The organism is Gimesia aquarii (genome assembly GCF_007748195.1).
GTDB classification, from domain to species: Bacteria; Planctomycetota; Planctomycetia; order Planctomycetales; family Planctomycetaceae; genus Gimesia; species Gimesia aquarii.
Map to the genome: position 1 here is coordinate 807,402 of NZ_CP037920.1, position 57,671 is coordinate 865,072.

Annotated in this window: 45 protein-coding genes and 1 tRNA gene (2 of these 46 cut by a window edge); 18 read left to right on the top strand and 28 right to left on the bottom strand. The window is 48.3% G+C overall.

The window, feature by feature from the left end:
- The 12 genes from V144x_RS03350 to V144x_RS03405 all read right to left on the bottom strand — a co-directional run.
- On the bottom strand, positions 1–243 hold the beginning of the coding sequence (locus tag V144x_RS03350) for a hypothetical protein (protein ID WP_144981363.1). Its footprint begins 381 nt before the window's first position; 243 of the gene's 624 nt are visible here — the first part of the coding sequence; it begins with the start codon at positions 241–243; its stop codon lies beyond the left edge, outside the window.
- Between the two features lie 225 nt (positions 244–468).
- Positions 469–543, bottom strand: a tRNA-Gln gene (locus V144x_RS03355).
- 4 nt (positions 544–547) lie between these two features.
- A complete protein-coding gene (locus V144x_RS03360; protein ID WP_144981366.1) occupies positions 548–1,750 on the bottom strand; it encodes a hypothetical protein in 1,203 nt (400 codons plus the stop codon).
- A gap of 275 nt (positions 1,751–2,025) precedes the next feature.
- Positions 2,026–2,784, bottom strand: coding sequence for a tRNA(His) guanylyltransferase Thg1 family protein (locus tag V144x_RS03365; RefSeq protein ID WP_144981369.1), 759 nt, complete (start codon positions 2,782–2,784; stop codon positions 2,026–2,028).
- On the bottom strand, positions 2,771–3,217 hold the full coding sequence (locus V144x_RS03370; protein WP_144981372.1) for an AAA family ATPase: 447 nt from the start codon (positions 3,215–3,217) through the stop codon (positions 2,771–2,773). Before V144x_RS03370 ends, V144x_RS03365 begins: the two co-directional genes overlap by 14 nt.
- A gap of 452 nt (positions 3,218–3,669) precedes the next feature.
- A complete protein-coding gene (locus V144x_RS03375; protein WP_144981375.1) occupies positions 3,670–4,245 on the bottom strand; it encodes a recombinase family protein in 576 nt (191 codons plus the stop codon).
- Positions 4,246–4,456: 211 nt separating this feature from the next.
- Complete coding sequence (locus V144x_RS03380) at positions 4,457–4,702, bottom strand: hypothetical protein (RefSeq protein ID WP_144981378.1); 246 nt, start codon at positions 4,700–4,702, stop codon at positions 4,457–4,459.
- A 64-nt stretch (positions 4,703–4,766) separates the two neighbouring features.
- Positions 4,767–5,201: a hypothetical protein gene (locus V144x_RS03385; RefSeq protein ID WP_144981381.1), complete on the bottom strand. Its 435-nt coding sequence runs from the start codon at positions 5,199–5,201 to the stop codon at positions 4,767–4,769.
- Between the two features lie 65 nt (positions 5,202–5,266).
- Complete coding sequence (locus V144x_RS03390) at positions 5,267–5,581, bottom strand: hypothetical protein (RefSeq protein ID WP_144981384.1); 315 nt, start codon at positions 5,579–5,581, stop codon at positions 5,267–5,269.
- Positions 5,582–5,935: 354 nt separating this feature from the next.
- Entirely contained in the window at positions 5,936–6,535 is a 600-nt protein-coding gene (locus V144x_RS03395) for a DUF4304 domain-containing protein (protein WP_144981387.1), read from the bottom strand.
- Between the two features lie 487 nt (positions 6,536–7,022).
- The gene (locus tag V144x_RS03400) at positions 7,023–7,964 is read right to left on the bottom strand and encodes a hypothetical protein (protein ID WP_144981390.1); all 942 of its coding nucleotides are present in this window, start codon (positions 7,962–7,964) and stop codon (positions 7,023–7,025) included.
- Positions 7,965–8,252: 288 nt separating this feature from the next.
- Positions 8,253–9,170 (bottom strand): ArdC family protein, encoded by a 918-nt coding sequence (locus V144x_RS03405; RefSeq protein WP_144981393.1) that lies wholly within the window; start codon positions 9,168–9,170, stop codon positions 8,253–8,255.
- A 651-nt stretch (positions 9,171–9,821) separates the two neighbouring features.
- On the opposite strand from V144x_RS03405, the gene V144x_RS03410 reads away from it, so the two are divergent.
- Positions 9,822–10,514 (top strand): carbonic anhydrase family protein, encoded by a 693-nt coding sequence (locus tag V144x_RS03410; RefSeq protein ID WP_144981396.1) that lies wholly within the window; start codon positions 9,822–9,824, stop codon positions 10,512–10,514.
- Between the two features lie 234 nt (positions 10,515–10,748).
- Here the strand turns inward: V144x_RS03410 and V144x_RS03415 are convergent, their stop codons facing one another.
- Genes V144x_RS03415 through V144x_RS03430 form a run of 4 tightly spaced genes read right to left on the bottom strand, consistent with a single transcriptional unit; the run spans position 10,749 to position 15,838 of the window.
- Complete coding sequence (locus V144x_RS03415; RefSeq protein ID WP_144981399.1) at positions 10,749–11,468, bottom strand: hypothetical protein; 720 nt, start codon at positions 11,466–11,468, stop codon at positions 10,749–10,751.
- On the bottom strand, positions 11,461–12,798 hold the full coding sequence (locus V144x_RS28615; protein ID WP_232102702.1) for a DUF6602 domain-containing protein: 1,338 nt from the start codon (positions 12,796–12,798) through the stop codon (positions 11,461–11,463). The genes V144x_RS03415 and V144x_RS28615 overlap by 8 nt, the downstream gene beginning before the upstream one ends.
- A 27-nt stretch (positions 12,799–12,825) precedes the next feature.
- Entirely contained in the window at positions 12,826–14,367 is a 1,542-nt protein-coding gene (locus V144x_RS03425; protein ID WP_144981402.1) for an argonaute/piwi family protein, read from the bottom strand.
- Positions 14,357–15,838, bottom strand: a complete 1,482-nt coding sequence (locus V144x_RS03430; protein WP_144981406.1) for a DUF4365 domain-containing protein — start codon at positions 15,836–15,838, stop codon at positions 14,357–14,359. Before V144x_RS03430 ends, V144x_RS03425 begins: the two co-directional genes overlap by 11 nt.
- A 19-nt stretch (positions 15,839–15,857) precedes the next feature.
- Here V144x_RS03430 and V144x_RS03435 point away from each other — a divergent pair, with 19 nt between their 5' ends.
- The 13 genes from V144x_RS03435 (at position 15,858) to V144x_RS03495 (ending at position 42,451) form a co-directional block, all read left to right on the top strand.
- On the top strand, positions 15,858–16,067 hold the full coding sequence (locus V144x_RS03435) for a helix-turn-helix domain-containing protein (RefSeq protein ID WP_144981408.1): 210 nt from the start codon (positions 15,858–15,860) through the stop codon (positions 16,065–16,067).
- Between the two features lie 35 nt (positions 16,068–16,102).
- Entirely contained in the window at positions 16,103–20,416 is a 4,314-nt protein-coding gene (pglW, locus tag V144x_RS03440; RefSeq protein WP_144981411.1) for a BREX system serine/threonine kinase PglW, read from the top strand.
- A gap of 2 nt (positions 20,417–20,418) precedes the next feature.
- Complete coding sequence (gene pglX, locus V144x_RS03445; protein WP_144981414.1) at positions 20,419–24,045, top strand: BREX-2 system adenine-specific DNA-methyltransferase PglX; 3,627 nt, start codon at positions 20,419–20,421, stop codon at positions 24,043–24,045.
- A 65-nt stretch (positions 24,046–24,110) separates the two neighbouring features.
- Positions 24,111–27,854, top strand: coding sequence for a hypothetical protein (locus tag V144x_RS03450; RefSeq protein WP_144981417.1), 3,744 nt, complete (start codon positions 24,111–24,113; stop codon positions 27,852–27,854).
- The gene (gene pglZ / locus V144x_RS03455; protein ID WP_144981420.1) at positions 27,851–30,550 is read left to right on the top strand and encodes a BREX-2 system phosphatase PglZ; all 2,700 of its coding nucleotides are present in this window, start codon (positions 27,851–27,853) and stop codon (positions 30,548–30,550) included. Before V144x_RS03450 ends, pglZ begins: the two co-directional genes overlap by 4 nt.
- 2 nt (positions 30,551–30,552) lie before the next feature.
- On the top strand, positions 30,553–31,869 hold the full coding sequence (brxD, locus tag V144x_RS03460) for a BREX system ATP-binding protein BrxD (protein ID WP_144981423.1): 1,317 nt from the start codon (positions 30,553–30,555) through the stop codon (positions 31,867–31,869).
- Positions 31,866–33,959: a DEAD/DEAH box helicase gene (locus V144x_RS03465; RefSeq protein ID WP_144981426.1), complete on the top strand. Its 2,094-nt coding sequence runs from the start codon at positions 31,866–31,868 to the stop codon at positions 33,957–33,959. The genes brxD and V144x_RS03465 overlap by 4 nt, the downstream gene beginning before the upstream one ends.
- 16 nt (positions 33,960–33,975) lie before the next feature.
- Positions 33,976–34,515, top strand: coding sequence for a hypothetical protein (locus tag V144x_RS03470; protein WP_197998735.1), 540 nt, complete (start codon positions 33,976–33,978; stop codon positions 34,513–34,515).
- Positions 34,512–35,795: a DUF6361 family protein gene (locus V144x_RS03475; protein WP_144981429.1), complete on the top strand. Its 1,284-nt coding sequence runs from the start codon at positions 34,512–34,514 to the stop codon at positions 35,793–35,795. Before V144x_RS03470 ends, V144x_RS03475 begins: the two co-directional genes overlap by 4 nt.
- The gene (locus V144x_RS03480; RefSeq protein WP_144981432.1) at positions 35,788–37,626 is read left to right on the top strand and encodes a phospholipase D family protein; all 1,839 of its coding nucleotides are present in this window, start codon (positions 35,788–35,790) and stop codon (positions 37,624–37,626) included. The genes V144x_RS03475 and V144x_RS03480 overlap by 8 nt, the downstream gene beginning before the upstream one ends.
- Positions 37,623–41,012: a DEAD/DEAH box helicase gene (locus V144x_RS03485; protein ID WP_144981435.1), complete on the top strand. Its 3,390-nt coding sequence runs from the start codon at positions 37,623–37,625 to the stop codon at positions 41,010–41,012. Before V144x_RS03480 ends, V144x_RS03485 begins: the two co-directional genes overlap by 4 nt.
- Positions 41,013–41,307: 295 nt before the next feature.
- Positions 41,308–41,589 (top strand): hypothetical protein, encoded by a 282-nt coding sequence (locus V144x_RS03490; RefSeq protein ID WP_144981437.1) that lies wholly within the window; start codon positions 41,308–41,310, stop codon positions 41,587–41,589.
- A 55-nt stretch (positions 41,590–41,644) separates the two neighbouring features.
- A complete protein-coding gene (locus V144x_RS03495; RefSeq protein WP_197998736.1) occupies positions 41,645–42,451 on the top strand; it encodes a helix-turn-helix transcriptional regulator in 807 nt (268 codons plus the stop codon).
- Positions 42,452–42,575: 124 nt separating this feature from the next.
- Here the strand turns inward: V144x_RS03495 and V144x_RS03500 are convergent, their stop codons facing one another.
- The 5 genes from V144x_RS03500 to V144x_RS03520 form a co-directional block, all read right to left on the bottom strand.
- Positions 42,576–42,914, bottom strand: a complete 339-nt coding sequence (locus V144x_RS03500; protein ID WP_144981444.1) for a DoxX family protein — start codon at positions 42,912–42,914, stop codon at positions 42,576–42,578.
- Between the two features lie 9 nt (positions 42,915–42,923).
- Positions 42,924–43,277 carry a low molecular weight protein tyrosine phosphatase family protein gene (locus tag V144x_RS03505; protein ID WP_144981447.1) on the bottom strand — a complete coding sequence of 118 codons (354 nt, stop codon included), beginning with the start codon at positions 43,275–43,277 and terminating at the stop codon, positions 42,924–42,926.
- Positions 43,267–43,896, bottom strand: a complete 630-nt coding sequence (locus tag V144x_RS03510; RefSeq protein ID WP_144981450.1) for a DsbA family oxidoreductase — start codon at positions 43,894–43,896, stop codon at positions 43,267–43,269. Before V144x_RS03510 ends, V144x_RS03505 begins: the two co-directional genes overlap by 11 nt.
- A 94-nt stretch (positions 43,897–43,990) precedes the next feature.
- The gene (locus V144x_RS03515; RefSeq protein WP_197998737.1) at positions 43,991–44,689 is read right to left on the bottom strand and encodes a helix-turn-helix domain-containing protein; all 699 of its coding nucleotides are present in this window, start codon (positions 44,687–44,689) and stop codon (positions 43,991–43,993) included.
- Positions 44,690–44,915: 226 nt separating this feature from the next.
- Positions 44,916–45,128, bottom strand: coding sequence for a hypothetical protein (locus V144x_RS03520; protein ID WP_144981456.1), 213 nt, complete (start codon positions 45,126–45,128; stop codon positions 44,916–44,918).
- 470 nt (positions 45,129–45,598) lie between these two features.
- On the opposite strand from V144x_RS03520, the gene V144x_RS03525 reads away from it, so the two are divergent.
- Complete coding sequence (locus V144x_RS03525; protein ID WP_144981459.1) at positions 45,599–45,883, top strand: hypothetical protein; 285 nt, start codon at positions 45,599–45,601, stop codon at positions 45,881–45,883.
- Positions 45,884–45,960: 77 nt separating this feature from the next.
- Entirely contained in the window at positions 45,961–47,565 is a 1,605-nt protein-coding gene (locus V144x_RS03530) for a hypothetical protein (RefSeq protein ID WP_144981462.1), read from the top strand.
- A 209-nt stretch (positions 47,566–47,774) separates the two neighbouring features.
- Here the strand turns inward: V144x_RS03530 and V144x_RS03535 are convergent, their stop codons facing one another.
- From V144x_RS03535 to clpX, 3 genes are all read right to left on the bottom strand, one after another.
- Positions 47,775–49,889 (bottom strand): DNA methyltransferase, encoded by a 2,115-nt coding sequence (locus tag V144x_RS03535; RefSeq protein WP_144981465.1) that lies wholly within the window; start codon positions 49,887–49,889, stop codon positions 47,775–47,777.
- Positions 49,890–50,016: 127 nt separating this feature from the next.
- Positions 50,017–51,135, bottom strand: coding sequence for a DNA methyltransferase (locus tag V144x_RS03540; protein ID WP_144981468.1), 1,119 nt, complete (start codon positions 51,133–51,135; stop codon positions 50,017–50,019).
- Positions 51,136–51,248: 113 nt separating this feature from the next.
- The gene (gene clpX, locus V144x_RS03545; RefSeq protein WP_144981470.1) at positions 51,249–52,421 is read right to left on the bottom strand and encodes an ATP-dependent Clp protease ATP-binding subunit ClpX; all 1,173 of its coding nucleotides are present in this window, start codon (positions 52,419–52,421) and stop codon (positions 51,249–51,251) included.
- Between the two features lie 30 nt (positions 52,422–52,451).
- On the opposite strand from clpX, the gene V144x_RS03550 reads away from it, so the two are divergent.
- The gene (locus V144x_RS03550; RefSeq protein WP_144981473.1) at positions 52,452–53,123 is read left to right on the top strand and encodes a helix-turn-helix domain-containing protein; all 672 of its coding nucleotides are present in this window, start codon (positions 52,452–52,454) and stop codon (positions 53,121–53,123) included.
- A 178-nt stretch (positions 53,124–53,301) separates the two neighbouring features.
- Here the strand turns inward: V144x_RS03550 and V144x_RS03555 are convergent, their stop codons facing one another.
- Entirely contained in the window at positions 53,302–53,592 is a 291-nt protein-coding gene (locus tag V144x_RS03555; protein ID WP_197998738.1) for a DUF1580 domain-containing protein, read from the bottom strand.
- 225 nt (positions 53,593–53,817) lie between these two features.
- On the bottom strand, positions 53,818–54,156 hold the full coding sequence (locus V144x_RS03560) for a hypothetical protein (RefSeq protein WP_144981479.1): 339 nt from the start codon (positions 54,154–54,156) through the stop codon (positions 53,818–53,820).
- Positions 54,157–54,159: 3 nt separating this feature from the next.
- Between V144x_RS03560 and V144x_RS03565 the strand changes: the two genes are divergently transcribed.
- Positions 54,160–54,471, top strand: coding sequence for a hypothetical protein (locus tag V144x_RS03565; protein WP_144981482.1), 312 nt, complete (start codon positions 54,160–54,162; stop codon positions 54,469–54,471).
- A gap of 110 nt (positions 54,472–54,581) precedes the next feature.
- On the opposite strand, the gene V144x_RS03570 is transcribed toward V144x_RS03565, so the two are convergent.
- A complete protein-coding gene (locus V144x_RS03570) occupies positions 54,582–55,985 on the bottom strand; it encodes a hypothetical protein (protein ID WP_197998739.1) in 1,404 nt (467 codons plus the stop codon).
- Between the two features lie 307 nt (positions 55,986–56,292).
- Positions 56,293–57,671, bottom strand: the final stretch of a protein-coding gene (locus V144x_RS03575; protein ID WP_144981488.1) for a redoxin family protein. Its footprint extends 1,729 nt past the window's final position; the window shows 1,379 of its 3,108 coding nt (coding positions 1,730–3,108); its start codon lies off the right edge, out of view — the gene reads right to left on this strand; its stop codon occupies positions 56,293–56,295.

Genomic DNA, 57,671 nt, shown 5'->3' on the forward strand with positions numbered 1-57,671 from the left:
TTCGGCTCCGTAGATTGGACCGGGAATGTTGAGATGATTTTTGTCAGAGAATTTCGACGGGAAATACTCTCTAAGATTGTCGATACTCAACCACTTTCGACCTTTGTTAAACCACCCTCGAATTTGACTGACTTGTTCCGATACGACACAGACTTCTAAATTATCTTTACCATGATATGGAAAGAGTTTTTTTGGAAATCGTACTCGAAACTCTTGAATATCAACGAAGCCGTGCAAGTCCATGTTCATCCTCCATTACCACTCCCTCAACCGAACTCGTACCAACAAATCATCCAATGCCGAAGCACTGCTGGGCACTTCGGGCAAAGATCAAGGGTAGGCAATCGTAGAAGCAAATGCTGCTTGGGGTTCAGGAATTTAGGGCTGTGATCCCAAGTCTGTATTGGAAGTATTGAAACACACTGTGACTACTTCTGAAAGTAACTCATAAATTTTAACACAATAAAGAGACGGTGGCTGGGGTCGAACCAGCGTCCACCCGGTCCCAGAGCCGGGCGCTCTACCACACTGAGCTACACCGTCTTAACTAGCCGTTCTGTTTTTCGTTCTCCTCCCTTCGATATTCTTGCTGAAGCCAATGTCGTCTTCGAATTTCGTCTACTGTTGTGTCGGAAGCGATGTTTTTCGCAGCCTTCCCAGAGAATATCCCAGCTTTTCGAAACGCAGATGCAAGAATTGGTGATCCAACATCAACTCCGTGTACTAATTCTGGAGTCGGAGAAAATTTTTCAATATGCTTACCCGGCTTCGGGGCTGACCAACCCGATTTGACTGGATCGAGACCAAATGAATTACAGACTTTATCAACAAGAGCTTTGGGACAATCAGCTTCTCCATTTAGAATTTCCCATGGTCTAGGAAGTTTGTTCCAAACAAATGTATCAGGATGAACATCGCCACCCGATTGTTTATGCCAGAACGCTACATCAGCAGCCATCAAACGCAAGACTTTACCGGGACACATTTTTTCAATTGCTTGAACCAGCCCCATCTCATACATCAATGAGATCCAGCCGTCCCGTAATTTATTCCACGCTCCGGCAGTGACATTCCAAGTTGTAGAATCATTTCCCCGACGTACAATCATTTCAGAGTCAAATTGGTTCGCTTCCCATAATTCCCTTAAGAATAATGCCGCATCTTGCATTAGACCAAAGTAACTGCTGAGCAATAAACCTTTCTGCTCATCATCAATGCGACTCAATACTTGGGAATTAGGGAGCACATGGGCAATGGCCCACCAATTCACGTCTTCCTGATTGCGAAGACACCTTTGCATGAGACATTCACAAATTTCATCATATGGGCGAGACTGAGAGGTATTTGTAAATATACTCCGAAGATTGCACCGAGAGACGTAGTAAGCAATGAAGCAGGCAGTATCCATGTTTGAGGAAAAATCATCCCACCCAATTTTTGCCGCTAGTCTAGTTTTACTTGCTAATGTAAGAGACCTTTTGAATTGCTCACGGGCAAGACGAAACATCTTCTGTTCCAGCCTAGCGGCTAGTCTAAATCGCTTATTATACTGACGGCGAGAAATATCGATCCCTCTTTTCTTCCTCTCTTCTTTTGGGAGACGGTCATATTTGAAATCATTGCATCCAAAGTTCTTCCCGATTGATAACTCGACTTCCTTGATCCACGCTTCAATACGAGTCACATCGTCTGGAGAGAAGGATGCTTTTTTCCCAAATATTTGCTTACCGACTACCAACTGGCGCTTCATGTTAACTGGTCTTTGGAAGTCTGTACTCATCGACGACCATAGATTTTCAAACCGAGATCCATTGGCTCTATTGATAGTTTTCTTTTCAATCCGATTTAAGTCGAGTAGTGAAAGAACTCTTTGCGCAACATCTTCTGGACGCCACCTCTCATCAATAGAGCGGTGTAGTTCACGGAGAACACGCATATTATCGGATGTAAATTCACACATTATTTTTCACTATACACAAATATAATATAGTCACAAGTCGTCCTCAAAGTTTTTGCTTTGCCTAATCACTTAAATATATTTTTAACGAACTCACTGTACTCGTCCTTCATCGGCAGATCATAATCTTTCTTTATCCTACGCCGCTGGGCGATAACATCCTCGCCATTGATGGGATTAACAGCAGGCTTTTCGTAAACTTCCCAGTACAAGCCGATTCCACGTTTTTGCCAGTCGGGCACATCATTGAAATTGATGCCATATTGAAAAAGAAGTTCGTTTTTCTGACTGACAGATAACCCAAGTAATCGCTTGGTAGCAGCTTGCTCGTCCAGACAATCTTTTCGAAGTGTCCAATAACAATATGCACTCAAGGCGTTTCTGACAGCGTCCTCATTCCGCCAACGGAAATAGTCCACCACCAGTTCCACACTTGGCAATTGAGAGATTCGACAATCGAAAGTCGCCACATCTCCAATTAAGAGAGAAAACTTGGCACTGGCTTCTGCTGCTAATGTTGAGTTGTACTTACGGAGTTTTCTACCAAAGAGTTGATCTTCGAGAGAAAACAGCAAAGAAATCTCATCACTTTCGGTGTAAGCGTAGAGTACCCGAAAACCACAAGTCATCAGTGATTCGGTAGTGGCCACCATCAGGTCTCGAAAGCGTTCATCAAATGGAGCTTCAAACTGGCAAACCTCTTTCGTCAATCGGGTAAAGCTGCGGCCATCCAGTCGAGCCACCATGAATAGACCGGGGAGAACACAGTAATCGGCAGCGGTTTCAAAAACTCGCATTTTCTTGTCAAGTTCGTTAAATTTCTTCATTCCATTCCTCGATGACGAATTCACCGCTTTTAATTTGGACGTAAAACAATTGATCGAAGCCCTCGTCAAACGAAGGTAGTTCGAGTTTTGTGGCTATCGATAATACTGCAACATCATGAACTCGTTCCGTTTCCGAACGAATCTCATTCCTTTTCAAGCACTCCTCGATCACTGATTGAAAGTAATATCCAACCACATCCAACCGGGCAGTTTTGGCAGCTTTAATGTACCTAGACCGATCTGCTCTGGTTGGGTTCGTGTTGTCGATAACAAACCTTTGTTTAGTCTGAAGGCACGCTTCGAGAAGAAGCAGTTCTCTGTGCCGAGTTTTCAATAGGTCGAGGTTAATACGAACGTGTGTAGAGAAGAATCGCTCTTTGTAAAAGGACGATTTTCCCGACGCAGGCAAACCCATAAAGACGACCGCTTCCATTTTTTCTCACCACAATTTGCGAACCAATTCAGTTGACGGAGTGTCGAATTATCCCACGGCCCTCTTTTGAATCTTTAGAAAGGACACGTTTGGGATGACTTGCAAACTGACACGGAGAGTTCGTTATTGGTTCAAAGCATAAGCGTATAGCAACAGTGAAGGAACAAGGTGTCATCCGTCGCTGGTCAGCGAAAGCTGAATTAAAAATGGGAGATTATACATGACCCTATTCTGCGCAATCATACCAGTCAAAATTTAGCTCCGGCGATTTTCTGCAACTTCGATCTGCACCAGTATTTCAGCGTGCGCAGACAATTATCAAAACTCTTCGATTGCAATAAATGAGGGTGGTGACGTAGTGGTCGTAAGGAGGATACCCCGCCCTTTCTTACCAGATTTTCGAATTCGAGAAACTCGAATTCTTTTTTTGCAACATCGGGTCTAATTAGATTTCACATTCTCAAGTACCTTTGCACGGTCCTCGTGCTGGTCCCTAGAGCGTTTGCGATCTCACCAATCTTTAGCCCTTGATCTCTTAGTACATGAGCACGAGCAGGCTTGGCTTTGGTTGTCCCCAGTTTCCTTCCCTTATAGACTCCTCTCTTCTTCGCCACCTCGACTCCAGCCATCTGCCGTTGCTGTCGGTATTCGAGTTCAATTTCTGCAAGGCCCAACATTACAGCGGCGATCATCCGACCCACCGCTCCATTGAGTTCAATCATCTGCGTGATCACGACGATTTTCAAATCACGCTCGCACCAATCGGCAAGTAAGGTCACACCATCTTTCAGCCGCCGAGATAAACGATCCAGCTTCCAGCAGACAACTGTTTTGATCTGCCCATTAAAGATGTCGGCTTGTAGTCGCTCGAACTCGGGACGCTTGAGAGTCTTACCCGACTCTTTGTCGATGTACCATGTAACTTGGCTTTCATCGTAGCCGTTGGCCTTGAGCCACTTGTTGATTTCGGCGACTTGGCTGTCGGCTTTCTGACGAGCCGTACTCACTCGGCAATATGCAGCGATCATGGGAAGTCCTTTGGTCTCATTGGGTACGACAATAAGGTTACAGCCATTTCGTCGTTATTTTGGGGACGAGAAAACGCCTGAAACACAGAGTTTCAAGACGGAAGATTCGTGGGAATCCTATTTGTCACCATTCTGGATGATGGCTTTCTTGGTTTGATATTCTTTCCGGTGTCCGAAGTGAGGCTCTCATCCTTGAAAGCCTCACCATCTACTATTCAGGAGAAAAGCCAAAGTAATAGCGAGGAGAATGTTGCAGCATGACGCTCCCCTTTACGCCATCACATTTTCTCTGCACGATGCAGAAAGGGGAACAGAATCCCAAGACAGTGAATTCTTCTTGAAGGGAGGTCGTGTCCCACACTTCGCCATGCTTCGATTCCAAATACTCCCGGCTCCCTTCAACGGAATTGATTGCTGTTGTCATCAAACGGCGAGTTATTTCTCTTGGGTCAGACATGTGTATTCCTTTCGGTGAGCAAGTTGTTGTTTCCACAGTCGTTTGTCGGTGTCCTACTTACCGCTCACTGGCATTTTGCTGCACGACGAACACGACGTTTCTCTGCTACACGCTGATGATGTAGGAGAACTTGCTCCCGCCACTCTGCGTTGCCGCCGTATTGTTCAAAAGGCACCATTGCCAAATACTTCAAAGGACAGGAGAAGAAGTAAGGACCACATAATTCCTCAAGATCCTTGTAACCCCATCCATCGCCGTTTTGATGTCTCAATAGGTCGCACTGAATCCAACGCTCTTTGGGACTGGATTCAGCGTCATCTTTGGTGAAAGTGCGTTCCCAAACACTCCAAAGGACTCCTGAAAAACTGCCACCCCGATAGCAATGAGCGAGGCACGTGCTCGTGACGACAAGGCCGTCAAGATTCGTCCGCTCCCAACCTTCGGTTCGTTCCTCGATCAATCCTTTGCGAGTGCTGCCGCATTTGAAAAGCCATCCCATGTTTTTCTCCCGTGAAGAATATTATTGATTTACAACTGGCTTTCCGGTGTCCTGTTTTGGGGCAATCAATATTCTTCCGGCAGGAGTAGCGTGGTTGCAGATCGATGACCGTTACCGTCTTCGGCTTCTGTAATGATCCAGATTTTGACGCCTTTCGAAGTCTTGAAGGCTGATAGAATTCGGCTTCCGTCCTTTACTGCATCGCCATTGAGTTCATGGTCTTCATTGCATAGTTCGCCCTGTTCAAGCTGGAAATGACGTTTGAGAAACTCATTCGGTGACTGGCTACTCGCTTCTAGAGCCTCCAATGCACCCGGAGTAGCGACAACTGTTCCCAACTCAAATTTTGGACTGGTCGTTTTGCTGTTTTGACTGGTCATGCTTTTCCCTTCAGATTGAGGCGACTTTTGATTTGCCCTGCTTCCCGGTGTCCTACCAGTCCTACCCATCGAGACGTTTTGCATTTCGTCTGGCTGGGTACTTGGGAATGACCGTTTCAGAAATGTTATTGAAAATGTCGGCCAGAGAGTTTGCTGAAAGGATGGCGTTCTCTGGTGTTGAACCATTGGTGATGAATAGTGAAGGGCTGGAATGCTTTACTCAGTGCAGGCCAATGTGTAGAAGGGAAAGCATTTGAGGCAGAGGTGTTTTATGCTTTTGAACAAGCAGCTTTCGGTTAAAGGGCAGCACAAGGCGTTTAGAGCGGGGATGAAGGCTAAAATCGAGTAAGAGTCTTATTGCAGTAAGTTGTGATGGATTGCCCAAGACTCAAGATACTTGTGAGCATGAGGGGAGCTTTTCTCATAAGCCACATCGAACAATTCTTTAGCCCGAACTTTGTCCAACAATGCGACTGAGATCATCGACGCCATAATTGTATTTCCCGTTCGTTCTGCTTCATCACGGGCAGCGTTCAAATTACTGATACGGAGAATCCATCCTTCACCGTATGAATCCCAAGCTTCAGCAACTTCACTGGCTAAGTGGTCGATGTCTGACAATGGAGTTGCTACCCACCAGTAATCATCGTGTTGTGGCATTAAAAAGCCGATACGTTGCCGAAGCGTGCAATGATACTCTTTAGGCAAACCATTAAGCGGCGGTTCTTGTGAGATTTCCCGAACCAATGGAAAAAACACTCCGAGGTTGATTGTGAACTTCGACAACTCAGCCGTGTTCCCTTGGCTTGATTGAACATTCACCACTTGAATCACATCATCAGATTCGTGATAAAAAGTTCGCCCTCTCTTCTTGTAGCCAGCAGCCTTCAAGAGTGGATGAAGACCACGTTTCACAATTTCATCAACAATTTTGTGTGCAGGAACTTGCGACATTTTATCGTCCAGAAAGTTATTGAATAAAACCAATGATGATGACTATATGATACAGTAACACAAGCTGGTTTAGGAATTCAATTTACAACCATCTTTCAAGCCATGCTCTTTAGCGAGAAAGTTTCAATCGCCATGAATACATAATTTCATGGCACTCATCGGCAACCTGACAGTCAGTACAAAAGTCGGGACATCAGCCGCTCAATTTAGTTGTAAGATGAAGTTTCCTCCAGCATTGCACTTTTCGCTGTCGTCGAGTTCGGCGATGTTGTCCTGACCGAAGCTGTCGCTTCCATTCAGTTTTTCGGGGAGATTCATTTCGCATTCCTTACTTTTCCAATCCATAATTATGTTGTTGCGTTTACAGAAACGGCATTCAAGATTGCAAATCTGATCTTGATCGTGTCGATGGAGACATAGTTCCCTACACCGTAGAAAACCGGAAACGTGGAGTCCTGATGTTTCAGTGGAAACTTTCCCGGTGTCCTTACCCACCGTATTCGGCACAGAAGCGTTGAAGACAGCGATAAAAACTTGCTCTCGACTTACCTGTAGCTTCCCGCCATGCCTTCTCTTGCTCTTGCACGCTATCGGGATGTTTCTGGATCGCTATTTGCAGAATTCGCAAATCCTTCGTCTTGCTATCGAGTCGCTTTGTAGATTCATTTTTTCTCCCGAGCGTTCTCAACTGGCTCTTGATCATTGGTCGCCAATCGATGCCTTCGCCACGAGCGTACAAGAGTTTCCGCAATGAAGGACTAAGCAATCTCATCGAAAGCTGCCTATCATCCGCATTCTCTGCGATGTAATCGATCACCATCCCGCAATCTTCGGGTGTCAGATGATGGAAGCCCTTTTTCGAAATGGATCGCATCAGATCGATTACTTCTGCATTAGTAGCTGACAACTCAAAAATGTCACATCTCGACAGAACAGCTTTGAAGGCGTCATTACGACGAGGCATCACATTGGCTGCAAAGATGAATCGTGCCGTTGTTTCAAATTCAGATGGCAAGCCATCGGGCAGTTGTGAGCTTCCATACGTGACCGTTCTTGGTGATCCCCATAAACAACTTCTGAGCAATCCCAGATGAGGCATGGACGAATACATTGAGTCCACATCATCAAAGAATAATGTCTCTTCACCTCGAAATCGGAATAAGGTTGTGTACAAAGCCAAGGGCGTAATGTGCGAATTGATCAGGATCGGCTCGATGCCTTCTTCATCTAATGTCTGGAGAATCGTCCGGCTTTTACCAAGCCCGCCTTGGGCTCCGTACACAAACAAAGCATGATTATGCTTGCGAGCAACCAGCCGCACATGATGAGCAAGAAGTTGCTGTCGTTCTTCAAGAGCGTTTACGGGTTTTTCAAACGTGGAATTCTGGAAAGGTGAAGGCTGGTCGTTATTATCGTTCGGCATGTTCATTTCAAATTCTCCGTAGCGAAGTTGATTGTGTCTTGTTGTTTCTCTTGCCGGTGTCCTATTTCACTATTTCAGAAGAGAAAAGAGACCAAGCGGATCGCTGTTAATGATCATTGGGGACTCCGAGACTTTGCAGTAGCAGTGGAGTGCCGTTGCTCGCTGGCCAGCCCGAGACAACGGTTCCGTTCTGCTTGCTTTGGCGTCAAAGCCGAAGCACCTTCGTGACCACCATCAGCGATCCAACTTGGTTGTTTCGATCAGGACGAATGGCTTGCCGGTGTCCTGTTGTGATCAAGCCGGGAGTAACTGTGACTCAACCGGCGACTGATGGAATGACAGCAGGTAGTCAGTTACTTTGGACGCCTGCGTACTAGCCTTGAAAATGAACGAAGGATCGTTCTTTAGAGCCTTCAACCAGTTGGAGATATATGCAGCGTGATTTTCCAATCCTTCAGTCAATGGAATGCCCAGTTCAGAACAAACAAAGCAACACGATAATTCACCAATCAGTTCGCCCATCGCATACGTATTGCCTTCTTTGCTGCGATCCCAATCGAGTCGGTCAGGATGTTCTGCCCAATGTGCCATTTCATGGAACAAAGTTTCGTAGTAGGCCGCTCTATCAAACTGATGTTTGTGCGGCATTTGGATTTCATCGATTGCAGGATCATAGAAGGCTTTGTTCCCGCCGTGCATGATGCCTGCACCAGTGTTAGCGATTAGCTCATCAGCTTCTCGAAACGACACTTCAGGATCAGTATTGTCAGAGAATCCGACTCGCAAATGATCCAGATGATCGCCTTCAACCTGATCGATATTGAAAACAGTGAACTGACGCATGACGCAATAATTGTCTTCGACCTCTTCACCCTTACGATTGGTCTTCGTCTTCGAAATCGGCTTGTAGAGAACGACTTTCGCACCCCATTTGTCCTTGGGAACACCCGATGGTCGTGCCATCACTTGTCCGCCAATTGACTGCCACTGTTTGTATGTAGCGAAGAATTTACCGTGACTCATGTGATCTCTGTTGTGCATACCGAGAAGCAGCACGTTAATCCCGTTGTAGGGTTTCTTTGTGACGGCGTTGGTTGGTCTGCCGCAGCATGGATCAGCAGACCACGGCTGTTTCCAAGGTGCGATCCCTTGTTGTAAAGATTTGATAATATCGTTAGTGATCTGCTGGCGAAGTTCTGTTTGGCTTGGCATGGCGTCGTCCTTTCACAAGTGGATGAGTTGGTTACGACGTTGTTGCCGGTGTCCTTTGTGCCGAGGAAGTGGTCTCATTTTGCAGCGAATCATCAGCCGAACTTGCGTTTGCCGGTGTCCTATTACAAATGTTGTTCGCAGATTAGTTTTCGCATGAGAATCGAGAAGAGGCCATTTGTCGCAAATGCTCAAATGAGAATTTGAACTGAATTGGGACTGGAATTGGGAACTCAATTGTATGAAGAGTGGTGCGAATAAGACTGCATTCGTAGTGTCTTACGGCTCAGTGCAGGTGAAGGGGGTGAGGCGAGTCTCATTTTTCAATGAGAATGGAGTGGGCTTATACTGCGGTGGTACCCACGGCTTCCTCCAAGAAAGATAACGGCTTCAAGAGACTCGATAATGATAATGGTGATCGCAGTGTGGATACTGTCTGCTGTTTGAGCAGGCATATCGTCGTCTCCATCGTCTAAGTTATGATTGGTACGATGAACTAGCGGGTGCCTAAATACACTTTGGGAAAATGGCAATTACAATTTTTGGAATGGACTAGCAAAGCAAGGCACCTGTTATAGAAATGCAGTGAGGAATAGGATACCATGTAGACACACTTGCACGTTCGGTTTGCTCACTTTATTACAAAAGGCTTTTATGTCCGAATCAAAAAAACATGTTCAATCTAAATTCTGGAAACAGCAATCACCGATCAATTTGGCAAAGAGTGATTCAGTCCATGTGAAGTATCCAAAGTCGTTTCTAAAGTTTGACTATCAAGATGCACCATTCACTGGTCACATCGAAGGAGAACATGGGCATGAAAATTTCGTTCTTGATAAAGTTCATTCGGGAAAGAATCTACCACTACTGAAACTGGGTGATGTGAAAGCAGAACTTGTAAAGATTCATTTGCATACGAAGTCAGAACACAATTTGGAAGGCAAGGATCTCGATGGTGAGATTCATTTGATTCACGAAATCGTTAATCCGACAGCCGGTTCTGATTTGCTGGTAGTTGGAGTGTTCTTCAAAGAAAGTAAATCTCCTATCAAATCAAATTTCTTTAGCAAGTGGGCCACTCGGACTAGCAAGGGCCCCTCTACCAAAGCTAAAGAAAAAGATGTTCAGATCGACCCTCGCAAGCTATTGCCCAAGACGAATGAGTGGTATCGTTACGAAGGTTCATTGACCTCAGAACCTTACAGCGAGATCGTCAGTTGGTTGGTTTTCGTCGATTCAATTGGTGTTGGAACTGAAGACTTCAAAAAGTTAAAAAAGAATGCTCATCAACCAGAGCGCCCAGTACAGCCGATCAATCGAAGATTCGTGATTCGCAATTTCCAGTAAAATCAACCATATATACCCACATGAACAAACCCGAACAAATCAAAGACAAACTATGACTCTATACGACTTTTGAAAATCATCCATTTCAAGTGGCGGAAGCGTATTCCAACCTCAAAGACTTCGGTGATCAAGTAATTGATGGATTGATCTGGGGACTTAATACAAAATGATTTGAACTTGAAGCTGCTAGTCCTTCAGTTATGTCAAACACCCTTACGGCAAAAACGTTGTGGTTCATTCTATCGCTGGGGGGCGTCTGTTGGGAATGGGGCGAAGCAATCTCTCGTTTCCAAGTTGGACTTCAACCCGATGACGGATGTACTCGTCCGAATGATTGCGTGCGATCTCAATGGCATGCTGCACCAGTGGCTTCAATTCATCTGGATAAGCTGACTCATCCAGATTAAGCGAAGGAATGATTCGTTGTCTGATCGAAACGTTGTAGTTGTTCACAAAGACTCGTAAGAACGTTTCCCGTTTTCGCTCCCAGACATCGTTTAGAGCCAAGAATTCTTTTCGGGACTCAGGAGTGGCGTAATCAAGGGTCAATTGCGGAACGTTGTCGGTGAACTGAATCTGCATATTCGCCCAATACAGAGCGGCAACTGCACCAGCGATCTCAACATCGTCATCTCCCTCGACGACGTTGAGAAGAAACTCGTTAACTTTACGATGCCCAAAGGACTCCACACATGGGAGGATAAATTGGCGATTGCTGTCAGGATCAACTTCGTGGATAGCAGCACGAAGCATTGTTTCGACGAAGCGTTTGGGCACCGGACAACCTCGAAAGATAGCAGCGACGAACCACTTCTCCATTGGGTCTTTAAGAGCATCAGCAAGCCATTGCCAGTCGGACTCATCGGCACGTTGCAGTTTGCAGCGTCCTACCCGAACAGCTTCGTCCTGACTTCCTGATGCGTACTGTCTGGTGAGATTTTCCCATTCATCCATTACGACACTCTCCTCTCAACTGCTCGCACGCTTCCAGCATAGCCTTCAGCGGCTCTGGATCAGCCAAGCGGTGATCTGTGCCCACTTCAATCAGCACTTCCGAGGGCAGATTGCTATTGGAAACGAGTTCTTCCGAGTCTTCAAACGGAACCACGTCGTCTTGTTTTGAATGCAGAATAACTGAATTGGATTTAATAGTCGTGGCGGTGCCCCATTTCTTCCATGCTGGGCAAAGCAAAACCATAGGGGTTTTTCCCGCATTGATATTCATTGCTACTGCACCGCCACGAGAAGAACCGACGATCACATCTGGTTCGTGCTGATCGTATACAGTTTGAGCAGTGCGAACAGCGAGATCGAAGTCGTCGTCAAGAGCAGGGGTGATTACGTCATGCCCCGCTTTATTAAGAAACGTAGGCTTGACTCCACCTCCTGAGCTTTCCAAATCGTGGATAAAAAGCACTTTCATACGTTCATAGAAAACAAAATGTTCGAAGTTCTGGTAGTCATCTGGGAATTGAAAGCGAGGTTGCATTCCATGTGGAAGAATTGTCCTTGATAAAGACACAAGCATACCCTGCAGTCCAGCGTTCTTACCATTGTGGACAGAATGGTAGATGCCATATGACATCCTCTGGCGGTTTAGGCCAGAAAAGAACAGTGAGTTGTGCTTTAAGGAGCCAACATAGTTAGGCATAGTGTTGCCATCTTTGAATTCCGAAAAGTGAGGCACGATCTGATTCTCATATGTCTCACTTATAGTCTTGTTGACAGGTTCAGGAATATTATCTTCGAAGAATACTGCTGCGGAAAATACTTTATCGAGTGGTACGCTCATTTGCGTTGCGCATTCTCGGACGAATCGTTTTGCTTCAACTACGTTCTCGATAGCACTCTTAAGTTGCTTGCTGGTCAGAGTACGTTTGACTTGAATTATTCCTCTAACGGCTTCCGGTTGTACAATAACGAAGTCTTCGAGCCTAAATGCCGGTCGATAGTACGATGTGTCATGAATCAAAATATCAATTTCTGGACAGTGTTTTGAAGCACCCTTGACTTCCCGTCTCCCATAGATAAATCCTTTGTCTACGCTAAATGTAGATGGCAGATTCCGTCGAAGAAAATCTCGCAGCAAAACCTCACAGTGCGTGCCGGGAGCAGTCCAATCGTCTGTTGGGCCAAGTAGATGAACTATATTCTCGTACTGTGCTAGCATGACTTCGGCCTGAGAGGCGTAAAAGTCAAACAAGCCCGCACCGAGGCCGTGGTCGGCTTTCGCTTTTACATTATCGACTGGTTCCGGTTGTGATTCGGGTTCTTGTTGCTGCATCGTAGGTATTCCTTGTTGCCTACTTTCTTACATATAAAATCGATAACTTGTCTGAACCGTATCTTCATCCGACACATGCTTCATGATCTCGCCGATCTTTTGCGAGAATGAAAGTGTGATCGGTGTTCCGTCTGCGAACGAGCAGTTGTTGACGTTCATCTTTGTCAGTTCGAGCACCTCACGGAACAAGTCCTTTGGTGCGCTGCTACCATGACGTTCGAGGATCTGCCAAGGTTCGGGGACATAGCTGCCGGGAAATGTTTCGAGGTATGGAATGAATCCCATCGTGTAGAGAAAATGGGCCTCATCTTCGATGGAGAAATATGAACCACGTGCCGGTGGATACTGGCCTTCTCGAAATAACCGAATTCGTGAACGAGTTAAAGTGACGAGATCGTAGTCGCAGCCGGGAAACACACTCTGGATACCTTCGATGAATCCATCGAGTTCATTATATTCACCATGGTCATGTCCCCAAAAACGTGACGGTTTGTGGACCACAACTCGCTTGGGCGGTGTCCCTCGGACGTTGACATACTCCTTCAGCGTTGCGCTAACTAAGCGACTGGCACCTTCACGAGACATGTGCGGGCTCTTGCCATTCGCATCTGAGTTCCATTCAAACGGATCACCACGAAGCACAAGTCCTTGTCCGAGGTAGTCGAATGCTTGAGCCACACTGGTCCTCATCGTCAGGCTGTCTTTTCTTTCTTGAGCAACGTAAAAATCGACACCGATGAAACACGTGTCTTTCTCAACTGTAACAGGACACCATGGAATTCCTTCGGCCTTGTAATACAAGGCCGTACAAAAGTTCCAAGCTCGGGTTGCTTTTTCTTGAAGAGGCTCTTTGCGACCCTTCGGTTTCTTGCCGAGAACGGTACTCCGTTGGATCAATTGAATAGGCACGCCCCACTGCATTGCCTTTGCTTTGATCGCACGCCGGAAGTTTAGATAGAAGTTGCCGGTGACTTGGACGGTATATGCCTCGTCTATGATTTCAGGAGTCAGTGCGAGGACAATGATATCTGGGGCGGGGCTTGTCTCGGCAAGGCTTTTGATATGACCGTTAAATAATTCAACGAGTTCCCAAATCCGTCGTTGCTTATCTTCGATCCCAAGTGTCTTGCTGATTTCTTCCTGTCGAATCGTTCGATCCCACCGGTCGTTCATCTGGAAGCACGACTCAAATTCAGAATCCTTTGAGAAACCGATGAAGTCACGATTCAGAATTTTGTACAACCGAACGATTGGTTCATGTATGTGTTCGTCTTCAAATATGTCCTGACCGAACAAGTTCGGAAGATTGTCTACTTCCTTGATCTTGGCTTTAATAACCTTCGAGTTCTCACTTTCGATTTCCGACCCACATTCTTCCAGCCATTCCTTCGCACCAGCAATGGTTTCACGAGTGCCAATGAAACCCATTTTGATTTCAGAGGGATGGAGTCCCGCTACGTTTTTTCCGAACGGGCCGAATTCGGCAAGTCCTGTTTTCGTATCTTGGTGCTCAAAGTATTTTCCAAATTGAAGTTTTGGCTCTTTGAGATACTCTATGCTAATGCTCATTCGAGCCATCCTCCATGTCGCTTAAGCTAAATAGAGTCAACTGGGGAGAGGATGGTTCCTCTTCATGGGTTGCCGGATCAAACGGAATTGCAAATTCCGCAATGACCGTTGCTGGTTCAGGCTCGATCACCACAAGCGTCTCTCCGAAAAGCGTCATCTCGATTCTCGAATGACCATTCGCAAGTGTTTGTCCCCAGAAGAGCACATGATTCAAAACCTGCGGATTGTGTTCCATCGCCTTTAGTCTTGTTGTGTATGGTCCGACCAATGCTGGGTTGCAAGGCTTCTTTCCGTCATCCGTAAAGAGATACTTTGGCGTGATCCGTAGAAACCATTTTTCTCCGAACTGCTCAAAGCGAAACTCAGCGGCCAAGTGTCGCCAGAATGTAAATGTCCCGTATTCGTAGAATTGGACAACAGTTCGAGGCGGTGCGTCTCGCTTGGTTCGAGGACTCCTCCATGTTCGAGAAAAACTTTTGTCGGTATCGTCATCAGACTCACGTGGAAAATACGTTCGCTTAAAGTCCCGGTTGTAGGACAATCCGCACCGATAACAATGGCTTCCAAACAATTGGTTTACCATGTACACGAGATGATTCCGCAAGTCATAATCTTCCATCCAAGCAGAGAACGGCATCTCGCCAATTGTCTCCACATCGCAAAATTCACGAAGCACGTTCTTTTCGTTGTGTAAATCAGACAACGTGTAGAGATGCTTTTCGTGGATACAGAAAGGTGGTTTGTAGCCTTCGATCTCTTCCCTGATTCGGATCGCTGATTTGCGGCGAGTCTTGGCATAAGTCAATGTCTTCGGCAGTCGCTTGACCGGGAGTAGATTTGAGTAGAGGCGCTCCTGTTGATCGAACGAAATCCGAGGTGGACTTACGGCAGCGTGTTCGCACACGTTATCCTTTGCGTTCGCTGTAAAGAGATCCGTTGCTTTGTTAAAGACGACTTCGAGAGGTGTCTGCCAAACGTCGTCAGTCTCTCGGATATATGTTTTAATTTCCTTGAAGTATAGCGCATCGTCATCAGGATGGTAGACGATAAAGAACACTGGGAATGTGCAGTGGTTCCAGTATTCAAGATCATCCATGCGAACGGGAGTTGCGAATGTTGGGCCGTGGTCTTTCTTAACGTAGCTTGTCCCCGACTTCGCCTGCACCTTAATGATGCCACCGCTGGTCTCGTAGCCATCACCGTCTACTTTCGGTGTTACGACTTCGATTTCGCCATCGATGCCAACGTCATCCTGCGAGATGACACGAAAAAGACAGTTCATCTCGTGTGTGATGTGAGAGATGCGATCCAACCCTCTGAGTTCCGTGAATTTAGAAACCGGAACAGTTTTCGCCATCGTATTCGCCACTCCATCAAAGATTCCATTTTTTTGGGTCACACCTCGTTGGCAAGTATAACGCACTTTGGTAAGGTTTACCAATGTAGTCGTTAGCAGGTTAAGGAATCGCATGGTTTCGAGGAGACCAGCCGTGGAAAACTTACAGAACTTCCTTCGTATCTCGGAAGCCGCCGAATATCTCGGTGTCTCGCCGAATACACTGCGTAATTGGGAGAACGCAAAAAAGATTGCCGCTCACCGGCACCCGGTGAACGATTATCGCCTCTTTAAGCAAGAGGAACTAGATGCGTTGTTGAGCCAGTTGCAGGAACCTCGGAAGCCGTCGAAGAAGGCGAAGTGAATCGGGGTGTTGTTGGTAAAGGGTCGAGAAATCACATGGAATCACCACGTTGGAATATCATCACGTCATCCCAGTATGAATGGGAACGGCGTGCGCTTGATTTCATCCGGGAGGGTCTGCCTGATCATGACCCGTACCGGGCGTGGGCCAATTTCGAGTTCCATACAAACGATGGTGCGATCTACGAAGTCGATCTGCTGGTTCTGACCAAGCAGGGTTTTTTTCTGATCGAGATCAAAAGCTGGCCGGGGAGAGTTCGTGGTGATGCGGGAACTTGGACTCGTACGACCCCCGAAGGCCGAGTGATCTCCGAGGACAATCCGGTGTTGCTGACCAATCGGAAAGCTAAAGCACTCTCGTCACTGTTGAAATCTCAGTCGGCGACCAAGAAGATCAGAGTGCCGTGGCTGGATGCGATTGTCTTCCTGTCAGCGGACGATCTCCACTGTGATCTCACTGGCCCGGCAGCAAATCGTGTTTTTCTGAAAGATCGTAAAGCGTCTGAATCCCAGAAAGAACGCAAAGGTATTCTGTCAGCTTTGATGCGTCGTGAAGGACAAGGAATTGACCCGGAGCTTCGTAGCACCATCGATGCTAAGGTCGCTCGTACTTTGGCGAAGGCGATTGATGATTCAGGAATTCGGCCATCGCAAAAATCACGTCGAATCGGTGATTTCGTACTTGGTGAACTGATTGCCGATGGGCCGGGCTATCAGGATCGCATTGCTGAACATGTTACGGTAAAAAATGACTTCCGGCGAGTCCGTCTCTATACCGTAGCGGGAGCCGACACTGAAGAAGACCGACAGCGACGTAAACGAGCCGCCATCCGTGAGTACGAAATTATTCGGTCACTGAATCATCCGTATGTGCTTCCCGTGACGGATTACAAGGAACACGAACTCGGTCCCGCTCTGCTGTTCCGCTATGCTGATCCACACTCGATTCGCTTTGATCATTATCTCGCTACACAGTGTCACAAGTTAACGACATCGCAGCGGTTGAAGTTTCTGCGTGATATCGCCGATGTCGTGCGGTACGCCCACCGCAAGCGAGTCATCCACCGCTCGATGTCGCCATACAGCATCTTGGTGATGAAGGATGATGGCGCACGAACCGAGTCTGAAAAGCAGCTTCCGCCCGGCACCATGGCCGTTCGAGAATCGTCGGCCTTCGATGATCCCTCACAGCTTTACCTTCAGGTCTATAACTGGCAGGTCGGTGCGAGACTGCAAACAAGTGTCACACCTCAAGTGACTGAAGTTGAAGATCTGGTTGATTCGCAAGCCTTGGTCTATATGTCTCCCGAAGCGGTTGCCGATCCACGGCGAGTTTCCGAGGCGTCCGACATCTTCTCATTGGGAGCGATTGCATACCACCTATTCACCTTTCGCCCACCAGCGGGAAGTTTGAGCGAACTGACACACATCCTGCGTGACCGCAAAGGACTGAGCGTGTCATCGGTGATGGATGGTGCGGGGGCGAAGCTGGAGGAATTCATTCAGTGGAGCACACATCCCGATGCACTGACTCGTATCGGCAACGTCGAAGACTTCCTGTTGATGCTCGACGAAGTGGAAGACGAACTGACTGCGCCCGATCAGTCGGCCATTATTGCCCCGCTGTTGGCAAAACGTGGCGACCGGCTGGATCAGGATTTCATCGTCAAGAGTGTCTTGGGGCAAGGTGCCACAGCCCGAGCGTTGTTGGTCACGAAGGACGACGAAGAGTTTGTCCTGAAGGTGGCGTTGACCGAAGACGACAATCTACGGCTGCTGGCAGAAGGTGAAGCTCTGAAGAAGATTCAGAGCGAGTTCATTATCCAGATCTTCGACATCATTGAGATCGCAGGCAAAACAATCCTTGTGCTGCAAGTCGCAGGCGAGGAATCGCTGGCAAAGCATTTGCGGAAGTACGGTATTCCAACACTGGACTTGCTCTCACGTTATGGCAGCAACCTGTTGTCCGCTGTCGAATCTCTGGAACGTCACGGTGTCGTTCATCGAGACATCAAGCCAGACAACATCGGCATATTCAAGAACAACCGCAGCGAAAACCAGTTAATGCTGTACGATTTTTCGTTGACCAGCGCACCATTGGACAATCTGCGAATCGGGACAACAGGTTACACCGATCCGTTTCTGAAAACTCGCAAGTCGGGCAAATGGGACTTGGCGGCGGAACGATATTCGGCAGGCATCACGCTGTACGAAATGACGCTTGGGCATGATCTACTGCCGAAGTGGGGCGAGGAAGATGTTGCCAACCCGGCAGACACAAAAGACGAACTCGTCTTGGATGTTGAGAAGTTCAAACCGAGTGTTCGTGAAGGACTGACGAAGTTCTTCACCAAAGCTCTGGATCGAGATCCCGACAAGCGATTCGACAACGCCAAGGAGATGCGGTTTGCTTGGGAAAAGGTATTCATGGAGGCCGATGACCAAACTGTTATCACTTCCAACGGCGAAAAAGTCACGACCACAATTCTGCTGGATGAAGCGGAACTCGATACGCTGGTTGCCGCACTCGATCTGTCGGCTCGTGCTAGGGACGCTTTGGACAGTCTGGATATCACGACCGTCAAAGATCTTCTGCTGTGCTCAATTCATGAGATTCGGTTGATGCGTGGCGTCGGTGATCAGTACCGACGAGAGATCATGGGCTTCATTACGGAACTGCGAGAGAAGTTCCCCGATGTCACCGCCAAGAAGACATCTACGACCGAAGACGATCAGAACCCCAGCCTTGAAAGGTTGCACAATCGAGTCGTGGGAACTCGCAATGCGAAGAAAGAAACCGAGTGGAGAGTTCGTTCTGGCCTGCTGAACCTACTGGCCGATGATGACACTCCGGTCGATGCTTGGCCTAGCCAGTCGGATGTGGCTGACGCATTGAACGAGACTCGTGCCAAGGTCGGTCAGGCTTTGGCGGCGGATCAAAAGCGGTGGGGCAAGGATTCTTTCCTGACGGCATTTCGTCACGAATTGTTCGAGCAGATTCAGCGGTTGGGAGGCGTCGTCACCACGGGCGAGCTTGTGGATTTGACGATTCTGCTACGGCCTGCTGTCGAGACTATCGACACCATCAAACAACAACGACTGGCATCGGCGATTGCTCGTGCGGCGGTGGAGACTGAAGGCTCGTTGTCGGAACCTCGTTTTGAGATTCGACGATTGTCAGGCAAAACAGTGGTGGCCTGCACCGATGACTTGGCACTTTACTCTGAAAAGCTGGGTGAGGTTGCCGACCGAATTGCCAAAGCCGATCCATTACTACCTCGGTTGCGAGTGTTTCAAGAGTTATATGACGTAACGCAGCCACCACCTATTCCGGGTTGTCAGCCATTCAGCAACGAACGGCTGATCAAGCTGGCGGCGGCGATGAGCAGCCAAGCGGCGGTGTCTTCACGTCAGGAACTTTATCCTCACAACATGGAATCGCTGCGATCCCTCAAGCTGGGTATCGGGGCGCTCAGTGGCTTGGGGCTGGGAGAGAAGAACGAAGGCTTCACAATCTGGCAGGTTCACAATCGAGTCAGCAGTCGTTACCCGGAAGCGATGACGTTGCCGACTGATCCGAAAGAACTGGAGTTGATGCTTCGAAAAGTTGGCATTGATGTGCGATGGGAATCCGACTCTGAAGTATTCCGTCGCCGAGAAGCCAAGATTCTGGTCACGTCTGGTTCCTCGATTGGCAGTAGGCGAGACACAGCCACGTCCACTCGCCATGTCGATTCAACATCACCGGAAACGGTGGAAGCACGCCAAACAGAAGATCGGCTGCAACATGCCTATCGTGATGGCGGCTTCTTGGTATTGACGGTAAAGCCCAGTTACCTGCGCCCTTGTGAACACAATTTGGTGCATCGGTTTCCTGAACTGGAGCGTGTCTCGTTTGACGATCTGCTGTTCGAACAGTTGCGAGCCAAGTCCAAGGAATACGAATTCCCGTGGAGCGACTTGTACGAAGCCGATTCCGAAGGCACCAACACCGATGATTGGGCTAATCTGCTGCATTTGATGAGCGAAGTCGGTCCGAATATTGAGACTGAGTTAATGAATAGCGAGCGGCCTCTGCTGTTGGTTCATCCCGGCCTGATCGCTCGCTACCAGATGATGTCGGTGTTGCAAACGCTGCGAGACCGAGTGGGTCACGATGCCAAATGCCCCACGGTTTGGGTGTTGATCGCAACGGACAGCCAGAACGAGATGCCGTACTTAGATGGCGTGCAGATTCCGTTGATCAGCAAAGGTCAGCGAGCCGCCGTGTCGGAATACTGGATCGACAATCTACATCGAGGCCGCACCAAAGAAATAACCGCCGAGAAGACAACAGGAAGTGGTTCGTAAAAATGGTAAATATCAAGACGTTACTTCCTGAGTTAAAAAAGCTGGTCACGGGATTGTCCGAAGACCTGTTGGCTCGTAGTACGTCCAGTGCCGAAATTGATGCGGGTTTGCGGGAAGCCTACACGCAGATTGAAAAAGGTGGACGCACGGCAGATGTGTTTGAAGTCTGGCGGGAGGATTATCTCGATCAGGTTGCAGTGGCGTGGGTGCTGGGCTGCGTGTTCGTGCGGTTCATGGAAGACAATCATCTGATCGACGAGTGCTGGCTGGCCGGAGAAGGCGACCGCCGCAAACAGGCGGAGGACACGCACGAGCTTTACTTCCGTGAACATCCTCGTGAGTCAGATCGTGAATACTTCGAGTATGTCTTCCACGAAGTCGGCAAGATCCCAGCTTGCCATGATTTATTCGCTGAAGGGAAAACGCCATTGTGGGCGGTTGGGCCAAGCGGTGATGCGGCGATGAAGTTGCTTGCTTTTTGGCGAGAGATCGACACCGATAGCGGCCATCTAAAACGAACTTTCGGTGTTGAGGCTGGTGACACTCGCTTCTTGGGTGACTTGTACCAAGATCTATCCGAGCGTGCCCGAAAGAAGTACGCCCTGCTTCAAACGCCAGTCTTCGTGGAAGAGTTTATTCTGGATCGCACTCTGAGTCCGGCCATTGATGAGTTCGGTCTCGATGAAGTTCGAATGATTGATCCAACTTGTGGTTCGGGTCACTTTTTACTAGGTGGGTTTTTCCGTTTGTTCGACTTGTGGAACAAACGGGAAGACAACGACATCGTGGCGGCACAGAAAGCCTTCGACGGTGTATGGGGCGTGGATATTAACCCGTTCGCCGTGGCAATTGCCCGCTTTCGATTGATTGTCGCAGCACTTCGAGCATGCGCCATCAACAGCTTGAAAAAAGCCCCCGCATGGAACATTCACTTGGCGACGGGGGACAGCCTGTTGTTCGGGAGTCGATGGGACCGAGACGGAAAGAAGAAAGGAGAGCAGCAGTTCTTTGCCACAGATGAAGAAAGTTGGGCACCAGAGATTTACGCTTGCGAGGACAAGAATGCGATCTCCGAAATACTTGGTCAGCAGTATCACGCCGTCGTGGGAAATCCTCCTTACATCATTGTTCGAGATCGGAGTCTTAACGAGGCATATCGAGCCCGATATTCTTCATGTCATCAAAAGTATTCACTTTCTGTACCATTCGCTGAGCGTTTCTTTGACCTAGCAATTCATGCCAGCAATGGTCGTTCGGGATTTGTTGGGCAAATTACGGCGAATTCGTTCATGAAGCGAGAGTTTGGCAAGAAGCTTGTAGAGGAGTTCTTTCGGCTGGTGGAACTTACGCACGTTGTTGATGCTTCTGGAGCCTATATACCGGGGCACGGAACGCCGACTGTGCTTTTGTTTGGTCGCAACAGGAACCCCAAGACCGAATCGGTACGAGCAGTTCTGGGCATCAATGGTGAGCCCCATGCACCTAGCGATCCCGCCCAAGGCCTTGTGTGGCAGTCGATTCTGAAAAATATAGATGTATGCAATGCCGAGGACGCCTACATATCCACGGCTGACGTCCCTCGCACAATCTTTACCAAGCACCCTTGGAGCATCAGTGGTGGTGGTGTCAGCGTTCTGATGGACTCTCTAAACGCCAAGGCCGCAAAGGTTCTTACGGACGTCGCATCTAGCATCGGAATTACATGTTTCACCTTGGAAGATGATGTTTTTATTATCCCGGAATCTGTAGTTCGCCGCAGCACAATTGAATCGTCGCTTACACGACAGATGATTGTTGGAGACTGCATACGGGACTGGAGTGAAGCCGACTCCGACCCAACACTGTTCCCTTACGATTTAGAATTCGCAGCCGTCAAGGAAGACTATTCAACAGGGATTTTCCGTTTTCTTTGGCCCTATCGCACCAATCTTTCGAACAGCAAGATGTTCGGCGGAATGACGAAAGTTGAATCTGGGCTGAATTGGTTCGAGTTTGGCAGGCTTACGCATTCGAAACTGAAATCTCCCTTATCAATAGTGTTCGCTTTCGTTGCTACTCACAATCATTTCGTGCTTGATCGAGGGGGCCATGTGTTCAACAGATCGGCACCTATTATCAAAATGCTGGACGGCACCACCGAGGATGATCATCTCAGATTGTTGGGTGCTCTAAATACTTCGGTCGCCTGTTTTTGGATGAAGCAGGTCTTTCATAACAAGGGAGACTCAACTGACCAGCACGGGGCCCGAACGACGGGCGTGCCTGAATTCAATACCTACGAATTCACCGCTACAGGGCTTCACAAGTTTCCGATACCTGAAGGCACGGGTGTTGAGCCAGCAAGAACTCTTGATGTACTCGCAAGAGAATACCTTGCCAACTTGCCCGCACGGGGCATAGCAATGGAGGTACCTAGTCAGGAATTGCTGATTCGATTGAAGGAGCATGCGAAGTCGATACGGTGTCGAATGATTGCATTGCAGGAGGAACTCGATTGGCAGGCATATCGTCTCTACGGACTGATCAATGAAGAGGTCTGTTACGGAGGCGATGATCTTCCGCCGATAGAATGTGGAGAACGAGCCTTCGAAATTGTTCTTGGTGGAATGATTGCGAGGGGTGAGTCCAATAGCACTTGGTTTGCACGGCACGGTCGATCACCGATTGTTGAAATTCCGGCACATTGGCCGGAAGACTACAAGTCGATAGTTAGACGCCGCATTCATCTCATCGAAACTAAGAAAGAGATCGGCCTTCTTGAAGATGGGATGTACAAACGACGTTGGGCTCTTGAGAATTGGACGGCGCAGCAGCAAGATGCGCTCCGCAATTGGATGCTCGAACGTCTTGAAGGACGACATTACTGGCCGGACCTGCAAATGCAAGAATCCCGGCTGCAATCGATTGCCAAATTAGCAGATAAGGCGAGCGTCGATCAGGACTTTATGCAAGTCGCTGTCACCTACAGAGGGCGGGAAGACTTCGACTTGGCTGAACTAGTCGCCGAATTGGTCGAGTCTGAGTCAGTCCCATTTCTATCATCCCTCCGATACAAGCCTGCTGGGCTTCGCAAGCGAGAAGTCTGGGAGAAGACGTGGGAACTCCAACGCAAGGAAGATGCTGGTGAAGATGTAGGCGATATCAAGGTGCCGCCCAAGTATACAACCGCTGACTTTCAAAAGTCTGATTATTGGCGGTTACGAGGCAAGCTGGACGTTTCAAAAGAGCGCTGGATCAGCTTCCCCCACTGCGAAACCGAGAGCGATCCATCTTTGGTTGTCGGCTGGGCAGGCTGGAACCATCTACAACAAGGAACTGCTATCGTTGTGTACTATGACGCCCGCAAGAACGAAGGCTGGTCAGCGGAACGCCTGACTCCACTGCTCGCCGGTCTCGATGAACTGCTGCCATGGATTCACCAATGGCATCCCGAGATTGACCCCGAATACAACGAGACGGCAGGGGCCTCGTTTCAGACATTGCTGGAATCCGAAGCTCAAGAACTCGGACTCACGCTGGAGCAGATCCGCAACTGGATACCGCCAGCCAAGAAGAAAGCCACAAAGAAGAAGACTGCCAAAAAAACACGCAAGAAAGCCAAAAGTGCTGAAGCGACAGAAGGCGAATGATCGCCGCTGAATTTGCCAAAGCCGAAAGCGAACACTGACAACCGAAAACAGAAGACTTACTAACTATGTCCAAACTTATTAGTGAATTACTCGATCTCCCGGAACGAGTTCGCAAGGGCGATTTCGTCCTGAACCTGTCCAAAGGAGTCAATGAGCCCCAAAAGACACTCGAACGCTATGTCGTCACGCTTCAGCTTGTCGAATGTTTCTATGACTGTCTGAGTCTTATTAAGACTGCCGTTGAGGCTAACAACAGCAAGGCCGCTTACCTCCACGGTAGCTTCGGTTCTGGTAAGTCGCACTTCATGGCAGTGCTGCATCTGATCCTGCAACACAATTCCGATGTTCGTAACGTCAAGGAATTGCAGTCGGTCTGTGAAACGCACAAGTGGGTGGAGAAAAAGAAATTCTTGCTGGTGCCCTATCACATGATCAACGCCAAAGACATGGAGACCGCCATCTTTGGTGGCTATGTCGATCATGTGGCCGAACTTCATCCTGACGCACCGTTGCCGGGTGTATTCTTGGCCGACGAAATCTTTGACAACGCTCGGCAACACCGCAGCAGTCTCGGCGACGAAAAGTTCTTTGCGGAACTGAACAAGGGCAAGACAGGCGGCGATTCAAGTGGCGGTGGTGGAAAGCCCCGTTTCGGTAAAATGAAACACGCCAAATTGTCTTCAGACGGTTGGGATGCTACCAGTTTTGAAGAAGCACTGGAAGCGGAACCCGGAAGTAAGGAACGGTCACTGCTGGTCGGTGACTTGGTGAAGAACATCTTCCCGGCATTCCGTGGTATCGCCCACGCCAAAGAGGAAGCTTACGTCGAACTAGATGAAGGATTGGGTATCCTGAGCGCCCACGCTCAATCGCTCGGTTATGACGGTTTGATTCTGTTTCTTGACGAGTTGATCCTGTGGCTGGCCACCAACAGCGGTAACCTCGACTTCGTTCAGCGTGAAGCGAACAAGTTGGTCAAGCTGGTCGAATCCAAGAAGTCTGAACGACCCATTCCCATCATCAGCTACGTTGCTCGTCAGCGTGACTTGCGTGATCTGATCGGTGATACCGTTAGCGGTATCGAGCAAGTGAACCTGTCCGACATCCTGTCGCACATGGAAGAACGCTTCGATATGATCACGCTGGAGGATCGTAACTTGCCGTTGATCGCTCAAAGGCGTGTCTTGAAAACCAAGAACGATGCCTGTAAAGCAGAATTGTCAGATGGTTACGAACAGGCGATCAAACTCCAACCAGAAGTGATGGAGATCCTATTGGCTCGTGACGGAAACAAGGAACTTTTCAAGCAGGTTTATCCATTCAGCCCTGCTCTGATCAAATCCCTGATCGCCATTTCCAGTGCTCTTCAGCGTGAGCGTACCGCCCTGAAGATCATGTTGGAAATGCTTGTAAAACGGCGAGAAACGCTTTTCGTCGGTGACATCGTTCCACTGGGCGACCTGTGGGATGTGGTGGCCGATGGCGACGACACGTTTTCCGATGTGCTGCGTGTCCGTTTTGCTCACGCCAAGAAACTCTACACGAACAAGTTGCTGCCAATGCTGGAAGAACAGCACTCGGTGGATTTGGAAGTGGATCGAGAGAAGGCGAAGACAGATTCCGAAGTGGCTCGCAAGTTTGAAGCCTTCGAGAACGACAATCGACTGATCAAAAGCCTGATGTTGGCCGCATTGGTCGAAGGTGAAGAAACACTCAAGGACATGACCTGCGCCAAACTGGCGGCGTTGAATCATGGCAATGTGAAATCACGCTTCTCCGGGCGTGAATACCAGACGGTCAAGAACAAGTTTACGGACTGGTCGGGACTGCACGGCGAGATCCGATTGTCGGGTGATGCCACCAACCCAACCGTCACGCTGCAATTGGTCGGTGTTGATACCGACTTGATAATCAGGGCGGCTCGTGCTTACGACCGACCGGGCGAACGGCAACTCAAAGTCAAACGCATGTTGCTCAAGTCGTTTGGAATGCCCGAACAGGACGATATGTTCTTTGCCCACAAGTTTAATTGGCGAGGCACCCACCGTATTTGCGACGTGCTGTTCGAGAACGTCCGACGCACGACCGACGAGGCTCTGCGATCTAGCGGCGACGATTGGGAACTCATAATCGACTTCCCCTTCGATAGCGAAGGAAAGAGTCCGCAGGAAGACATCGACCGCATAGAGAAGTTCAAGGAAAAGGGGGAGTCGCATAAGACGATAATCTGGCTTCCCGAGTTCTTCTCAACAAAGACGCAAACAGAACTCGGTCAGTTGGTGATCATTGACCACTTGCTACGAGGAAACAACCTCGATCAACACGCCTCGGATTTGTCATCACAGGACCGTGAGACAGCCCGCACAATCCTTGAAAGCCGTCAGAGTGCCTTGGCCTCAAAGCTGCAATCCATCGTGGAAGCCGCCTATGGCATTCGCAGTGTGCCACACCCCGGATCGCTGGATGATTCTTACAACATCGCCGACTCGCAATTCACCTCGTTGTTTTCATCGTTGTCTTTGCAAAGGCCGGTCGGTTCAACGCTGGGCGAGGCCATGGAACATTTGCTGGATCAGGCCCTTAAGCATCAGTACCCCAAGCATCCGAAGTTTCGCCAAGAGATCAAAGTCAATAAAGACCTGAAGGATGTGCTGCAAGTTTGTCAGGAAGCGGCCCATACACAGGATGGACGAATCTTTGTCGAAGACAACCGCATCCGCAAAGCCCTCAAGAACATCTGCGATCCACTCGAACTCGGTTCGATGGGGGAAACGCACTTTGTTCTGGAAGGCTTCTGGAAGACGCTATTCAACAAAGCGCTGTCTGTATCCGAGAAAGATAATCCCGATGTTGCTGATATGAAGTCATGGATGGGCGACGACCGTGGATTGCCAAGGGAAATTGAAAACCTGCTGATCATGGTCTACGCCGAGCAGACCAACCGGGCCTTCGTGCGTTTTGGTGGCAACTTCATTCCTAAACTGGATGACCTGCCCGGCGAGTTGGAGTTGCGTCAGGAAGTGCTTCCGACAGAGGAAGAATGGCAGGAAACCAAGAAACGTATTGCGGATCTTTTTGGTGATGATCTATCTCGTCTGTTGAATGCTTCCAACTTGGCAGGCTTGGGCGAGAAGTTTTCTGACGACGGCGGTTACATCGCCAAATTCAAAGCTGACTGTGATGCACTGCCGAATCGACTGCAATTGATCCTACAAAAACTGGGTGTGAGTGAAGACGAGGCGAACCAGTGTGACCGAGTGAAGACGGCCAAGGCGGCTCGTGCTTTCTTCGATGCCGTGGAGGGTCAGGAACCGACACCGATGGTCATAGCCATCGCCAAAGCTCGAATCGAAACTAGCGGCAAGGCATTGGGTCGCAGCATCAAGTCGGCGGCAACTGTGTTGGCCAGCCTGCTGGAACCAAACCGTTGGGAATTGTTTGAAGCAGTGGCCGAAATCAACGACCGTCGCAAGACCGACGCAACCTTGTTGATCGATGATCTGCGTGACAGCCTGATGATGGACGAGTTCGCTCTGGCTGGTGGTCTTCCGGCAAAACTGTCGGACGCTGAAGGCCGATCAGTCAAGTTGTTGCGGCCACCGAAAGTTATTCCGACGCCTGATGATGACGAGGAAGAAATCGAGCTACCTCCTGTTAAACCGGGATGGAAGCGACTCGATTCAGGGTCAACCGAACGCATGTCGGGAAGTGATCTTTCGACCCTGACTGAGAAATTGGCTGCCAAGCTGGGAGACAATCCCAAGCGGCGTATCACGATTCAATGGACGGTGGAGGAGCAGTCAGAATGACCGTTGGCGTCCTCAACTCTCAACAACTGCGATCCATCGTCGAAGAGCTTTGGCTGGAAGATGCCGATGCGTCTGCGTTCGGCCTGCATGTCTCGTCTTCCGTCAAAGGCCCACCCGAGGTTGAGTTCGAGTTTGGTATTGCGCATGTCCTGCGAGCAGACAATGTGTTTCAGATTCGGGAAGCGTTGCTTGAGGCCGAGGAGAAACAAGATCGCATCATCTTGCTGACCAAACTTCAGCAAGGCGATTTGGGACAAGATGTTGTGGCACGTCTGGCTCGCAGTCGACTGTTCCCATTCAATCATGTTGCCAGTTTGTGCTCGTTGTTCAAAGCAAAGGAACTCGACCGTTCTATTTGCGATCCCGGTATTGCTCACGCACTACTGGAATACTCGCCTCGTGATGGCTACCCACCAGTGTCGGCAGGTGTTTTGGATGCCGGAACGGTCTGGAGTGCATTATGTCGCCATGTCTTCGAAATGGGAGACAGTGAACCTGATTTGGTGACACTGCTGTTGTGGGCGACAACCGACAATGGACCCAAGCGATACATCGAAGCCACCAATGAACTCAGGGGTAGCTTGCATCACCGGTTGCATTCGAGACTCGGTGATGCAGCAGATACAATCCTGCGAATTGTTGACAGTGAAGCTGGTAAAGATGCCCTTGCATTGGCTGTGACATGTCAGGTAATTTTTGGCAGCGGTGACGAACCTGTTCTGGATGCAGCGGCGGCTCGACTGGAGCAGTATCATCAGAACAAAACGATCCCCAAAGCCATTGGTCGAATGCTGGGCGAATTGGCCAATGACGCCATCGCCGACTTAGATCACCGAGATGATCCAAGGATTGCCCAGAGCCATCTGGAACGTGCCGACGCCTTGTTGAAGCAGTTTCAATGCGAAGAACACTCACATCGCAACGGGCTGTCTCGAATCGGCTACGAGCAGCGACTCATCCATTTCGGTCAGCACATAAAGCGTGTGATTGCCAAAGTCAATGAAGAAGCGATTGCAGAATGCGAATGGCAGCAAACGTGCGTGGCCGATCATCGCATTGGGAGACAGCGGCGATACGCCGATCAGGTTTCACGAACGGAGATGACAGTTCGCCTGATTCGCTGGCTCAACCAACCTTTGCCCGAGGCGACTTCCTTTGCGGATCAGTCGAACGCCTATGTCAAAGAACTGGCGTTCGCCGATTGGGCACGGGAAGCAATCTGCCGAGGTGAAGACATTCCCGAAGTGTCGGATGCTTACATCGCTCTGGATGCGGCAGTCTCGAAACGGCAGCGTGGTTTTGCAGAGCAATTTGCCAAGGGTTTGGCGGACTGGTCTTCGGTTGGATCAACCAGCATCGGTGTAATTGGTGTCGAACATGTATTGGAAGAGGTTGTTGCCAAAGTCGTGGCCCAAAAGAACCGTGTGCTGATGATCGTGCTGGACGGCATGAGTTGGGCAGTTTGTCACGAGTTACTGGAAGACATCCGGCAGGATCACTGGTTCGAGGCCACCTTTGACGAGGACTCGGCCATTCCCCATCCGGTCATCGCCACGGTGCCCAGCGAGACGAGGTATTCACGGACGAGCCTGCTATCGGGCGAATTGACCGATGGTGATCAGGCGAAGGAACGACGCAACTTCAAAGAGAATCCAGCCCTCGTCGATTGTTCTGATCGTCGTAAGCCTCCGGTGTTGTTCCACAAGAAGGACATCACTGAAGGCAGTCGAGGGGCGGTTTCCGAAGAGGTCAGCAAGGCACTTCTCGATGTGAAACAGAATGTTGTCGGGGTTGTGATCAACGCTATTGATGATCGATTGGCGAACGCCCAACAGATTCGTGACAACTGGTCGATCAGCCGCATCAATCCGTTAGGAGCGTTGCTACGGTTGGCCAGAGACTCAGGCCGAGTTGTTGTCTTGGCCAGTGATCATGGTCACGTTTGGCATCGAACCGACTCACATTTCGATCCATCCACCGAGGGCAGTCGTTGGCGTCAGAACGATAGCGACTGCAAAGACGGAGAGCTTGTTGTTTCGGGCAAGCGTGTCATTCCGGCTGATAGCATCATCGTCCCATGGACGGAAACGATTCACTACAAAAGGAAACAGCACGGGTATCACAGCGGAGCGACTCCACAGGAAATGGTTTGTCCACTGGTCCTGCTCACCGACAGAAGCAGCGACTATTCCAATATGAAACGGTGCGTCTACCCGTTTCCTGACTGGTGGTCTCCAGCACCGGTGGCATCGCCAGTGGAACCAGAGCCCGTCGTTCATGTGACTGTGCCTTCTGGACATCCAACACTATTTGATAACTTGGAGCCGGATGAGTCACCAGAGAAGGATGCGGTAAAAACTACCCCAGTTAAAGTGCTGCCAGTCAGTGCAGACTGGATTGATAGACTGCTGGCGTCTGAGGCATACAAAGATCAGAAATCCAAGATCAAGCGACACCCACCACAGGATTCAGTTATCCGTCAGGTTCTTGAAACACTGAATGCGGCGGGAGGTTTCCTGACGCCCGGTGCGTTCATCAAAGAAACTAGTATGCCAGCGGCAAGACTTGATCAGGTGATTGCGAACATCCGGCGAGTTCTGAACGTGGATGGATACGAAATTCTCGTGATTGATCGCACGGAAAACAAAGTGGAATTGAATATCACCAAATTAAAACGACAGTTTGACGTTGAGTAATTATGGAAGTTAGCCCCGAAAAACGACGAGAGATCATATCCGCTCTGAGAAAAGGTACTGTTCCACAGCGTGGACTGGACTTTCTGGCAGTTGGCCTAAGTCCATTTGAGGAGACGATTAAGTCTGAACTCAACGACGTGGCTGAAGGTGGGGCAATCTTCAAAGCGGTGCGTGGTGAGTATGGTTGCGGCAAAACATTTTTTGGGCGTTGGGTTCAGGAACAAGCAAAGCTGAACGGTTTCGCCACCGCCGAAGTGCAAATCAGTGAAACAGAAACGCCGTTGCACAAACTGGAAACTGTGTATCGCCGAGCAATGGAACAACTTTCGACGGCGGATTGTTTTTTGGGAGCATTCCGCTCGGTCATTGATGGTTGGTTCTACGGGCTTGAAGAAGACGTTCTGGCCGAAGGCACAATTGATCCCAACGATATTGAAACGCTGGCGAAAAAGTCCGACGAGTTGCTTGAACAACGTCTTGTTGAAATCACACGAGCGACTCCTCAGTTTTCCGCCGCACTACGCTCCTATCGAGCCGCTCAGCGTGCCAATGATCACGCCACGGCGGAAGGACTGGCTGGCTGGTTGGCAGGACAACCGCACATCTCTGCTTCGGTCAAACGAACGGCGGGAATCAAAGGTGACGTGGATCACTTCGCAGCGCTCAGCTTCCTTCGTGGATTATTGCTGATCCTCAAGGACTCCGGGTATTCTGGTTTAGTGTTAGTGCTGGATGAAATCGAGACGATTCAACGTGTTCGATCTGACGTTCGTGAAAAAGGATTGAATGCGCTCAGGCAATTGCTTGATGACGTGGATGGCGGTCGATTCCCGAATCTCTATCTGGCAATCACAGGCACTCCTGCTTTCTATGATGGTCCTCAGGGAATTCAGCGACTTGAACCGTTAGCACAACGACTACATGTGGATTTTCAGACGGATGCCCGATTCGATAACCCTCGGGCTGTGCAATTGCGACTGACCACATTTGACAACCAGAAGTTGATTGAGGTTGGAACCAAAGTCCGAGATTTGTATGCTACAGATTGTTCCGCACCGGATCGAATTCGACGCTTGGCCAATAACGAGTATATTGAAACACTGGCCCGCTATATGACAGGAAAACTCGGAGGCAAAGTTGGTATTGCCCCACGATTGTTTCTCAAAAAATTAGTGTCGGATATACTGGATCGCATTGATCAACATGACGAATTTGATCCCCGTGTGAATTATGAGCTAACCGTCTCCACTAGTGAAATGACCAGCATTGAGCGAGAGGCTCAGGCCAAGACAGTTGATGACATCGAGTTGGATTTGTGAACGCCTTTGACCGCCTACATTCCGCACTTCAACATCACATCGTAAATTCGCTTGGCTGGCGAGACCTGCGAGAAGTACAGTCGTTGTCCATTGATGCGTATCTTGACGGCAACAACATGGTCGTGCTGGCTCCAACCGCTGGCGGAAAAACGGAGTCTGCGTTCTTTCCTGTAATGTCTCAGATGTTGGATGAGTCTTGGCAAGGTATTTCGGTTCTGTACGTCAGCCCGATCAAGGCGCTGCTTAATAATCAAGAACAGCGTCTTCACAAGTACATGCAGTTGGTCGGACGGCGAGCCGCTTTGTGGCACGGTGACACTCCCCAAGGCGAGCGAAAGCGAATACTGGCCGAGCCACCGGATCTGTTGCTGACCACACCGGAATCTCTGGAGGTCATGCTGGTTTCATCCAAGATTGATCACCACCGTTTTTTCAGCAACGTGAGGGTCGTCGTCATCGACGAACTCCATGCGTTTGCCGGTGATGATCGTGGTTGGCACTTGTTGTCGGTGTTCTCCCGCATTGGTCAGATTGCCAAGCGAGATATCCAGCGGATAGGGTTGTCGGCCACTGTTGGAAATCCTCAAGAGATGCTGGAGTGGCTCTCGTCTGGTTCCGAACGACCTCAAGAAGTGGTCTGGCCAAAAGGCAGTGACTCAAAGACGCCGGATGTGCAACTCGACTATGTGGGATCGCTGGCAAACGCCGCCAAGGTTATCAGCTTGCTACATCAAGGTGAGAAGAGATTGGTGTTCTGCGACAGTCGATCACGAGTTGAACAGTTGGCGGTTTCGTTGCGGCAGTATGGCATCGACACATTTGTCTCACATAGTTCGCTTGGAATTGATGAGCGTCGGCAGGCCGAAGAAGCATTTTCCCAGCGTCACAACTGCGTCATTGTGGCAACGAGTTCGCTGGAGCTTGGTCTCGATGTCGGTGATCTCGACAGAGTGATTCAGATTGATGCGCCCGGCAGTGTTTCCTCGTTCCTGCAACGGATGGGACGCACGGGTCGCCGTGCCGACATGAACCGCAACTGCCTTTTTCTGGCAACCAGCGATGAGGGGCTATTGCGTGCTGCCGCTCTCATCGAATTGTGGCAGAGAGATTATGTTGAGCCGGTCCAAGCTCCGCCATGCCCATACCACATTCTTGCCCAGCAATTGATGGCCTTGATTCTTCAGGAACGAGGAATTGGAAGCTCGCAATGGCTTCAGTGGGTGGAGAGTGTGCCCGGTTTTGCAGAGATGAAGCCTGAACAAGTAGCCGAGCTTGTCGAGTTCATGATCGCCAAGGGAATTCTGTGGAGCGACAACGGCATCTTGGCGTTTGCCCCTGAAGGTGAAGCGACTTTCGGTCGGCGGAACTTCATGGACATTCTGTCGGTCTTCACTTCGCCCCCGTTGTTCAAGGTAATATCCGGTCAGAAGGAACTCGGCAACGTCCACGAATCGACGTTCTACCGCAAAGAAGAGGGCCCGGCGGTCTTGGTGCTGGCGGGACGAAGCTGGAAGACAAAACACTTGGATTGGAAACGAAGACTCGCACACGTGGAGCCAACCGAAGAAAAAGGGAGATCACGTTGGCTGGGTGAAGGCCAGATGCTCAGTCATGCCATTTGCCAAAGCATCCGCCGCATCCTTGCCTCGGAAGAGAACGATCCAGCGTGGTCACAACGAACAATTCAGCAATTTGATGATCTGCGGGATGAACATCCATGGGTTTCAGACGGCTCGACCAGTCTTATACTTCAGCCTAATGGTGAGATTCGCTGGTGGACGTTTGCCGGTGGCATCGCCAATACGCTGCTGGCTGACACGCTTAAATCTAACTGCGACGTGAAGGGCGACAATCTCAGCTTGAGTTTCCCGACAGCTTCATCGCTGGAAACTGTGTCCGAATTCATCAATGGATTGCAATTGGAGAACGTACGACTGATCCCGAACAACGACGCAATGGAGAACTTGAAATTCTCTGAATGTCTGTCGCCTGAGATTGCTTCTGAGGTGTTCACATCACGGTTTAGCGATCGGGCGGGAGTGGTACAAGCACTTCAGGAACAAAGACGAGTGGTCGTTCACACAGGATAAGAATGATGGTACAGACATGAGCAAGCAGAAAACCGAATTCTTTCGACTACCCGTCGTCTCCGCAGGAGCCGAGTATCTCGTCATGGGCTACCTCATGCGGCGAAACATCCTGACGTACAAGGCCCCCCCGAACAATGAGGGATACGACTTGATCTGCATTCACCCCAACCCACGTCATCAGCCAAAGAAGGGTGAATTGGCACAAGTTCGAGTGCAAGTGAAGAGTCGCTACGCCACCGATTGCGACCGTGGATTTCCGGTGAAAGAAGCGAGCCTTGACGCCTTCGATTTTCTTGTCGTGGCCTTCCTCAATATCGGCAAGTTCTTTAACAAGAACGACGGATCATCTGGAGATCAGGAAACGGAGTTCTTCACGCTTCCAAACGAATTCATTCGGGAACATCACGACGCATCATCGACGTGGCAGAAGGTTAAGTTGCGCACACTTCAGCAAGAAATTGTTCCATTCAAGAATGAGGCTGGATTCGAATTGATTGCCGAGAAGTTGGGGATTCCACGGCCTCGGAAAGTGAAAGCACAAAAGGTGTCATCGTGATTCACCAAACAGGGATAGCATCTGCAATTGGATGGGTTGATTTTTCGTCAGAGCATCGTGAGAAGGTCAAGTCAGTCATCGACTTGCTCTCCACTCCCGGTGTGGTTGATGAGCTTGGAATTGGCGTCATCCGTGATTCTTTCTCGGACTCGCTCTTTCCGGGCATCTCCACGATCCAAACGAGGGCGAAATATTTTCTGACGGTGCCTCGAATCTTTCGTGATTACGAAAAGCTTTCGGCCAGCAAACGCCGTGGCAAGAAACTGGCCACCTACCTCAACGACCATGAGAACCTTTGCATGGAAGCCATGGTTGCCAATCATGAAGATGATCCACAAGGTGGGATCATCGGGGAGTCCTTTGCTGAAAAACAGGGTGAGGTTCAGCGCAAGCCGTCTTCCGTTTATTGGACTGGGATTCGGCAGTTCGGTTTGATTCGCACGCCACTATCTCTTCAGGCATTTTGTCGGAGATTTGCCAATCCCGACCAGCCCCTTCAGGACTTGGTTCAAGGATCTGACAAAACAAAGGGTGATGACCCTGATGCGGCGGGACAGGAAAACACAACGATCAACGGCCCCGCTTACATGGATGGCTGGATCGAGTCGCTGACAGTTGATCTGTCAAAAGAGGAAGCTTACTTTCTCTCAAACCAGATGCAGGCTCGTGTCCCCATGAGCTTGCTGGGACAAATCCTTCTTGACTCCGAGGTGCAAACGCAGTTTCTCTCTCTGCCGAGCGAATGGAACTTCACCACATTTGCTGATGAAGCTCCGTTTCTTGGCCAGTTACCGGAGAGCCTTCGGAAGATCATTGCTGGTGCAAGAGACTTCTGGCAACTGATGTATGGTGCCCACGTCCGCTACAACTGCCTCCTGCAAATGCAACACGGCACAAGTGCAGTGAGGGGCGAATTCGAAGCCGAATGGGATGAATGGCTGGAGGATTTGCAGTCATTTCCATGGGCACGCTGGGATACAGGATTACTTTGGAAGTTGACCAAGATTCATCGTCGCAGAGTTCGAGACAACACGGTTCATTTTGTTGAGTCATGGATTGAGGGACTTCGCAGCGGGGATGACACTAAGTCACTTGATGAGTTGGTAACTCGGCAGGAACGGTTCAATAAAAAGGGCCGTGCTCGTCTGAATCCAACCGCCGAAGAGAGCATCAGCGAGTGGGTAGGCATCGCCGATCTGAATTACCGGCTGAACGTGGCCCGAACGATCATCAGTGACATCCACGTCGCTATTGCTCAATCGGAGGGCGACGATGCTTGACGTGAAGAAGCACCGACTTGATTACGGTACAATGTTGATTCCACCATCGGGCTATCGGTTGGCAAAAGCTGTGGCTGCGACGTACTCGCTGGATTTGAATACGCTGCTTTCGATTCCGGTTGCTCTTTTCTTTTCGCAAACACTCGAAGGAAACTTCGAGACCGAGCGAGTTCAATTACTGGAAGCCATCCAGCGATGTCCTGATGTACTGCGTGTTTATCACCAATCAGGCAAGATGCACGTCCCACAAAAACACAATCGTTTGTACGGCCTTCTGGAGCCATGTGTCGTCGGCATTCTTCCAGAAAACGCATACACGTCGTTTCATCCGAAAGTTTGGGTGCTCCGATATGAGCATGACGATGAACCGACAAAATACCGAGTCATCGTCCTGAGCCGAAACCTGACCTACGACCGAAGCTGGGATATCGCTGCTCATCTTGACGGCGAAGTCACAGATGAGAAGAAGAAGAAAACACAGCCTCTAGCGTCATTCGTAAAGTACATGACTTCGTTTGAGCGATTTGATGGTGACAGAAAGTTCATTGCAGACTTGCGGAAGGTCAAATTTGAAACCCCTGCTGGTTTCAACAGCAATTTCTTTTTTCATCCAATCGGGTTCGACGAATTTCGCAATCCTCTTAAGGAGCAAACGGGAAACCGAGCGATTTGTATCAGCCCATTCGTTCATGACGACGCAGTGAAAATGTTGCGGCGAAATGTAACAGACGAGTTAATGCTGTTTGGTTGCCGGGAAGAACTTCGAAAGCTCAATACGGAGACTCTTGACGACATTCGAGCATTCTGCATCTCCGACCTCATCGTAGACGGAGAAAGTCAAGATAAAGGAGAGGATGGCGAAGGCGAACAGGCTGAGCAAAATCTCCATGCAAAACTCTTCGTGTTTCAAGGAGAGTCGAGTCGGAACTCGTGGTTTCTTGGTTCGGTTAATGCGACCAAAGCAGCGTTGGAGCGAAACGTCGAATTCCTGTTGGAACTGAGAGGTAGCGGGGCAGCAGCGCAACTTGATCGACTGAAAGATGAATTGTTGGGCGAAGATGAAAAAGGTGGCATCTTTCAGGAATATGCACATCCGTCAGAACCTATTGGCGATTCTGGCGAAAGGAAACTTGAAGAAAAGCTCCGAGTGCTTGAGTTCAATCTTCTGAAGCACTTGGCGATCAAACAAGCAGAAGTAACTCCGTCTGAGAATGAAGCCAACTACGACCTGCATCTGGTACTTGGTCCCGGTCGTCGAAAATGGGAAGGCTTGACGGTCAAGGTTTCGCCCTTCAATTCGGACGGAAACGAGCCCCAAGAGTTGCTGGCCGGACGACAGACAAGGCTGACGTTCCTGAACATTAACGAAAGCAATCTCAGTAGATTTCTGCGATTTGAAATATGGGAAGGTGCGGAGCGGCTGCGAGCCTTCTTGATGAAGGTGGAGATCGAAGGTCTCCCTGAGAGCCGAATCAGTCGCATTTTGCGGAGCATTATCAATAGTCGAGATCGCTTCTTCGAATATCTTCGTTTTCTACTAGAGGATGACTTGAACAAGGAATCGGTCGGAACCGAACCAGACGACGACCGAAGTGATCCCAAGGGCGATGATGTAAGCATCTGGGACATGTCTACTCCAATCTTCGAACAATTGTTGCTTGCTGCATCACGTTCGCCTCGCCGTCTCAAGTCCATCGACGATGTGATTCAGCAACTTCGCAAGGAGGAAGGTGAGGATTCGACGAGCAACGTCATTCCACACGAGTTCTTGGACTTTTGGGAAGCATTCAAAGAAATCGTTCCTCAACAAAGGCGGAGGAAACGACAGTGAAGCCGCCTCAGTTGGATGAACATGTCACTCGCAGCCTCGACTTGCTGAAGGACTTTCAGCGAGCCACCGTGGACGTAGTTTACGATAGCCTTTTCCATCACGGTCAACGGCGAATGCTTGTCGCTGATGAAGTTGGGCTAGGAAAGACCATTGTGGCCAAAGGCGTAATTGCCCGGCGAATCATGGAGCGGCCAGACTTGGAAAGGAAAAAACCGCTCAAGGTGACATATATTTGCTCGAATCAAGTCATCGCCCATGAGAATGTCGGAAAGCTGGATGTCTACCCCGATCAGAGATCACATGATCGCTTTGCAAGTCGATTGACCTTCTTGGCATTTGAGCCCGAAGGGGGCGATGAAGGAGTGCTTCGACTCAACACGCTGACGCCAGCAACTTCCTTCAACAAGGGTAGCAGCACTGGCCAACAAGGTGAACGTCGGATCTTGTTCTCGCTTCTCATGCAGGACGAGCAGCTAAGAAGCTACGGAAAACCTGTTTCCGCCATGTTGCGGGCTGGTGTTCAAAAGGCAGCGAGCGAGTGGTTCGCAAAACTTAAGTCCGAGATTGACAAGCCATGCGGATTTGAACTTCGACCTTGCTGCCACGAACGATTCCTGAAAGCAATACGAAAAAAGAAACTAAAATATTCCGACTGCCCGTTATTCCATCACCTCGGAATTTTCAGATCGATTTCACTCTACGATGCCGTGTTCGAATTCAGCAAACTGCTGACGCTGAAGAACCTTGGAAAATACCGTGACGGTTCAGACCACCTCGTTCGAGAATTGAAGGACATCTTGTCGGAAGTGTGCGTTGATTACATCGATGCCGACATTTACATTCTCGACGAGTTTCAACGCTTCAAAGAACTTGTAAGTCGTGAAAGTGATTCTGAAGCAGCCGACATCGCACGACGCATCTTTGGGAAAGCTGACGCTCGCATCTTGTTGTTGTCGGCAACTCCGTTCAAAGCGTATACCGGCGACTCTCCTTGGGAAAGTGACGAAGAACACTACAAGGGATTCCGAACCATTCTCGGTTTTCTATTTGACGGTGACAACGATGCGTTGTTGAGCTACGAAGAACACCGTCAGGCCCTTTTCAAGCAATTGCTGGAACTTCACTCAGAGTCCGGCGATATCGACACTTCACACCGTGACGCTGTGCAGCAAGTTCTGAGACGAGTGATGTGCCGCACTGAACGGCTCAGCGTGTCAGACGATTTCAATGCCATGACTAAGGATAAATGGCAATCGCAACCTCTGCATGTTTCAGCAGGGGACGTACAGAACTTTGTCGCTACGGATAATGTTGTGCGATATCTCAACGAAACTGACACGCAGTCCAAGCATCAACTTCATGCGCCTGTCGAATTCTGCAAATCGGCACCGTATCCACTTTCGTTTCTCGACGACTACAAACTGAAACAACAACTCCGAGCAAGAAAACAAGAATCGGGTGTTCGGAAAGAGCTTCGAGCAAATCGGAATGCTTGGATCAACCACAGACAGGTGAATCAGTACAAGCTGGAGTTTGAGGGAAACGGATCAGCAGCCGTCAACGCCAAGTTGAATCAAGTCTTGCAGGAAGTCCTCGAACTTAACGGGGATAAACTACTCTGGGTGCCACCGAGTTTGCCGTGTTATCCGTTGGCAGGTGCGCATAAGGAATCCATGGGGTTCTCAAAGACGCTCATATTTTCCGCTTGGCTAATGGTCCCTCGAATGCTGTCTTCGCTGATTTCTTACGAGGTGGAACGCCGCACTATTGGCAATAAAGACTCGATGGATGCTCAGGAGCAGAATGACCGGAAATACTTTCATGCGAAGAACGAGAAACGGCACCCAATTCCGCAATTAGTCTTCTCTCAAAAGAAATCGGAAGGCGGAGAGACGGCGAACAACATGTCGAACCTTGCTCTTCTGTATCCCTCGCACACATTGACCGATGTATTCGATCCTATCGAGTCTTTCGCAAACCACCGTTCGCTGGCAGAAATTCGCACGCAGGTCGCTACCAAAATCAACCAGTTGATCGAGGATGCCGAACTCCATCGTTTCAGCAGTCCATCGGGTGAATCGGACAGGTGGTACTGGGCAGCACCACTGCTATTGGACCGACGAACGCCGTCACTCCGCAGTGATGTCGAGGACTGGCTGAATGTTGTCCTTGAATCCGATGATTCTTCGTTCTTCAAGACAAAGAAGGGTGACAAGAAAGAGAAAGATGAAAACAGTTCGAAGGCCAAACACTTCGAAGAACTTGTGCATTGTTTTGAAAATCCATTCGATGCAGGCCTTGGTTCTATTCCCGCTGATCTTGGTGAGATTCTTGCAGACATGGCAATCGGCAGTCCGGCAGTGACCGCCCTGCGAAGTGTGTCGAAACAGTTTCAACCCAACTTTTATGACCGAACACTCTTCGCTTTCGATATCGCCGCAGAATTCCTGAGCCTCTTCAACAAACCCGAGTCGATTGCAGCAGTCCGGTTAACCACTGAGAGATCATCGTATTGGAGACGTGTGCTTCGTTACTGCGTCGATGGATGCCTTCAGTCCGTGTTGGATGAATTCTTCCATGTGCTGAAGTCGGACTGTCCGTCGATTTGGGAGTTGTACTACCGGCTTGTTGACTCAATGAATCTTGGCACTTCTTCAATCAAAGTTGATGGGCTGAACAGCTTTCTTAAAGAGAAGCGTCGAAACCTGCGCTGTCACTACGCTGTCGATTTGGGTAATCAGCGGGTCGAAACAGAAGACGGTAAGAAACGTATCAAGGGCATCCGCCACAATTTCAACTCCCCTTTCCGTCCATTCGTTTTGGCGACAACTTCGATTGGTCAGGAAGGACTCGATTTCCACACGTATTGTCGAAAGATCGTTCACTGGAACTTACCTACAAATCCAATCGATCTCGAACAGCGGGAGGGCCGCATCAATCGTTTCAAAGGGCTTGTGATCCGCCAGCAGATTGCCAGCAAATACGGCAGTCGGTTGAATAAGGGAATGGTGGACGAGCACGGTGTTTGGGATGCCTTGTTTTCGGTTGCGGACCGGGAAGAACGACTGGGTACTGGGAAGTGTGAGTTAATTCCATTCTGGCACGTGGAAGCCGACAACTTCCAGATTGAGAGAATCATTCCCTTCTATCCATTCAGCCAAGATCGGGCACGACTGTCCTCGTTGTTAAAGACTCTTGCACTCTACCGGCTCGCCTTTGGCCAGCCTCGCCAAGCAGAACTTGTTGAGCACTTACTCACCAATATTTCCGAAGCAAGAATCAAGGAGATTCGTGACAAACTGATGATCGATCTGAGTCCGATTGGTTACATCAAACGTGAAATTTATACCTTGGAGCCAATTGAAGGGGACAATGATCTTGCCTGATTCTCTTGTCCAACCACTCTTCGACGGTCTAATCGACATCTATCGGCTACCGGCGAACTATTCGCCAAGTTTCAAACAAGCTTGTACTCAGACCCCCGAGATGCCGCATTTAAGGCGTTGTGGGCGAAATGACACGAAAACTGCTATCTCATTACAAGGCAGTTACTTGAGCGTGTTTGCCGCCCTCAAGTTCTGCCCAGATACTGCCGATAAAACATATGTCCCATTTGACTTTTCTTTCAAATGGGACATAATTGCATCGTCAGGAAGCAAATACAAAGAGAGTACCTGACTAATGCCATATGTTCTTTTGCTGCTACAAGCTCTGAAACAAGCCGGATGGAAGGTCAAGATTCACGATTCTGAGCGGCTCGAACCGCCACATGTCACCATATACCAGAAGAGGCGAAAGTGGCGGCTAGCTCTCCGTGATGGGACGTTTTTGGACAAAGGTGACAAATGGAGCCAAATTGACGATGCAGTAAAAGATACCATACAAGACAAAGATAACTGGAAACTACTAAAGACGGAGTGGAACAATATTCATGGCGATAATCCGGTCGAGATCGAAGAATAGAACAACTAAGAAGAAGCCAACTGCCATCAACTCGGCGCAGATGCTTAGGTACGTCGTGCTTGACACCGAAAATCAGTTGCTCGATCAACTTGGAAGGAATTATGCCGTCGTTTGTGATACGAGAGAATCTGTACTTAAAGCATTGGAACGAACCGATGCCAATTCGCTTTGGATCTCTCGTCGATCTGAAAAGACCGTGGAACTAGCAAAGACTCTGGTTGAGTTGATCTCAGAGAGTGGAGCACAACGTCGTTCGAGCTTTGGAAACCTCCTGACGCTCGAATCCGCTAAAGTTGATGTTCGTCCTATATTAGAAAGATTGTTCGGTCACGTTGTCGGTGTCTCTCGACAGTTTAGGAGATTGCCCTTGGAGGAACTTACAGAAGTTCTTAGTGCTACACCCGAAGAACGACGTGATGTGTTCATCGGCGGTGTTCTCAACTCTGAATTCAAGACGCTCGTATTAGTTCGGGGCAATCTGGAACAAATCATCGTCCCACTCTCGATGTTTCGTCCATCAGGTAGGGCTACGCCCGACTTCACTAAGTTTGAGCTAGGCGACTACGGACACACATTGCAATTCGGCGACTATGAGGCCACGACAGACATTGTTCTATGGGAAGTTGACTCCGACTATCGTAAGAGGGCAAAAGCCAGAGAACGAAATCTTGCCAAGGGCTTTGGGCCATCGTTGCGGCGATTACGCAAGCAACGAGGCTTGTCTCAATTTGATTTTCCAAACGTATCTCGGAGGACGATCTCTCGAATTGAAAAGGGAGACGTTGATAAACCGCACGAAATTACGTTGAACCGTATTGCAAAAGCACTTGGCGTTCCCGCCGAAGAAATTGAATCTTACTGAGTGTGTGTGGACTTCTCGGAGCAGGAGAGCAGAAAGTAAAAGGGGCGCATATTCTTCAAGATAACTTACATGATGGGGTTCAGGTTTATAATTTCTTCTCTTCTGGTCGTGTATGCCAAAACGCTCACAGCACAAACACCCCCTGCAACGGCAGTCGCAGCAGGTGAATGAATGGCGACGCTGGAAGAATCTCCTGATGCTGGTAGAGGTAGATGTTTGCTGGAAACACAGCAATCAGCAAAGCTATGATTCCCCACGCCGCCAGATGTGAACATTTTGGGATCAGCAGCAGGACACCCAGCAGGATTTCACAAATGCCACTGAGTAGAACAAGTTCCTTGTGGAGTTGGAGATAGGGCGGCACAATTTTCAGAAAGAATTCTGGGTTCACGAAGTGCATTGTACCAGCCACGATCATGAAGACCGCAAGAACAAATTTTGAGGGTGTTTTGAACCGACTCATGTCTGGTCCTCAGTTGGGAATCGGGATGTGAGAACTTAGTTTTTCTAACAGCAGATCAATAAGAGCCGGGTCCATGAGTTTGTAGTCGTCTGGGATATTTAAGCATATAACTTCCTTGCCAGCCAAACTGTCTCCAAACTTCGATTCAAGTCGTCGTCGGTGTTTCTTCTCCATTACGAATATCATGTCTGCCCAACCAATGTGGCCCGCTGTAACCTTGATACGGGCATCCTTTTCTGTACCCGCTGACCTCACATCATATCCGTTAACACCGTCAAATATTTGCTCCGCTGTCAGGCTTCTCCATTTATTCTTGCTGCAAACGAAAAGGAGTTTTGTCGGTTGGGAATCGTTATTGGGCATTCTGAAATACCTCAATGAACGTCTCTGAATCCTGTGCCCCAGCCAATGTCAATTTCTGATCGACAATGAAGAACGGGACGCTATTGACTTCATACTGTTGAGACATTTCTCTGGATTTTGCGATGGCATCCAGTCCATCTTCGCCTTCCAACACGGTTTCCGCTGCCTGTCGATCCAGACCTGCTTCAGCCACCATCCTAATAAGTGTCTGGCGATTACCAATATCCTGACCTTCCGTAAAATAAGCTCGGAACAGTGCCTCAACGACAGCATCTTGACAGCCACTCTGATCGGCAAGCCAAATGAGCCGATGGGCATCAACAGTATTAGGTGTTCGTTCAATCTTATCAAAGGCGAAATGAATTCCTTCAGATTCACCAACAGTAACGACATTGGCATCTAACTCCATTGACCGTTCCCAGCTTCCAAATTTTCTGGTGCGATATTCTTTTCGGCTGATTCCATACTTTGGCATCGTGGGGTTTAATTGGAACGGATGCCATCGAATATGAATGTCATGCTCGTCATTCAGGTCAGTAATGGCCTTCTCAAGTCGCCGTTTGCCGATGAAGCACCACGGACAGATCACATCTGAGATCACGTCAACGGACAGTTTCATTTTGGTTCACTCAATTTCTGTAGAACTCGATCCAGAATTTCTTGGGCAACTGTAACTGAAAATAACCGTTTTTAAGAGTAATAGCTACTGGCAATCATTCTCCGATACTGAAGTGTTTTCGCAATTTTTCCAATGCTTCTTCTGGCATTTCATGACCCTTGTACATCCAACCATGAAACGTCGGTAGATCGACATCTGCAATCTGTATCAATTCTTCATTCGTCAGCGGTCCTAATTTCTCTCTGTCAACGCCAATTTCCTTCAAGAGCAATCTGAACGGATTGGGTCGCTCCTGTTCAGATTCAGGCTCGGCCCTATTTGGTCGTCGCTTCTTGGCTTGTACATTCTTCTGTTTCTCTACTGTCTCTGATTGCGTGGGCATAGCAGCCTTTTGTTCTACCACTTTCTTTTGTTTTGCTTTTCGAGTTATCTTTGGTTGCTTCGTAATTATACTTTTCTTTTTCTTGGAAACCTGCTGTTTTGTCTGCGGTGTTTCTGTTGATTCGGCCTCTCGCAGCCAATCCTTAACAGTCTCCACCCTGTAGCGAACTGACTGACCAATTCGAACACACGGTATCGCACCCTCAGTAGTCATTTTGTGGAGATGTCGCTCTGAGATTGCTAGACGTTCCGCTACTTCCTTTGCTCGCAACAGTAAACGATCATCTGAACCAGAACCTTGCTCAGAGTTCATATGATTTATGAATTGTCTTCTGCTTTGTAATTCATCGACCACTTCTTGCACTACAAGTTTTAATAATACACGGAAGGCACTTTCAAGATCACTGGACATGACAGTCTCCTTGTTGAATGGTGTGTTTAGTATCTCACTATTTAAGCAAGGAGACTGTGTTTCAAGAAACATCAGAATGGTTGTGTGTTTAACTGGTGCCCTCACCGTCACGAGATCCGTTTTCGAGAATCGACTTTGGGTACGGTGTTCTGTGAAAACATTTCATGTTGCGATTTTACGTCAAATGCTGAACCTATTCATCGATTTCACCAGCTTTGGCATGACTTCATTCAGAACATGTTCCGTCGAATTCCTTGTCGTCGCCCTCCTGCGACTCGGGCCAGCTTCCGGTCCACACAGTCAAGAGTGGGTCGTGGTCCTCGCAATCACAAGTGATTTTCTGTTTTCCGCAGACGGAGCAGCGTTCGACATCGCAATTGTAAAAATGTTGCCGTCCAACAGCCACTCCACAGTCTGGGCAGTTATTTTGATTTGTCATTTCTCAATTCCTTTCGAGTTCAATCCAAAAATTGTATTGTCGGGACATAGAACACTTTAGCTATGTCCCCGTGCAGCTATACAGAAACCGTTTGTACGTCGGCTCCCAGCGATTCGGCTATGTCCAAAATGAGACCTACAACTTCGCAAGTTCGATCCAACATCTCAACATGACTACATCCTTGTGTGAAACTGCGCAGCGTCCCAAGCAATTGTGATAATGGGACCATGCCAGCACAGTACATGGGGCTGGCAGGCGGCTCGCCTTGCTTCCGAACAAGGTAAGCAGACGCTAATAGCGGAGCGTCCAGTAAAGAGGATGTAGCTTTGCAGTAGTCAAAGTATCTTTTGCTTGTGCGGACTAAATGTTAGCAGATTTATTCTTTTACGTCAAAAACTTTTTCAACCTTCCAAAAATAGTTGACCCGACACTCATATATACAGAAGGCCCAACAATCGATGGACGGAATTATGACACACGAAGAATTTGATCTGATAGTAAAGAGCTTTGGTAAGGAACGAATTGCTGCAGCCTTGCCACAGAAAGAAGTATGTCAAGTGCTCGGGCTGGTGTGCCTCAGAGACCTGACAGATGACCTTGGTGTCAGCTATGACAAGTTCCGGCGATATATGGAAGCAGGTAAGATTCCGTTTCCTGAAGTACGGTTATTGCGGCGGACGTATTACACGACGCAAGAGGCTGATGCGATCAAGACGAAGTTAAAACAAGCCAAAAGCAAAAAGTCTTGTCAGTAAATCGAAAAAGAAGATAATAGGCCAACATAAAAAAACGAGCCACCCACATGAAATAGGCGGCTCGAAAGGACACGTACATGACCATGCACGCATTACATAGTTATCGCAGCTACGACGAATTTTCTGAACTCGTCGATGGACTTTTTTCCGACAATTCAGCATCAGATGCAATAGTTCCAACTTTCGGTCCAAAAATCGAAAGCATGGAAGCAAACCTTAGATGTAGGGAATATGTAAAAACTTTTGGACCAAAAGTTCGAACTACCCAATCATCTAAGGTTTCAAATGGACGTAAGAAAGAGCGATCCATTTACACATGGCTTCGGAATCGCACTTCAGGGCTGGATTACGGCAAGGAAATCGCTGGCCGAAAGGGAAAGCATCCCATTCACATCAACAAGAATGAAGAGGTGCTGGCGTTCTTTGATGATCTGAGAAAAGGTCGCCGAACATGGCTGGAAAAGATCACAAACCAAGACTTCATAGATCATCAACAGAAGAAAGAGACGTTTTACTTTGCGGGCGATTCAAAGTCAAAGAATGACGAGACACTTGCACTCATCGACATTGACTGCAAGAAATTCGGCACTTTAGAGGGTGCAATGTCATTCGCCAAGTTTCTTAAAGAACACCATTTCCCGAATCTGTACATCGAAGTTTCCACTCACGGAAATGGAGCACATGGATATTTTGTGCTGGAGAAGTACGATTACGGTGCGACCTTCATTAACAATCTTTTACTTCAACGGCTCCAGCCATGGTTACGGAAAATTTTGGCTGAACAGGACTTTGACGTTGAAAACGTGGAAATCAAAGGGACATTGCCGGTGGTGGAATGGGGCGATGAAAAATACGAAGTGTTGACGTACAAATCCGGGACGCTAGCCAAGTTGCCACGGATCGAGACGCCAGAACGGGAGGAGCAACTCCGCAATACAACAATTGTTACAGTCAACGATCTCCAGCAATTGCCGGTCATCGAAGAGCCCAAAGTTAATAAGTCTGCGAAAACCAGAAATACAGCGACACCACACGTTGGCTCGATTTCCGGGAAGCATATCAGTCAGGATGAATTGGGGCACCTCAATGGTCATTACCGGCAGGTAGCTGAATCCTTACTAGAAGTTCATGCTCTGAAAACCTCGGGCAAGACTGTCGCCACAATTGAAGATGTGGCAATCTTTTTGATGTTGCTAAAGTTTTTTACGGAAAATATGAACACTGACGGTTCACTGCCGGTAAATCGGTGGTCGGAAATGTGGAAGTCGGTGTTTGTATTGGGTGATATTAACCGTGCCTTTTGTCCTCAACGGTTCAAGACAATCCGAGATCATCTGTCTGGGTTAGGGCTGCTGGACTGGGAGGACGAAACTTACCGTATCGGCTGGACAGACGAAGACGGCAAATACCATAAGGGCAAAGCCTGTAAATGGCGGGCCAGTAAGGAATTCATGGTGAAGCTGGAAATACCTGTGGTGGCAATTGTTAAGAAGAAGGAAGAAGGAGGAACATCCTTTATACGAACTACACTCATCGAGTTCTTCAAAACAATCACTCAACTACGTTCAGAAGACACCACCCGACCCGTTTTGTTTGATCCAGAGTCCCCATTGAGGCTCAACCCTGACGAAATCAACCACTTCGTCAAACCATTCGACGCTTACACCAGTTTGGCGGCGTGATTTCAACAGGGAAGATGCGCAGACAGGTTCCAGCATTTCTGAACTGCGAGAGAATCCGGTCCTTCTCAAAGCACTTTGGCTCTTGATGCGCCTCCGAAACAAGAGACACCTTCATCCAAGAGAATTCAAACTTTCGCTTCTGTACCAGAATTGGCAGTTAATACAAATTTTGGAATGGCGATCTTCCCTGATCGTCAGCACTCTCGTTATTAACTAGCCTGCGGGAGTGACGGTGGTTCTATCTGATCCAACTCTTCAAGCCGTCTTTTGGAGAGTTCCACGGATTCCGCTTCGATGTCGAACCCGTAAAACGCTCTACCGAGTTTCTTGGCCGCTATTAGTGTAGAACCTGAACCGCAGAAATTATCAAGAACCGTGCCCTCCGATGGGCAATACGTCGTGATCAACTTCTCGGGCAGTGCGACCGGAAACTTCGCCGGATGCTTCACGCCTTTGGCATTTCCACCAATCGGCACGTCAATCACATCAGTCACTCGGGCAATGCCTTTCTTCCCCGGCTTTCCACCGTTGGTCCATCGGGAGTAAGCATAGTCGTTCATCGTGAGATGATCGGTCAGCTTTCCGTCCGCACGAGGATCACAAAACGGGTTAGCCGTCTTGGTGAACCAAAGGATTTCTTCGTACACATGACGGGGCCAATCCCGTCTTCCGATGGGGCCACGATCTCGTTTGAACCAGATGCGGGATGGAGGTTGCTTCCAACCCGATCCTCGCAAGGCAATTTGAGTCCGAAGAACGTAGTCGGCCACGCTGCCATCCTTCACATGTGGATCAATCACGATCAGCACAGATCCATCATCGGTCAACTTGTCCCACAACTTCGTCATCCATTCCACCGTGAAGTCGGCGTACTGCCCTTCTGGTACACCCGGATAATGCCGGTTCCTTCGCTCGGCGTATGGAGGTGAGCACAGGCAGAGGTTGATCGAGGCATCTGGCAATGCTGGAATCAGATCACGGCAGTCCCCCTTGGCCACGCTGTTGACCTTGATTTCTCTCATCGGCAGTTTAACCTGCCCGTTCCGTTCTTCGTCGAGTCGTTCCTGTCCTTTCACGAGCGCAGCCTTGTCAATGTCACAGCCGATGAATCGCCGATGATTCCGCAGGCATGCAATCGCTGTGGTGAAGCCACCACCGCAAGGATCGACAACGAGGTCGCTGGGGTTGCTGAAATATTGCACGAGTTTCTCGACTTCATGCAAGGGGCGTTGCCACGGATGCCAGTCTTTTTCCTGAACCTGACTAACGTAGGTATCAACCCATCGTGTCCGAGGAGTCCATTCGCCCTTCGAGTAAACAACGATTGGAATCGACTTGCTGACTAGATTCAGTCTGGAATAGACATTGCCTACACCCACCCACGTTGAAGTGTTCAACCATTGGAACTTGAGATGCTCATCGAGTGCCCGCAACTTTTCGTTGAAGCGATGATGTCCAAGGTAGGCAACGAATAGACCTCCCGATACCAGAACACGTTTTGAAAAAGCTGCCAACTCACCGATCTGATCTATGAACTCGTTGCCATAAGGGATGTCCGTGCAGATTAGTTGGACGGATTCTAGCTCAATACCGGCAATCTTCTCCAACTGTTGGAACGAACAATGATGGATCTGGATCGAATCATCCTTGTCAACCTCTTGAACCGCACGAGTAAGAGCTTCGTCTCGCTTCTTCCTGTTTTCGATCTCCCGAAGCTTCTTATTGACGGCACGGGCGGTAAGCTTGTCGCCATCAAAACGCCGTTTCATACACTCTCGCTGTTCCTCCACAGGTGCCTTGGAAACTTCTGCCGCAGCAGATACGGCGATCTCACCATTGTCCATTTGCTCAACAAGCTCAGGAATGCCATTCTTCTGAACTTCCTTCGCTCTGTAAAAACTATCCTTGCTGAGACCTGCCCGTTTACAGGCTTTATTCAGCTTCACAGTTTCATCTTCGCAATTCCCATCTTGCGTTGAACGACGATCTCCACCGTGCTTAAAAGTGCAAAGAGTTTCAACGATGGCAACACGCTCAGTGAGACTATAATCCTTTCGCATTACATCTTCGGTTATTCGAGCGTGAAGCACGGAGTCCACTTCAATGATGCGAGCGGGAATGGTCTCAAGTTTCATGATATCTCGGTAGGCACGCAGACGCCTTTCACCAAAAACGAGTTCGTGGTCGGGCGTGATCCCAATGGGCTGTAGAAGTTCCGTCTCCTTAATTGACTGGGCGAGTTCTTCGATGTCACCCATTTCTTTTCGGTGACGATTGCCAATTTTGATGTCGCTAATTTTCACTTCGATAATTTGATTCTTCATGTTTAGTTCCTTTGTGGAAAATGGGATCTGGAAAACTGAGCGCAGACCGGTGGCCTAGACTTAAACAGGGGTTTCAAAAAGCAAGGGAAGAAAGAGGTAGCTGCCAACGATGAATGAGGCTGTAAATTCAAGCAGGACGTACGAATTCGTCCTTGTGCTCCGACAGTCTCCGACGTGCCGTGGTGACGAATTGATCGTCTATTTCGATGCCTGTCACGTGATCCCAACCTGCCGAAAGTGCTCCGATCATTTCGGAACCGCTGCCCGAGTATGGCACCAACAAGCGGCGGGGTATCTCACGTTCTGGTTGAAGAATCAGACAAGCGAGATATTCACACAGAGCAAGTGGTTTGACCGTGGGATGGGCGTTTCCCTGTCGTTTCTTTCCTCTGACCTTGGGACAGTAAAAGAACCGAGAGGCACCACCTTCATCATCATATCCCTCCACAACATCCATTCGAGAACGAAATGCGTTGAGCGTCTTGCAGTTACCAACATTGCTACCGGCCTTTCGACGACGTGATTGGCGTGACTTCGAATTCCCACTTTGCTCATCAAGAATAGCAGCAGCTTCCTCGTCGAGAAGAAGGTTGGCAGGATACCTCCCCTTGTCGATCTCTTCGACGGAACGACCTGTGCGTACCGAATTGCTACTGTCCTGTATGCTGTCTGCAAGCCTTGGATATGGAGCCTGATGACTTCGCTTTGTACAACATGTTGTCCCAATTCGACAGTCTCCGATGTTGAGTCCACCGCAGCCATGGTTCGTAGCGTTCTTGACGAACGTGCCATCGACTGGCTTCATTGCCAGAATGATTGGCTCCCATGCTGACTTCAAGAACGTATGGTAGTCGTCCCACCGTTCGTCGAGAGTCTGGCCAATATTTTTCCCCTTGGGAAAGCCGTCACCGTAGAGCCAACACAGCACATCTCTGAGTACCCAACCTGCATCTTCGATGTTGCAGGAGAGTCGGTGAAAAGTCTTGGGATGACCAAACACAAGTAAATATGCGCCGGGTTTACAAAGACGCAACAGATCTTGAAACACAGTAGTAGGCGGGATAGTTCCGTCCCATTTGTGCCCCATGAATTTGAGGCCATACGGCGGGTCGCAGAAAACACCATCGAATGTGACTGGCGGAAGCGTCGGTAAAACTTTGTTAACGTCGCCGTGGTGGATGGCCCAGCTTCGATCTGTCGAGTGATGAGTAGTGATGCGATTTGAATTGTTGTTGGTATTTTTCATAGGGGTTCTCTTTATCTTTTGTGATTTATGAAATTTGTGGATGTATCCCGACCCCTCCCTGCGAAGAGCCGGGAATTTGTTCTTGAAAAAATAAAACGGGAAGCGTCAGACGGTTATGCCGCACTGTCTGTGGCCGTGACTTCATTGCGACGGATGTTGACGCTGAACCATGCCAGATCAAGTGGCAACCCCTCGCACCTTTCGGGGCTTGGAACTGCCTCGGACAACACCCGCAGTCCCGGCTCTTTGGAAGACAGTTCGTACATGATGTCGGTCATCATGGATTCAACGACCCATCGGAGACCACGGGCTCCAGTTCCAAGAGTCATCGCCCTTGATGCAAGTTCTCGCAGTGCTTCACGAGTGAAATCAAATTCAACTCCGTCAAACAGACAGAGCTTTCGGTATTGCTTCAACACGGCATCACGAGGTTCAGTAAGGATTGAAATCAGATTGTTCAAGCCAAGTTTGTCGAGACCTACAACCACCGGGAGTCGTCCAACAAACTCCGGGATCAATCCAAATTTGACGAGATCATGAGCAGTCATTTCGGAAAGTGGATTTCCAGTCCTCGTCTTTCGCCGCCCAAGTCGCTGGGAAATCACCTCGTCCAATCCCACGAATGCTCCTCCACAGATGAAGAGGATATTCGTAGTGTCGATCTGGATGCATTCCTGATCGGGATGTTTGCGGCCTCCTTGCAGCGGGACATTGCAGTCAATTCCCTCGATCATTTTGAGGAGCGCCTGCTGGACGCCTTCCCCCGAGACATCTTTTGTAATGGAGACATTTCCACTCGATTTTCGAATCTTGTCGATTTCATCGATGTAGATGACGCCACGCTGCGCCTCTTCGATGTCGTATTCGGCAGCAGCCAACAGGCGAAGCAATGCATTCTCGACATCATCTCCGACGTAACCAGCTTCGGTGAAGGACGTGGCGTCGGCGATGGCAAACGGTACATTTAGCTTCTCGGCAAGTGACTGGGCCAGAAAAGTCTTGCCGCTGCCGGTCGGCCCCATGAGCAGAATGTTGTTTTTCTGGATCGTCACTTGGGCGAGATCACCCATGTCGAAGGGACATAGGCCGTCATTGGCAGACAACCGCTTAAAGTGGTTCGTGACACCCACTGCAAGCCGCTTCTTTGCCTCGGATTGGCCAACGACGATTTCATCGAGATAATCGACGATTTCCCTTGGAGATGGGATCTCCAGTCTGTGATCCATTTGCTGCTTACTGCGATTTCTCTTAGTAGTCGAGGTTTGGCGTGAATCGTCTCTACTCATTTTCTTGTTCTCCTAAAACAGAGTTTTGTTTTGGCCAACCACTCGGCTGACTCACGCCACCATTGCCAGTGTCCTATTACACCCAAATTTTTCTGGGACATTCTGGGACAGTTGGTAGATTTATGGGACACGATCTGGGACAATCATGGAATGAAACGAGATCCCGAGGAATTCAAACAGAACGTGCGACGACGGCTGAATGAGCTAAACCTCACACAGAAGGAGGCCGCAGAGAAAGCTGACCTACCCTACAAATGGGTGAGACGAATTTGCTCACGAGGGCTGACAAGGATTGAGGGGCGAAACGCAGAGCAAGTCAAGAAGCTGTGCGATCTTCTTGGAATTGAAGATCACGAGCAACTGTTTTCAGGAATCGGTTTCGATGACACTCCTGCTGGTTGGGCTAAGAAAGCAGCCGAAGTCATTCGACGAAAAAACAGTGATGGAGAACAGTTGAAAAGTCAAATTGACATTGCATACCGAAAGCTCGCCGCTGAGTCAGTGTGGGAACTCATCAAGAGCAGAGGGTTGTATGATACCTTCAAGAAAATGGGAAAATTCACAAACCAAGAAGACGGGCTGGCCCTAATCAGATACCTGTTGGCTGGTGACGCTGTAGAGAATGCCCTACCTCTTTCAGCAGAGCAGATCGTTGAGAAGGTGGAAGCGAAAAAAGACAGTACAGACAGCAGTTCAAAATGACTGATTCTGTAATCAATGTCCCAATTGCGTCATTGATCGTTGATTCCACGTTTTAGGACTTACAACAATTCGTGGAAAACTGGAATCGGCAGAAGCAATAACTCTACTATTTGAATAATATCAAAAGCCCTATTATTTTGGTCAAAACCTTCCAGTTTATGTTAAGTCTATTAGTTTTCTAAATCCCAGCATCTCTCAATTTTTGTTCTGCTTCTTCAATTCGTTTTTTATTTCTATGGCATACGAAAATGGGTCTGGTACTCAAAGTATCAAAAAACCTTTGGAGTGCTTCGACGCTTGTGCAGCAAGTGCCCCCCACCTGAATTGTTTCAAGTTTTACATTTCGCAAACCTTGTTTAGCCCAGCGATACAAAGTGGAAACATGTGGTTTCCTTCCTGCTCGACGACGAGGCAAAAATTTCGCTGCTTCTACAAATGTGATGATTTTCTCTTTACCAATCTCAATCATTATCAATCCCTCCATGTAAAAGAAAAAATAGAACATCTTCTCTTTGTTAAGACATGCAACAGAGGGGGAAGGTTTCACTTATTTGGTCATGCAATTGATTTAGATGATTTAAGTAGCCACGTATAAAAAGGGATTGCACTTTTGAAAATCTTTCATTCCCAAACAGCAGGGCAATATTTGTGTTAATTCAGATGGATTGTGTGGCTTCTGTACAGCAGTGCTTTATCAGTCAGATGTTTTTGCCATTCCTTTTGAATGCCATTTCTGATGACTGATAGTATCATCTGTGAATCTAATTATTCCAGCTTGTAAAGCAGCAACACCAAACAATTGATTCTCAAGATTGATTGTCGTTTGTCTAACTGATCTCGCTTTTAGTTCATCTAGCCTTTTTTGTAGATGCTTCTGTGTCTTCTTTTTTTCGATTGGATAATCACCATCATAGCCACCCAATTTTTGCCAAGATAAACTTTTCTCTTTTTTTGGTTTTACTTTACAATGGTTTTTTTTGTGCGAACAATAGGGGGAGTCGACTCTATTGTTTATTTCAAAAATAAGGAGCACAATATGAGCGATATGAGCCGTTTTAGCGTGGTTTGGATATTGTGTTCAATGATCACTTTTTGCATTATGTTGTTTACATACAAGATTTATGGTTCATTTCCGTCAGGACTCGGAACTCTCGCTTGCACATTGGCTGAATGGTACGAGTTAGAAATAAGGCGTGTTCTCTTTGGGTATCCCCAAGTGATGGTCACCCCTGATGATACTCGCCTGATCCTGTTTCGGCACGTCAGTGCATCGTGGTTAATTGGTCTTGTTCTCGCACTTGTTACGCTGATGGTCATCGGACCTACTAACAAAGAAAAAGAGATTTGATTTAAGAAAGCAAACCCACTAGGATTAGTCCGCTATTGTGGCGCTAGTCCTTTGTGTGTTAAAGCCCCTTTGAATCTGATTCAAAGGGGCTTTTTTTATTTGGCTGAAAGTTATTTCAAGCCAAACTGCTTGCCAAGCCACATAACCGCATTGTCAAATTGCTTCTGGCTTGGCTTCTTGTAGAATCGATCTGTAGTTCCTTCAGGACTGTGACCGGCAAAATATTGAGAATATCTGGCATATTCACCATGTTCATCAAATTTACTTATTGATGTTTTTCTTAAATCGTCCAACGTTCCCCAATTTTTTTTATTCAATTTTTTACGCTGATCACGATATTGCTTGCCAATCATGCGTTTTGCAGACCTCTTACCATTTCTCAACTCATCTTTCCAAAGTGGTGTATTTACTGTGGTGGTCAATAGTAGTTCGTTGTGGCTGCTCTCATGTTCCACCAAGAGCGAATACGTCTCATCCCACAATCGATAAGTGACTGTAGGTACTTCCGGCTCATCTTTTTCCTTGTGACGTTTGAAAGTGATCGTCCTATTTTCTTTGTCAAATGTCTGATATTTTTTGCCATCGTCCCCAATAGCAATTTTTGTCCATGTGCCTATATCACTTTCATAAGCTCCTGTATTCAACATCAGTAAGTAATATAAACGATGTCTTCCGCTGGCATGTTTAAATAAATCAGTTACATCCTCATCTTCCCAAATGGTAATGATTTTTTTTGTGGGAACTTTGATTCCATTTCCCGGCTTTCTCAAATTGGGAATCGGCTCAATTACTTCGGCAGTATCACCACACCATTCTAAAAATGACTTGACTGTAGTTAGCGTGTCACGTTGTGTTGTTTTGGCAAGCCCGCTTGATTGTAGATCTGCCCTGAAGTCTGCCACTTTCATTGCAGTTGCGTGCAGAATGTTGGGACAAAAGACTTCAAATCTTTTGAGTTGAATTCGTTGATTATTCATGGCACCTGCTGTGATGTCTCCTGCTTTCACATCACTGATACGAAAGACCAACCATTTTTTGATGAGTTCAGATGTCTTGAATTCAGACCTGTTCTTTTTTCCATTTTTGACAATAGACTTAACTGTATTATGTGCGGCTTTAAATTCTGGTGTCTGTTCATCTGGAATTAAGAGTTCAGCAGCTTCATATAATCCTTGATCATTAGCATTTCTAACAATTCCCAAAACTTCACTTGCCCACTCTGATTGTTTTCTGTTTTCGGAAATTTCAGCCAATTCAATTTCGTCCTGCAAATATTCTGTGAGTTTTTTTCTTAATGGATGTGACTCATCATGTGCCTTTTGCTTTGCTTCCAATTGTGATTTTATTTCCTCACGCCTGATGACAAAATCAGACCAAGCATCGGCTCTATTTCTGCGGCTATCTGAATCGTAAGCAGATGATTTCCATTTGTTTCCTTTGTAGGATTTTTGCCATCGTACTTTGCCTGATGGAAGTGTTTCAGGCTTGCCTAATTTGATTGCTTCACGAGGCATTTTTTCTTGTCCTTTTTAAATCTCATGGGTAGATTTTCATGGGTAAAATTACCAGAAATCTACCCATGAAACAAGAAAAATGCTATAAAACAAGCTTGTTATATATATGGTGACACGTTCGAATCGTGTCGCCCCGATTTTTGTAACTCATTGAGAGATAACGCTTTACAGAATACATTATTTGGTATTCTCGATCAGTAAGCGTTATTTTTATATCAACGAATCGCGAGTCTCTCGCGATTTTTTTACGCAAATTGGTATTGCTCTGCAGATTTGAAAAACGTGATTGGGGCTGTTTGTCTCAGCTCTACTTTTTTTGCTGCAAAAGTTGATCCACAGTGCGTAATGCTTCATTGAAAGAACCGACAAAGGCAACGTTTCCTTTTTTGTCAATTACGGCTGCTTTGGGAATGCCTCGCACACCAAATTCGCGCATCGTTTGGCCAAACCACCCTTTCTCAGTCGCCCGTTGGTCTATGGCCAATTGATAACTGATTTTCTCTTTTTGTGCAAATGCCTGCAGATCTTTAGCTGTGGCGTAGCTGTCATGCATACCAATTAATACAAACGGATGTTTGGCATAGTGTTTCGCAGCCAATTGAACTTCAGGTAGCTGTCCTAGACAAGGCCCACATTTTGTGCCCCAGAATTCCACCAACACGACTTTACCGGCTAAGTCAGGTGCTGTCGATTCCCCTTCTGCAGTCAACCATTTGGCTGGATTGATTTTCGGAGCCGGTTTGCCATATTGAATCGTACTTTCCAGATCATAGTTGATAGGGGGGTGACGTTTCAGATAAGCAGCCATATCTGTCACCGGTGCACGCAGTGTCCTGGTAACAGGTCGAACAGGCGATCTACCAGCTGACCGGGTTGGTACATGACGCGAATCAATGAGTAGGGTTCCTGTGGGTAATGAAATCGCGAATGCGTCCGCAGGAACAGGTTCTAAAATTTCCACTTTTTCAATAACATATGCGCTGAGAAACCTGAGTTTACCTTGCGACATATTCCAGGTCATGTGCACGCGCGGAAGAATCAAACCATTCGAATATTTTTCAGGGGCGAAGTACAAATTAACTCGTTCTGGTTCATCCAGATTGGCACCCATTGATGATTCGAAAATAAATCCTGTTTGCTGGTCAAAGATACGACGAAAAGAGGATGACTTTGAACTTATCTCATAGGTAGTTTGTTTTCCTGAATGACTGATCTTTAGCTTGGGGCGAATTTTACTTTTTTTCGAAGGGCGAACGCTGCGCAGGGATGGCCAGCTACAAAGGTCAAAAACAGTATTGACGTACACCATGCTGTGTCCCACTGAAACGCTTGCTTGATTATTAGTATTGCTGTAGGACATCGATTTTTTGCCATTGAAAACACTTATTCTGTCAGGCTGTTGAATTCGCTTTTGATCTGCGAGATTCTTTTTTTGAAGCAACTTGCTGTAATAGTGGTCTGCGCGGTTTTTACCACGATCCGAAGTGATGACTACCTTCGCCCATGTCAATTTCTGATGATGGTGTTTTTCTAATATCTTATTGATGTTCGGAATTTGATACGGATCGAGAGTTCGTAAGTCATTGAGTAAGTTTTTTGCAGAAATATTGTGTTTAACGAGCATGATCTGGCGTGCCGCGATCCGCAGGGGAGTCTGCTTGAGACGTTCTGATTGCGTATGCCATT

What these genes read in the sequence shown, in the direction of transcription:
- V144x_RS03360 (WP_144981366.1), bottom strand. Translation starts at nt 1,750, where the DNA reads ATGAAGCGCCAGTTGGTAGTCGGTAAGCAAATATTTGGGAAAAAAGCA.
- V144x_RS03365 (WP_144981369.1), bottom strand. Translation starts at nt 2,784, where the DNA reads ATGAAGAAATTTAACGAACTTGACAAGAAAATGCGAGTTTTTGAAACC.
- V144x_RS03370 (WP_144981372.1), bottom strand. Translation starts at nt 3,217, where the DNA reads ATGGAAGCGGTCGTCTTTATGGGTTTGCCTGCGTCGGGAAAATCGTCC.
- V144x_RS03375 (WP_144981375.1), bottom strand. Translation starts at nt 4,245, where the DNA reads ATGATCGCTGCATATTGCCGAGTGAGTACGGCTCGTCAGAAAGCCGAC.
- V144x_RS03380 (WP_144981378.1), bottom strand. Translation starts at nt 4,702, where the DNA reads ATGTCTGACCCAAGAGAAATAACTCGCCGTTTGATGACAACAGCAATC.
- V144x_RS03385 (WP_144981381.1), bottom strand. Translation starts at nt 5,201, where the DNA reads ATGGGATGGCTTTTCAAATGCGGCAGCACTCGCAAAGGATTGATCGAG.
- V144x_RS03390 (WP_144981384.1), bottom strand. Translation starts at nt 5,581, where the DNA reads ATGACCAGTCAAAACAGCAAAACGACCAGTCCAAAATTTGAGTTGGGA.
- V144x_RS03395 (WP_144981387.1), bottom strand. Translation starts at nt 6,535, where the DNA reads ATGTCGCAAGTTCCTGCACACAAAATTGTTGATGAAATTGTGAAACGT.
- V144x_RS03400 (WP_144981390.1), bottom strand. Translation starts at nt 7,964, where the DNA reads ATGAACATGCCGAACGATAATAACGACCAGCCTTCACCTTTCCAGAAT.
- V144x_RS03405 (WP_144981393.1), bottom strand. Translation starts at nt 9,170, where the DNA reads ATGCCAAGCCAAACAGAACTTCGCCAGCAGATCACTAACGATATTATC.
- V144x_RS03410 (WP_144981396.1), top strand. Translation starts at nt 9,822, where the DNA reads ATGTCCGAATCAAAAAAACATGTTCAATCTAAATTCTGGAAACAGCAA.
- V144x_RS03415 (WP_144981399.1), bottom strand. Translation starts at nt 11,468, where the DNA reads ATGGATGAATGGGAAAATCTCACCAGACAGTACGCATCAGGAAGTCAG.
- V144x_RS28615 (WP_232102702.1), bottom strand. Translation starts at nt 12,798, where the DNA reads ATGCAGCAACAAGAACCCGAATCACAACCGGAACCAGTCGATAATGTA.
- V144x_RS03425 (WP_144981402.1), bottom strand. Translation starts at nt 14,367, where the DNA reads ATGAGCATTAGCATAGAGTATCTCAAAGAGCCAAAACTTCAATTTGGA.
- V144x_RS03430 (WP_144981406.1), bottom strand. Translation starts at nt 15,838, where the DNA reads ATGCGATTCCTTAACCTGCTAACGACTACATTGGTAAACCTTACCAAA.
- pglW (WP_144981411.1), top strand. Translation starts at nt 16,103, where the DNA reads ATGGAATCACCACGTTGGAATATCATCACGTCATCCCAGTATGAATGG.
- pglX (WP_144981414.1), top strand. Translation starts at nt 20,419, where the DNA reads ATGGTAAATATCAAGACGTTACTTCCTGAGTTAAAAAAGCTGGTCACG.
- V144x_RS03450 (WP_144981417.1), top strand. Translation starts at nt 24,111, where the DNA reads ATGTCCAAACTTATTAGTGAATTACTCGATCTCCCGGAACGAGTTCGC.
- pglZ (WP_144981420.1), top strand. Translation starts at nt 27,851, where the DNA reads ATGACCGTTGGCGTCCTCAACTCTCAACAACTGCGATCCATCGTCGAA.
- brxD (WP_144981423.1), top strand. Translation starts at nt 30,553, where the DNA reads ATGGAAGTTAGCCCCGAAAAACGACGAGAGATCATATCCGCTCTGAGA.
- V144x_RS03470 (WP_197998735.1), top strand. Translation starts at nt 33,976, where the DNA reads ATGAGCAAGCAGAAAACCGAATTCTTTCGACTACCCGTCGTCTCCGCA.
- V144x_RS03480 (WP_144981432.1), top strand. Translation starts at nt 35,788, where the DNA reads ATGCTTGACGTGAAGAAGCACCGACTTGATTACGGTACAATGTTGATT.
- V144x_RS03490 (WP_144981437.1), top strand. Translation starts at nt 41,308, where the DNA reads ATGCCATATGTTCTTTTGCTGCTACAAGCTCTGAAACAAGCCGGATGG.
- V144x_RS03500 (WP_144981444.1), bottom strand. Translation starts at nt 42,914, where the DNA reads ATGAGTCGGTTCAAAACACCCTCAAAATTTGTTCTTGCGGTCTTCATG.
- V144x_RS03505 (WP_144981447.1), bottom strand. Translation starts at nt 43,277, where the DNA reads ATGCCCAATAACGATTCCCAACCGACAAAACTCCTTTTCGTTTGCAGC.
- V144x_RS03510 (WP_144981450.1), bottom strand. Translation starts at nt 43,896, where the DNA reads ATGAAACTGTCCGTTGACGTGATCTCAGATGTGATCTGTCCGTGGTGC.
- V144x_RS03515 (WP_197998737.1), bottom strand. Translation starts at nt 44,689, where the DNA reads ATGTCCAGTGATCTTGAAAGTGCCTTCCGTGTATTATTAAAACTTGTA.
- V144x_RS03520 (WP_144981456.1), bottom strand. Translation starts at nt 45,128, where the DNA reads ATGACAAATCAAAATAACTGCCCAGACTGTGGAGTGGCTGTTGGACGG.
- V144x_RS03525 (WP_144981459.1), top strand. Translation starts at nt 45,599, where the DNA reads ATGACACACGAAGAATTTGATCTGATAGTAAAGAGCTTTGGTAAGGAA.
- V144x_RS03530 (WP_144981462.1), top strand. Translation starts at nt 45,961, where the DNA reads ATGACCATGCACGCATTACATAGTTATCGCAGCTACGACGAATTTTCT.
- V144x_RS03535 (WP_144981465.1), bottom strand. Translation starts at nt 49,889, where the DNA reads ATGAAGAATCAAATTATCGAAGTGAAAATTAGCGACATCAAAATTGGC.
- V144x_RS03540 (WP_144981468.1), bottom strand. Translation starts at nt 51,135, where the DNA reads ATGAAAAATACCAACAACAATTCAAATCGCATCACTACTCATCACTCG.
- clpX (WP_144981470.1), bottom strand. Translation starts at nt 52,421, where the DNA reads ATGAGTAGAGACGATTCACGCCAAACCTCGACTACTAAGAGAAATCGC.
- V144x_RS03555 (WP_197998738.1), bottom strand. Translation starts at nt 53,592, where the DNA reads ATGATTGAGATTGGTAAAGAGAAAATCATCACATTTGTAGAAGCAGCG.
- V144x_RS03565 (WP_144981482.1), top strand. Translation starts at nt 54,160, where the DNA reads ATGAGCGATATGAGCCGTTTTAGCGTGGTTTGGATATTGTGTTCAATG.
- V144x_RS03570 (WP_197998739.1), bottom strand. Translation starts at nt 55,985, where the DNA reads ATGCCTCGTGAAGCAATCAAATTAGGCAAGCCTGAAACACTTCCATCA.